Genomic DNA, 57671 nt, shown 5'->3' with positions numbered 1-57671 from the left:
GAAACAACTACGGCCTTATTATGAAGATCTTGTGGCCAAATACCTGCCATCGACCATAAAATTTTAGGAGCAGTCCCACCCGAAACTTTATCCATTCCTTATTTTATTTAAAAATGAGAAGATCAGCTATGTGGTTACACATAGTTCAATGAACCTGCACGCGAATTATTGATCAACTTTATAAACACAACCTCCAGGTAGTTGTGTTTTTTTGGAACTATACACTTAAGTGTATTGAATACATTTATTTGACCAGAAAATCAGAAGGAAGAATTAACACTTTAACCTAAAACGTTTGTTATGCTATTGCTTCGTCGGTCGCTCCCAAAAGGTGCGGGTATCCGCTTATTGCTGCTGCTTTGCTTAACGCCGCTCTACATGCTGGCGCAATCCCAGGAAATTACCGGAACAGTAAAAGATTCTACAGGCCGCCCTATGGCAGGGGTGTCGGTCGCAGTAAAAGGAAAGAATATCGTTACAGTTACCAGGTCGAATGGACAATTCAATATCCCTGCGCAAACAGGCGAAACACTGGTGTTCAGTGGCGTTTCACTGGAGAACCAGGAGGTACTGGTTGGAAGTAGTACAGCGCTTGATATAACCATGCGCACATCGGCGCTGCTGATGGGCGATGTAGTGGTGGTTGGTTATGGTAAAAGCTCCCGCAAGAACCTCACAAGCGCCATTACCACTGTTAAGCCCGAAGACCTGAACAGGGGCGCCATCAGCGATGTGGGCCAGTTGTTGCAGGGTAAGGTACCGGGTTTAAATATTTCAGCCAGTGGCGACCCCAACAGACCGGCTGCTGTGATCCTGCGCGGTGCTTCCACATTGAACAGTTCTCAATCGCCATTTTATGTAATTGATAATATTCCGGGCGCCGACATTTCAGCGGTTGCTCCTGATGATATCGTTTCTATAGATGTATTGAAAGATGCGGCTGCTACAGCCATCTATGGTAACCGGGCTGCCAACGGGGTCATCATGGTTACTACCAAACGCGGCAGAAAAGGCCCGGGCCAGGTTACCTATAGCGGTTATGTTGGGTTGGAAAAGGTGTCGAACACGCTTGATGTAATGGATGCAGGTCAGCTACGCGCTTTCCTTGAGAAGAATGGTGCTTCTTTTTCACCGAACGACGATAAAGGCGCCAATACCGACTGGCAGAAAGAAGTGCAAAGAGACAATGCGTTTTCCCACAACCACAATCTTTCTTTCAGCGGTGGTGGCGACCACGGTACATACAGCGCCAGTTTGAACTATTTTAAAAAGGAAGGTATTCTAAAGGGCAGTGACCTCACGCGTATTATTGCCCGGTTGGCCCTGGAACATTCTGTGCTGAATGACAAAGTGAAGTTCTCGCTGAATGTCGCCAATTCAAACAGCAACGCCAATGCTACTCCACAACAGAACGTAGTATTGCTGCAGGCGCTGCGGTACCTGCCGGTTTCTCCTGTATACAATGAAGATGGAACGCATTTTGAGAACCTGACAGGAACCAACTATTTTAATCCGGTTGCACTTATCGATCATGCAAAGGATAACACCAAATACAATACCCTGATCGGTAGTTTTAACACCCACGTAAAACTGCCCTTCGGTTTAACCTATGACCTGAACCTGTCGTACCAGAACAACAGTTCCCTGCATGGTGAATATTATGACAGTTATTACGGTCGCAATTATAACACAGCCACTTTTTATAATAATCCAGATCCGCCATTGGTGCATACTATCCAGAATTTTGGTACCAACGGCGCGGCCTTGCGGAATACCTATCAAAGTAATAATAAGATCCTGGAAACATTCATTACCTGGAACAGAAAGATCAATGATCATTCTATCAATGCCGTGTTAGGGTATAGCTGGCAGGAGAACGTGGTGAACGATGGCTTCCAGGCAACAAGCACCAACTTCCCCGTTGATAATATCAGTTACCAGAACCTGGCGCTCAGCAACCCGTACGCGGTTACATCTTACCGGGTGAATTTTGGCGATCCGAATGCTTACTACAAAACACGCCTCATCTCTGATTTTGCACGATTGAACTATAGTTTCCGCGACCGGTACCTGTTACAGGCTTCTGTAAGAAGAGATGGTGGCTCGGTTTTCGGCGCCAACGAACAATGGGGTTACTTCCCGGCTGTAGGGGTAGCCTGGCGCCTGGGCGAGGAAGAGTTTATGAAAAATCAGAACGTCTTCACCGACCTTAAACTAAGAGCCAGCTATGGCGAAACCGGTAACGCCACGGGGTTCAGCGCCTACACCGCTCAATCTATTTCCGGTTCATTGGGCACCTATTATTACAATGGTGCACAGGTTGGCTCGTATGGTCCTACGCAGGCGGAAAATCCGAATTTGCAATGGGAAAAAACAAAGACTTCGAATATCGGTCTTGATTTCACCGCCCTGAACGGTAAGTTAAGCGGTACCATTGAAGTATATGATAAAAAGACAACCGGTATGATCTACTCGTATGACGTAGACCCCATTCTGGTGCCCGTAGGTTTTATCGTTGCCAATGGCGGCAGCATGAGCAACAAGGGAATTGAATTAAGCCTGTCTGCAACGCCGGTACGAAGCAGTGCCTTCACCTGGACCACCAGCGTGAACCTGGCTCATAACAGGAACGAGATCACAAGCTTAACCAACCCGCTGTTTCCCGGTGGCGACTCTATCCGCTATACGCAACCTGATGGCGGCGGTCAAACGGGAAGCACGCTGCAGATCAGAAAGTCAGGCCGGCCGTTAGGTCAATTCTTTACACTTGATTATGCAGGCCAGAACGCTGCCGGCGTAACGCAATTCAACAGCGCCACAAAAGGGCTTACTATTTCACCCGCCATTGGAGCCGATTATGTATATGCCGGCAGTCCACAACCGAAATTATTGATGGGCTGGACCAACACCCTTAAATACGGGGATTTTGATCTCAATATTTTCTTTCGCGGTGTGTTCGGTAACAAGATCTTCAATGCTACCCGTGCCGACCTGTTCAGGCCAGCGGATGCACAACGCACCAACATCCTGGTAGATGCGCAGAATGAATTGCCTGCTGATGTCAACGTCTATAAGTATTCTACCCGCTTTATTGAAAGCGGAAGTTATATCCGGCTTGACAATGCAACGCTTGGCTATAATTTAAAGAAACTGGGCAATGGTATACAGCGTCTCAGGATCTACGCTTCTGTTAACAACGCGTTCGTTATTACAAAATATACAGGTATCGATCCCGAGATCAACCAGGGCGGTATGGCGCCCGGTATTGATGCCAATAATTTCTATCCCAAGACCCGTACTATTCTGTTTGGGGTGAATGTGTCATTATAATTTTAACGAACAAACTACAAATATGAAAAAGTTACTTAACAATATAAGTTTTTACGGGGCGCTTGTTGTAAGCATGACTGCCTGCCATAAGATAGATGTGCCCGTTACTACCCAATTGACACCTGAAGTTTTTCCGCAGAATTCAACCCAGTTCATCCAGGCTGCCGGTCCGGCATATATGGCGCTGCGCGGAAACTATTCACTGGATTATCACTTTATGCAGTCCTTAAGCACCGATGAAGCGATATTGCCGGCTCGCGGCGGTAACTGGTATGATAACAGGAACTATATCGACCTGCATTTTCATACCTGGACCAAAGACCATGGCAATAGCAACGGTACCTGGAGCTGGTTATCGCGAACAGTGGGGGCAACCAACCAGGCGCTTTCGGTGCTCGATAAAGCCATGCCTGTAGGAACAGAAAAAGATCAGGCACTGGCAGAACTGAAAATGGTGCGCGCCATTACCTATTTTATGTTTATGGATCTGTATGGTAATGTGCCCATTGCTACCACCTTTGGCGAGTTTGAAGCCAAAGAAAAAAGCCCGCGGGAAGAAGTATTTAAATTTATTGAAGATGAGGTTAAAGCTTCCCTGCCTTATTTAAGCAATGTGGTAGGACAGGCAACCTATGGCCGGGCGAACAAATACACTGCCTTCGCGTTGCTGGCGAAAATGTACCTGAATGCAGCTTATTATACCGGTACACAGCGGTATAATGACTGTGTCGCCTATTGCGATAGTGTGATCAGTTCAGGAAAATATTCACTGGAGCCAATGGCTACTTATTTGCAAATGTTCTATCCCAATAACGGACCTTCCACCAAGGAGTTTATTTTCGCCATTCCTTACGATCCGGCAGCAGGCGCAGCTTTGTTCACGAACGGATATATGTACCATGCCCGTTATGATGTGCCGCGTTCTCAGACAAAGAAATTCAATCTGCCTTTTACGCCCAGTTCGGCCAGAAGCACGCTGCCTGAATTCTATGCAAACTTCAATGACCCGAATGACGTGCGCAACAAACAATGGCTCACCGGGCTACAGTATATGAATGACGGCGTAACCCCTGTTACGGTTACTACAACCAAAAAAGGTTACGATCAGTTCTATACCGGATCGGATGGATCAGCACCGTTTACTTACCAGGTTGAATTGACCCCTGACATTGTTCTCCGTCAAAGTGTGCCCCTGGTTGATTTGGGCAACGATGAAATAGCCTGGAACATGGGGTACAGAAATATCAAATTCTATCCCGATGCCACTTCAACCAACAGGAACCAGAACAATGATGTGCCGATGTTCCGGTATTCAGATATCATTCTGATGAAGGCCGAAGCGATCCTGCGTGGCGCAAATGCTACCCTGTCGCACACGCCGTTGTCGCTGGTTAATATGTTACGCAGTAATCGTACAACGTCGCCTGCGTTGAGCACTGTTGACCTGGAATTTGTTTATGCAGAAAGGTGCCGGGAGTTTGCCTGGGAAAGCTGGCATCGGAACGATATGATCCGTTATGGAAAATACGAAGGTAAATGGGGCTTTAAAACGAATAACGAAGAATACCGTCGCATTTTTCCGATACCTACTACTGCATTGATGTTAAACCCTAAGTTGACACCCAATCCCGGATATTAACAACCTTTTTTTCATAATCATGTAGCAGTAAATACTGACCTCCGGGCTTTCCAGCCTGGAGTTTTTCTTTGTTACCGAATAACTGTGAACTTTGAACCATGAACTTCAAACTAACAATACTTCTCATAACCTGTTTACCGGTAAGTTTACATAGCCAGGATTTATTACAATACGTACAACCATTATCAGGCACCGCCCCCTCAACAACGGCCGCCGCCCAAAAACACAGTGAGGCTGGTTCCGAAAAAAATGCCAATACCATTCCGGCCGTCGGGCTGCCTTTCGGGATGACGCAATGGACGCCGCAGACAAGAACAGGCGAAACCAAATGTGTTCCGCCCTATTTTTATAAAGACAGTTTGATCAGCGGTTTCCGTGGTACCCACTGGATCAGCGGTTCCTGTATGCAGGATTATGGCAGTATGACCATCATGCCGGTGACCGGCTCCTTACGGATCTCCGATTATGCAACGCCGTTTTTCCATGCCAGTGAGACAAGCACCCCGGCTTATTATAAAGTGGAATTGCCCGCTTATCATTGCACCACAGAAATAACGGCTACGGCCCGGTGTGGCATGATGCAGTTCACCCTGGAACAGGACGATAGTTTGTTCCTGCTGATAATGCCCAACAGCGACAGAAAGCAAGGACAGGTATTTATCGATTCAGTAACAGGGGAGGTGTGGGGGTTCAACCCGGTGCATCGCATTTACCAGGGCTGGGGTAAAAGCGCCGGTTTCAGTGGTTATTTTCATATTCAGTTTGAAAAATTGCTGGTACGGGGCGGTACCTTCAGCGATATAGCACTCACTACAGCAAGCAATCGCCAGCAGGGTGTATTTGCCGGTTTCCGGCTAAAAAAAGGTGAAAAGCTGCGCGTTCGCATAGGCACTTCTTTCAGCAGTGCAACGGAAGCAAAGAAAAACCTGCACGCTGAGATCGCCACCTGGGATTTTGCTTCAGTGCAGGCGGCAGCCAAACAAACCTGGCAGCAGGCCCTTGCACAAATACAGGTGCACGGAAACCGGGAGAAAGACAAACGGATCTTCTATACCGCCATGTACCATGCCTTGCAGCATCCGCGGTTGTACAGCGATGTCAGCGGCATCTATCCACCCTTCGCCGGAGGGCTTATATCGCCGTCTGCGGAGAATCTCACCTCATCACCTAGCCGCCGCACAACTCGCGGTCAGGGGCCGCAGGTTAATAAATTAATTACGGGGCAGTACTATGATGATTTTTCCATGTGGGATATTTACCGCGCCCAATTGCCTTTATTACAAATCTTGCAGCCGGCACGCGTTAGCGACTTTGTGTCTTCCATGATCCTGAAAGGACAAACAGGTGGGTGGTTACCGATCTTCCCCTGCTGGAACAGTTACACCGCCGCCATGATCGGCGATCATGTAACTGCTTTTATTGCTTCCTGTTATACAAAAGGGATAAGGAATTATGACGTGGAAGCCGTTTATAAGCTGATGCGGCAAAATGCTTTTGATATACCGAACGAGGAAGACTATGTGAACGGTAAAGGGCGGCGGGCCCTGAGCTCGTATTTGCAATACGGTTATATTCCCATGGAAGACAGTGTGCCGGATGCATTTCATAAAAAAGAACAGGTAAGCCGCACCCTGGAATATGCTTACGATGATTATGCCCTGGCGATGGTGGCAAAAGGATTGAATAGAACAGCCGATTATAAAGAACTGGTTAAACGCGCCTGTAACTATAGAAATGTGTTTGATACCGCCGTGCGGCTGGTGCGGGGCAAATACAGCGATGGCCGCTGGTACGAACCATTTGAGGCCGACAAACGCGAACCGTACATTACCGAAGGTACACCCCGGCAATACACCTTCTATGTACCGCACGATGTGTTTGGTCTTGCGCGGTTGATGGGCGGAACAAAAGCCCTGGAAAATTCACTGGACACCCTGTTTGCTAAAAACGAATACTGGCATGGCAACGAGCCGGGCCACCAGATCCCGTTCCTGTACAGCTACACCGCATCCCCCTGGAAAACGCAGCAGGTGGTGCGGCATATCCTGGAAGAAGAATACAGCGATGGCCCAGGCGGGCTCAGCGGCAATGACGATGCCGGACAAATGAGCGCCTGGTATGTGTTTGCAGCTATCGGCTTGTATCCGGTTGACCCGGTTTCGGGTGAGCATCTCCTTTGTTCGCCCATCTTCGATAAAGTGATCCTGCAATTGCCTGGCAATAAAAAACTGCAGATCATTTGCCACAAGCAATCTGCCGGTGATAAGTATATTAAACAGGTAAGGTTGAACGGACAATTATATCAAAAGAACTTTATCACCTATGCCGGTCTCATGAAGGGCGGGGTGCTGGATCTTTACCTGCAACAACAGCCATCTGCCTGGGGAGCGGAGGAAAAAGCCAGGCCAAAGCCAATGACGGATCTTAAAAGTCTCACTGATAAATAAAACATAACCATGATGCTAAAAAAACTGCTTTTTATAAATATACTATTATGTTTAACCTGCTCGGTGGAGGCACAACGTGTTTTCAATGTAATGACCTATGGCGCTAAAGGTGATGGAAAAACGAATGATGCGCCGGCCATTCAAAGGGCCATCGATGCCTGTTCGAAAACAGGCGGTGGCCGGGTGCTGCTACCGGGCGCACATGTTTTTATGGCGGGTCCGTTCAACTTGAGATCGAACATCGATCTCCATTTAGAAGCAGGCGCCAAGCTGCTGGCCAATCCCAATGAAAAAGTGTACACGAAAAGCGCTTTTCGCGAGAATCCCGGCGAAGGCACGATCTGGATCGGCGGCGAAAATATTCAGAACGTCATGATCAGCGGACTGGGCGAGATCGATGGCAATGGCATTTCGTTTATGGGTAAGGAACTGGACGATTCCTATGAACTAAAACCATTCAATGTGCTCGATCCGCGTCCGCATGTGCTCACGATCGTGGGCGGTACAAACATTCGTATTAAAGACGTTCGCATCGGGAATTCCGCTTACTGGACCATTCACCTTGCCGGTTGTAATGATGTGGTCATTTCAGGCATCACTTTATTGAATTCGCTGAAAGTGCGCAACAGCGACGGCATCGATCTTGATCACAGCAAAAATGTACGCATCAGCGATTGTTATATCGAGAGTGGGGATGATTGCATTTGTTTAAAGAACCGGCGTGAATATGAGGAGTTCGGCCGCTGCGAGAATGTCACCGTGACCAACTGCACTATGACCTCGCGAAGCTGTGCTATTAAGATCGGGTCTGAAAACATGGATACCATCCGGCAGGTGGTTTTCAACAATTGTATCATCAGGAATAGTAACCGCGGTGTGGGCATACAAAACCGCGACGAAGGCGTGGTGCATGATGTGATCTTTTCGAACATGATCATCGAAAGCCATTTATTTTCCGACGTGTGGTGGGGAAAGGCAGAGCCCATTTATGTAACCGCCTATCGCCGGGCAAAGATCGATCACAAAGATGCCAACTGGCGTTTTCCCAAAGGCGCTACAGAAGGGCGGGTAGGCATGGTGTACAATATTTCGTTCACTAATATCAAATGTATTAGTGAGAACGGCATTTATGTAAGCGGTGAATCGCCCGATAAAATTGCCAATATTTATTTCGATGAAGTAGATGTGCAGCTGAATAAGACCACGGCGATCGCCGGCGGCGTGTACGACCGCCGTCCAGCCGATGTGGAAGGATTTGTAAAGGGCCGTACTTCTGGGTTCTATTTTGACCAGGCGCAGAATATCCGGCTGCGGAACTGTTCGGTGAAATGGGGCAAGAACCGGCCTGAATATTTTGCCCATGCGGCCGAAGCCCACGGCGTGGATAGTTTTTCAGTGTACAACCTGCAGGGAATGGCTGCGTTTCCTGACAAATTGGTTCCTGTAAAGGCGCAATAATCGTTGCCGGTTACCAGGCGCCAGTTACCGGGTTGCTGTATAAGTCATTATTAATAGAGGGATTTTTGAGTGTAGCGTGCGCAGCGCCGTCTACCTTTGGCGGTTTAAGTGTTTGTATGAAGCTTTTAATTGCAAATTTTGGATGTGAGCCCTGGCAGCCGGTGACTGGTAACCGGCGACTTAGCTTTGCTATCTTTTACCTATCAACTTGTTAACATTTCAACTTTTCAACCTCGGTATGGCTTAAATTCCTGTCTTTCTCCCTATTTTCGCTGCGATCAATTCGCAATTTCAACACATCAACACTATTCTATGCGATCCTTTTTATGCCTGTGTCTGCTGGCCCTGCATGTAGGCGCTATGGCCCAGGATGAATCCCTGCCCGATCTTCGCAACAAAAGAGAAAGCTTTACAAAATATCCCAAAGGCGAGATCCGGGACGACCTGGCCACTTTTACCATTGGCGGCATCGATGAGCGTATTGGAAAAAAACCGCTCGAAAGAATACCGGCAACAGATTTCAACATGCGGTCAATAACCTTTGAGGGTAATAATTTGAAAGTGGTGATCACCAGCGCACCCTTCGACGCTTCGAAACACAAGCTGGCTTACTACGGAGAAAAGAAATACGTGGTTAAGATAGATGGTAAGCCTTATTATGGCGATTATGGCACCATTCCTTCAACAGCAATTGCTTCGGTTATCGTTATAGTTAATAACAAAGATACCGTGGCCATTCCGCCAACAGCCTATGCCGATCTGTACCATCCTGATTTCACTTATTCAGATGGTGGAACGATCAAAACGCATAATGCGGTGTATCAGTCTGCCGACAAACGGAGATTATACATCTACATGGTGAACAGCGAAGCCATTGGTAAATATGAAGTGACCTGGATCCTGCAGGATAATAAATATGTAGGACGTGTTATTGATTCAGGTATCATGAGATAATGTAGTTCTTTCAATACCGGTATACGAATGTAAGTTGGTGGCTATGCAAGGCAGCGGCTGTTGAGGTTTTTTAATAGGTATAAACAACACATTCTCAGCCTTAAAAAATATTTTTCAGCCGCAAACAATTTGCAAAGCACGAACACCGTTAGTATATCGGTTTTTCATAGGATATTGGATTTTTAACAGGCCTGGATTTCTATCCGGGCCTTTATTATTTTCAAACCGGCGGTCATTCTAAAAATGTAGAATTTTAGCAACAATACGATCCCCTGGTATGTAAATCTTGCAATTGCCGGCCGGAAAATACAACTGCCACTGGTAGCATGGTTTTTTCAATAGCAAAGCAAGTATGAATTGGATTGATATATTGCTGTTGATCATCGTTGCCTACGGCATTTGGGATGGTTGGCAAAAAGGATTTATCCTGGAGTTACTTTATCTGCTGGGGCTGATTATCAGCATCGCCGCTACTTTTTTATTATATCCATATCCTACAATGTTTATCAACAAATACTTTCCTTCCCTCGGCTCCTGGGCATTGCCCCTTGCATTTATAGCTACCTATGTTGTGGTTCGGGTGTTAATAAATTTACTGACGAATAAAACATTACATACAATACCGGTTGAAGCACATGGCCGGTGGGATAATAAATTCCTGGGCATTTTACCTGGCGCCTTAAATGGCATTGCACATGCGGTGATCGTGGCTGCCCTGGTGCTGGCTCTGCCTATCAGTAATAAGATCACTGATAAAACACGCGAAAGCCGCTTTGTGGTAATGCTGTCGGTCCCGGCTGAATGGATAGAAACGAAATTATCGCTGGTATTTACTGAAGTAGAAAGAACGATGAACCGGTTGACGGTAAAACCGGGTTCAGATGAAACCGTCATTCTGCCTTTCACCGTAATTGCTCCGCCGCCCAGAGGCGATCTGGAAACACTGATGTTAAGCTGGGTAAATGGCGAGCGGATAAAAAGGGGACTGAATATCCTCAAAGCCGATCCCGAATTAACGGCAGTTGCGCGCAAACATTCGGTAGATATGTTCCAGCGCGGCTATTTTTCACATGTTGCCCCTGATGGCAAAGGGCCTTTCGACCGCATGCGCAATGATGGTGTACGATTTACAAATGCAGGAGAAAATATTGCCCTGGCGCCAACACTCGATATTGCACACAGTGGATTAATGCATTCTCCGGGGCACCGCGCCAATATCCTTCGGCCCGAGTTCGGCCGCCTGGGTATCGGCATTGTAGATGGTGGCAAATATGGGTTAATGATCTCACAGGAATTCAGGAATTAACTGATCAAATTGGCTATCGCCCGCCGGTCAGCCGGTCAGTGGGTGCAAGTACCATTCGCAGGCACCACCTTTTAAACTGTTTGGAGGTTGCCAATTGGTTCTGCTTTGCAAATAGCTTTTTGCCTATTGTCAATTGCCAATTGGTTTTACCTTTGTCTTTTGTCTATTGTCTCTTGTCTATTGCCCATTGGTTTTAGCGTCTTCCAAACAACTTACTGATAATCCAGAATATTACCGCTATAACGATCACCACCATTATTATTCCCCACCACATACCCGCTTTAAAGATGGTTTCAATGGCGCCGCAACTACCATAAAACACGGTCATCAGCAACAAAACAAATCCATAATACTTTTTCATATCACCTGTTTAACAGTATTCTTTAAAAGGAAATGCCAGCTGTAATATGCTGATTGTCATTTATTTGATAGGCGTTTTATGTAGAGTTATTTACCCGAATACACCAAGGCTGAACGTTTAAGACTGGATCCATGTATTTGCCTTGGGTCTCGCATTCGGCATGCTGCGTTTGGCCAGTGCCACTACCTTCCGACTTCAGATTTCCGACTTCCGACTTCGGATTTCCGACTTCAGACTTCCGACTTCTGTCTTACATTTGCGCATGCAAAAACCGGTTTTAGTAATTAAGCTTGGCACTGCGGTCATCACCAATGATGAAGGAGTAATTAGTCATACCATTATAAAAAAAGTGGCGGCTGGGATTGCCGCTTTATTCGAGACCCACCGGGTGGTACTGGTCTCAAGCGGAGCAGTGGGCAGCGGAAAGGTATATATTAAGAATTATAAAGGCAGCATTACCGAACGTAAAGCAGCTGCAGCAGTGGGTAACCCGCTGTTGATCCAGTTATACCAGAAGCATTTCTCCAAATACGACATTCCCGTGGCCCAGGCGCTGTGCGAACGGCACCATTTCAGCAACCGGTTTCAATTTGTTCAGTTAAAAGAAACATTTGAAGCATTCTGGCAGAACGGCATTTTGCCGATTGTGAACGAAAATGACCTGGTGAGCAATGTGGAGCTGAAATTTTCCGACAACGATGAGCTCGCTACCCTCATTGCAGTAGGGTTCGATGCAGAAACACTCATTATCTGTACTTCTGTGGGCGGATTTATGGATGACGCCGGAAACATAATGCCTCGCGTTGAAAAGATCGACAGCAAGGTGATGGGTTATGTACAGACCGGCAAGAGCAGTCTCGGTTTGGGCGGCATGACCTCCAAACTCACATTCACCCGCCTGGCTACATCGCTTGGTATTAAGGTGATCATTTGTGGTCTGAACAGAAAAGAACCATTTGCAGAAGCCCTGACCAACAGGAATGGAACTACCTTTGAACCCCAGCCTTCGAATTTGAAAGCCCGCCAGAAATGGCTGGCGAGCGGTAGCATTACCCTGGGTACGCTTGCGGTTGACAAAGGTGCAGCCAAAGCATTGCTGCAACGCCGCAGTTTATTGACGGTAGGCGTAACCCATGTGCAGGGAAAATTTGCAGCAGGGGAAGTAGTACAAATAAAAGACGAAGATGAAAACATCCTGGGCGTTGCCAAAGTTAAGCTCGATGCAAATGCTATCCGCGATGGCATTTCCAAGCGCAATGTACTGGCAGCGCATGCTGATGATATTGTAATTTTTTAAAAAAGGCCTGATGAGCACCATACAACCATTGATAGTTAAGACCTGGAAAGCCGCTGTTAACCTGCGGCAGGCGACCGATAAACAACTGAAAGCAGTATTATTACAACTGGCCGATGAGCTGGAGAAGAATGCCAACGTTATTATAAAAGCCAATCAGCTCGATGTGGAAAAGCAGGACCCGGCCAATCCGAAAGTTGACCGTTTATTACTGAACAAACAACGCATCGCTGGTATTGCCAACGCTATCAGGAAGATCAGCAAATTGCCTAACCCTTCCGGCAAAACGCTCGAAAAACGCCGCCTTCACAATGGCTTGTTGCTGCAGAAAGTGACTGTGCCGCTGGGCGTGGTAGGCGCTATTTATGAATCGAGACCGAACGTAACTTTTGATATTGCCGCCCTTTGTTTGCGCAGCCAGAATGGCTGTGTGCTCAAAGGCAGCAGCGAAGCCGACAATACGAACCAGGCCGCCATCAGGCTGATCAAAAAAGTGTTGAAGGCAAATGACATTGACCCCGACTGTGTAACGCTGTTACCAGCAGACCGCGAGACTGTGCAGGAACTGTTTACAGCCACGAAATATGTAGATGTGCTGATCCCCCGCGGCTCCGATTCGCTGATACAATTTGTTAGAAAGAACAGCCTGGTACCGGTAATAGAGACCGGGGCAGGTGTTTGCCATGTGTATGTAGAAAAAGAAGCCGCCATCAAAAAAGCGGTGAATATCGTAGTGAATGCGAAGGTTTCCCGTCCGTCGGTGTGCAATTCGGTAGATACGGTATTGGTAGATGAACAGGTTGCGCCCGTGTTCCTGAAACAATTGCAACCGTTGTTCAATGAGCACCAGGTAGAAGTATTTGCCGACGCCAAAGCGTATAAATTATTGAAGGGATACCCGCATTTACAAAAAGCCACACCTGAAGATTTTGACCGGGAATTTCTCAGTTTGAAATGCGCCATTAAAGTGGTAAAGAATATCGATGAAGCCCTGGACCACATCCGGGAGCATTCTACCAAACATTCCGAAGCCATCGTGTCGAACAATAAAAAGCATTGCGCACGCTTTTTACAGGAAGTGGATGCAGCTGCTGTGTACACCAATGCTTCCACCCGTTTTACCGATGGGGAAGAAATGGGGCTGGGCGCCGAGATCGGCATTTCTACCCAGAAATTACATGCCCGTGGCCCGTTTGCGCTGGAAAAACTGGTCACTGAAAAGTGGTTGTTACAAGGTAACGGCCAGATCAGATAGTTCACAGTTCAAAGTTCACAGTTCAAAGTTCACAGTTCAAAGTTTAAAGTTTAAAGTTCAAAGGTTACGGTTCACAGTTCGCAGATATTAAGTTATTTAGTTAAAGGAACTTATGAACTAAATAACTTAATAACCTGATTTAACCAGGATAACGCGTATATTGTCATACAAACAATTATACATTTTGATTGCGATTGCTGCTTATGATGTTTAAACGGAAACTGATACTAACGATTGCCTGCCTGGTGTATATCCTGTGTGTGGTTGCACAACCGTTGCAATATCCGTTTTCACACCTCGATGTTTCCAACGGTTTGTCGCATAACCAGATAACATCCATAATAAAAGACGCAAAAGGTTTTATGTGGTTTGGCACCGCTTCGGGCCTGAACCGCTATGATGGCTATACCTTTAAAGTTTTCCGCCATAAAGAAAATGACTCCACTTCAATCAATGATGACCTCATTGTAAAGATCCAGGAAGGACCGCACAATAAACTCTGGATCGATACCCGTAATGCGCAATGCGTTTTTGATCCCGTTTCAGAAAAAAACATAGGTAGTGCAGCAGCTTATTGCCGGCAACTGTCAATACCGGCTGCAGTTGTTACCGATATTGTAAAAGATAAACAGGGATGTTACTGGTTTGCGCAGAACGGGCAGGGCATAACCCGCTATAACTCTGCGGCGCATACGGTAAAGCGCTTCCAACGGCAACCGGTTACATCAACCACGCCCGATGTGGCCGATATGGTGGCCGATAATACCGGAACGATATGGGTCATTTATAGTGACGGTTTGCTGGAAGGTTATAATACCGCTACCGAAAAAATGATCTTTCGCAAAGCGGATATTTTCAAAGAAAAAGCGCCGATGCAATACCGGGTGTTTGCCGATGCCGGCAATGACCTGTGGATCTATACCCATGGATTGCCGCAGGGCGCCTGGTGTTATACTACCAGCACCAACAAGCTGGTGCATTATCACCGCGATGCAGGATCAACGCGGCTGAACAACAACCTGGTAACCGGTATTCAGCAGGATAATAACGGCACCATCTGGATCATCACCGATCATGGGGGCGTGAACCTGTTGAACAAACAAACGGGCGCCACCTCGTACCTGGAAAATAAACCGGAGGATCTCAAGAGCATCAGCCAGAACAGCATTAATGCCATTTACCGAGATAATACCGGCATTATCTGGTTAGGCACCTATAAAAAAGGCATTAACTATTACCACGAGAACATCATCAAATTTCCCGTATACCGGCATTTGCTAACTGATGCACGCAGTTTGCCATTCGATGATGTAAACCGGTTTGTAGAAGATGATAAAGGCAATCTATGGATCGGCACCAATGGGGGCGGACTGATCTACTATGATCGAAGCAATGGTAATTACCGCATTTTCAAACACGATCCCAACAACGCCAACAGCATCAGCAACGATGTAATTGTTAGTTTGTGTATCGATCATAATAAGAAACTCTGGATCGGCTCTTTCTATGGGGGACTCGATTGCTACGACGGTAAGCAGTTCATTCATTACAAACACGATCCCAATGACGCCACCAGTATCTCAGATAACAGCATCTGGGAGATCTATGAAGATGCCCAACAGCAACTTTGGGTAGGCACGCTCAGTGGTGGATTGAACCGTTTTCTGCCCGGCATAAACGGCTTCCGGTTCTACCGTAAAGCACCGGGTTCTGTAAACTCCAATTACATTGCGGCGCTGGCTGAAGACCTGGATGGAAATCTTTGGATCGGTACCGAATCAGGGATTAATGTATTGAATAAAGCCACCGGCAAATTCACTTATTACGAACACGATGCAAAGAACCCGAATAGCCTCGGTAATAATAGTGTAACCGCATTATTAAAGGACAGCCAGGGAAATATGTGGGTGGCTACCCGGGGTGGCCTGAATGTATTTGACAAAGCCACGAATACTTTCCGGCATTTTACTGAGGCAGATGGCCTTGCGGAGAATAATATTCTTACCTTGCTTGAGGATAACGCACATACGTTGTGGTTAGGAACGACCAATGGCATTTCAAGAGCCTGGGTGCAGAAAAATGCGAATGACGCTTTGCACATCCAGTTCAGGAATTACGATGAACGGGACGGTTTGCAGGGCCGGGAATTCAATGAGAATGCAGCCCTGAAAACAAAACGCGGCGAATTGATCTTTGGTGGCGCCAATGGATTCAATATCATCAGTCCGGAAACCATCGCCCATAATGCCGTGGTGCCGGAAGTGGTGCTCACCGGTCTGCGGGTATTCGATAAAAGTCCGCAACCCGGCGAAGTGATCAATAATCGCGTGCTGTTACAAACGGCTATTTCGGAAGTAAAGGAAATAACGCTGAAATATCATGAGAATATTTTCTCCCTGGAGTTTGCAGCGCTGAATTATTCCAACCCCGAAAAAAATCGATACGCCTATAAGCTCGAAGGATTCAATAAGGACTGGCTAACCGCCGATGCCACCCATCGTACCGTCACCTATACCAACCTCGACCCCGGCACATATATTTTCCGCGTAAAAGCCAGTAATGGCGATGGCGTATGGAATGAACAGGGAACGGCACTGGCCATAACCATATTACCACCGTTCTGGAAGACCATTCCGGCTTTTATCATTTATGCCTTGCTGATAGCTGCTATTTTATTTGCCGCCCGCCGGCTCACGATTCAACGGGCGCATATGCGTTTTCAACTGGCGCAGCAGAAAAAAGAAGCAGAGCGTATTCATGAACTGGACCTGATGAAGTTGAAATTCTTCACCAACGTCAGCCACGAGTTCAGAACGCCCTTGTCGTTGATTTTGGCGCCAGTGGAAAAAATGCTGAAACAAGATCATGAAACCGAACAGAAGAAGCAGTATCAGTTGATCTATCGCAACGCGCGCCGCCTGCTGGCCCTGGTGAACCAGCTGCTCGATTTCAGGAAACTGGAAATGCAGGAACTGCGGTTGTATCCGTCCGTAGGCGATATTGTGTCATTTGTGAAAGAGATCTCGCTGTCATTCACCGATATGGCCAGTGCCAGGCACATTCATTTTAGTTTTTCAACAGATCTCGATGGGCTGCAGATCTCCTTTGACCCTGATAAGGTAGAGCGCATCTTGTTCAACCTCCTGTCCAATGCTTTCAAGTTTACGCCTGAGTTTGGCACCATCCAGGTAATGGTAGGTATGCAGCACGACAAAAACGACGAGCCGCAACCAGGGTATGTTTCTATTAAGGTGAAGGACAGTGGCATTGGTATTCCTTTTGAAGACCAGGAAAAAATATTCGAACGTTTCTTTCAGCATGATGTACCAGGCAGCATTTTGAACCAGGGCAGTGGTATCGGGCTCGCCATTTCAAAAGAATTTGTGCGCCTGCACCAGGGAACCATTGCCGTGGAAAGCGAACCGGGTAAGGGAACCTGCTTTACTGTATTGCTGCCGGTACAGGTTCCGGCAACGGAAGCGGTGACAGATCACAGGAAAGAACTGCTTGCCACAGCAACAGCTGAGGAACCGGTTGATGTGCCCGGCAGATCATCGCGCAGGAAACCGGTTGTGCTTATTGTGGATGACAATGAAGACATCCGCTTTTATCTTAAAGACAATTTGCGCCGGAGTTATACGGTCATTGAAGCGGTGAATGGAGCAGAGGGATGGGAGAAAACCAAAAAGCACCAGCCCGACCTTGTGGTGAGCGACGTCATGATGCCGGTAATGGATGGTTTGGAGTTATGCCGAACTATTAAACACGATAAGCAAACGTCTCATATCGCGGTTATCTTATTGACAGCGCGTTCGGCTGCTGAACCGAAGCTGGAAGCATTTCAGGCGGGCGCTAATGATTATGTGACCAAGCCCTTCAGTTATGAAATGTTGCAGTCGCGCATCCGGAATCTGTTGGCCCAGCAGGAAGCAATGCGCAAACTGTTCCAGAAACAGGTGGAGGTAAATCCTTCCGAAATAAGTATTACTTCAGTGGATGAACAGTTGATTCGCCAGTCGATCGAGACGGTGGAAAACAATATTTCCAACCCCGAGTTTTCGGTGGAAGACCTGAGCCGGGCCCTGCACATGAGCCGCGTAGCCCTGTATAAAAAATTACTTGCCCTTACTGGAAAGTCGCCCCTTGATTTCATTAAGACCATCCGGTTGAAACGGGCGGCGCAGCTGCTGGAAAAAAGCCAGTTATCCATTGCTGAAATAGCCTATGAAGTGGGCTTTAACAATCCCAAATATTTTGCCCGCACCTTTAAAAAAGAGTTCGGCCTGTTGCCGTCTGAGTATGCGCAGAAGGCCCACACGCCTGGCCCGTTAAAAGGGCAGTTAGAATAACAGAAGCGGTGGCTTAAGAAATTAATAGTTGAGCAGTCGAGCGTCTCCCGCTTGAGCGCTGCCAATGGTCTTGTATTCCATCATCCCCCTTTGAGGCCCTGGGGGGTATTATCCCCCTTTAAGGGACCAGGGGGTTAATGCTTATGTTTTTTCTTTTGCTGACCCGGTGCATAGGCTTTGGCGGATTTGTCGCCATTTACCTTTTTGGCCTGTCCGGGTGGCAGCCTGTGAGTAGAGTGGCGGGTGTTGGGGTAATAGACCTTTGTCGGTGTTTTAACGGTCGCTCTTTTACTTCTACAACTGCTGCTGGCAACGAGTACTGCCAAAACAAGTACAAAAACTTTATATGTCATTTTATAGGGTATTGAAGGGTAAAGTTAAGTATACGCGAAAATAATAATAAAACAATTTTTTAATACCTGCAAGCCGCGCACGGTGCACTGCCTCCTGCGCACAACCCATTGCCCTTCCAATGTTATTGATTAGGGAAGCGAGGGACCAGGCAAAACCTTGTTTGTTTGGAGAAATTACTTGTGACTATCAGTTGTTTATAACATTTTACACCCTATTCTGAAACATTTGGACCCCTTGTTTCAACGAGTATCATTATAGTTTTACAGCATTCAATGAAAGTGTGAATTGCTTAATATGAAACTACGACTGCTGCTGTTTAGCCTTCTGCATTTTTCTTTCTTTAATGTCTTATTGGCAGAACCTCCTGCGTATATAACTACGCCCGATGGCGTCCTGATTTTTACGGATTCCCTGGTTACCGGCAGGTCTGGCGCCGTTAAACTGGAGGTTGTCGCCGATAATATTATCAGGGTGATTGCTGCTCCGGGAAAAGATATCCTGCCCTTCGAAAGTCTGATCACCGTTTATCAGAAAAGAAAGGGTCTTACCTGGAATGTAATTCCTTCCAAAGAATCGCTCACATTAAAAACCAAAAGCCTTACTGCTATTGTCGACCTGAAAACCGGCACCGTTTCTTTTCAGGATGCCAAAGGCAAAAAGATCTTGAGTGAGGCCAGGCCGGCTGGAAGAAGTTTCCTGCCCACCGTTTTTGAAGGCAAGCCGTACTACAATGTTTCGCAAACATTTCAAACGGCGGCCGACGATGCATGGTACGGGTTAGGCCAGCACCAGGATGGTATATATAATTATAGAGGCCAACAGGTTAATTTTTTCCAAAACAACACGGAAGTTGCCATTCCTTTTTTGATCTCCAGTAAAAATTATGGCATCCTTTGGGATAACTATTCATTGACGACAGCAGGGGATACAAGGCCACTGCATTCACTGGCTGCTTTTCAGCTTTTTTCAAAAAAAGGAGAACCAGGCTGGCTAACGGCCCGGTATGCGAATGACAAGCGCAAACCGCAGGAAATAATTACCGAAAGGGCTGAATCAGGTATAAATATGGAGTTCCTCGGTGATTCAAAGATCCAGCTTCCGGCAGCATTCACGCCGGCAACAGGTATGGTTACCTGGGAAGGCAGCCTGGCCAGTGAATTGTCAGGATTACACCAAATCCGGTTTACCTTTGGCGGCTCCCTCAAGGTATGGCTCGATGGAAAGCTCGTGCTGGATCGATGGCGTAAAGCATGGAATCCTGCACCGGCCTTGTTGCCGGTGAACATGAAAAGCAATGCCCGCATACCCGTGCGCATTGAATGGATTCCTGAAGGCGCAGAATCATACCTGTCGTTAAAATGGCAGGAACCACTTTCAGCAGCTCAGTTGAATTCTTTTGCTTTCCGTTCTGAAGCAGGTAAGCAAATTGATTATTATTTCATCTACGGCAATAATATGGATGCTGTGATCGCCGGCTATAGAATGCTGACCGGTAAGGCGCCGATTGTTCCGCAATGGGCCCTGGGTTTCTGGCAGAGCCGGGAGCGATACAAAACGCAGCAGGAAATATTGACCACCGTTGATGAATTCAGGAAACGAAGAATCCCTATCGATAATATTGTGCTCGACTGGAGCTATTGGCGGGAAGCCGAATGGGGAAGCCAGGATTTTGACGAAACACGGTTTCCGTCGCCTGACAGTATGATCGATATGCTGCATAAAAAATACAATACACGGATCATGATTTCCGTGTGGCCGAAATTTTATGAGGGTATTTCTACCTACGAGCAGTTTGACAAAAATGGCTGGTTGTATAAAAGAAATATTGCCGACCGGCAAAGAGACTGGATCGGCAAAGGGTATGTTTCAACATTTTATGACGCGTTCAATGAACATGCAAGAAAAGGTTTCTGGAATTTGATCAACAAAAAGATCTATAGCAAGGGAGTGGATGCGTGGTGGATGGATGCCAGCGAACCGGATATTCTTTCCAATGTTGACCCTGAAAAAAGAAAATTGCAAATGACGCCAACTGCATTGGGAACTGCAGCGGCCTACCTGAATGCCTATCCATTGTTAAATGCAAAAGGGATTTACGAAGGACAGCGTTCAACCGATCCCAACAAGCGCGTATTCCTTTTGACCCGTTCAGGCTTTGCCGGGTCACAACGCTATGCAGCCGCAATATGGAGTGGTGATATTGGCGCCACCTGGCATGATATGAAAGTGCAAATAGCTGCCGGCGTCAATTTTTCCATGTCAGGGCTTCCTTACTGGACAATGGACATTGGAGGTTTTGTGGTGCCGGAAAAATTTGAAAAGCCAAATGCGGAAACCCTGGAAGAGTGGCGGGAATTGATGACACGATGGTCGCAATTTGGCGCTTTTGTGCCTTTGTTTCGTTCGCATGGACAATTCCCTTACCGGGAAGTATTTAACACGGCTCCCGAAGATCACCCGGCATACAAAAGTTTTCTTTATTACGATAAACTCCGTTACCGGTTACTTCCTTATATCTATTCCCTCGCTGGGGCCGCCTACCACGATGACTATACGATCATGCGGGGTCTGGTAATGGATTTTGCAGCAGATACAGCCGTATTAAACATCGGCGATCAATACATGTTCGGTTCCTCTTTGCTGGTAAATCCTGTGTATGAATACCGGCAAACAAAACGCAGCCTGTATTTGCCAACATGTTCAGGGTGGTATGATCTCTATTCTGGAAAATGGTATGCAGGCGGGCAAAGGATCACTGTAGAAGCGCCTTATGAACGTATGCCTGTATTTGTAAAAGCAGGTGCTATCATTCCTTTCGGGCCTGAACTGCAATATACCACAGAAAAGCCGGCCGGTACAATTACCCTGAACGTTTATGCGGGCGCAGATGCTTCCTTCGATCTGTATGAAGATGAGGGCGCCAATTACAATTATGAGAAAGGTGCATTCAGCATCATTCCAATAAAATATAATGAAACGTCAAAAACCATTACAATAGGCGACCGTAAAGGATCATTCGATGGAATGCTGCCAAAAAGAACGTTCCGTATCAACATGATCACGCCCGGTAGATCAATGCCTTTGGATCTCGATGCAGCGCCTGGTAAGGAGGTGTTGTATGAAGGAAAGAAACTGAACATTAAACTGTAGATAAGTTAAATATTTATATATGAAATCAACCAAAACGATTTGCCTGCGGTTATGGCTGCTATGGGGAATATTGTCTGCATTCCTTATAAGCAGCGATACGTTTGCACAAACTGGTACCGTTAGCGGTACGGTTATTGATCAACGTACATCCGATCCCGTTGCGGGAGCAACCATCACGGTAAAGAACACCAGTCGCACGGCCGTAGCTGACGCTGCGGGAAAGTTTACGATAGACGCATCGGCCGGAGAAGTGCTCGTGATCACTTCTATTGGATTTATTACACAGGAAACTAAAGTTGGCGCCGGTGAAATGAGGATTTTGTTACAGGAAGCCGACAATCAACTGGAAAATGTAATCGTGATCGGTTACGGAACGCAAAAGAAGAAACTGGTTACCGGCGCCAATGTGCAGGTGAAAGGCGCCGACATTCAAAAGCAAAGTACTACCAATGCATTGCAGGCTTTACAGGGGCAGGCGCCGGGCGTGCAGATCACCTCTTATTCCGGACAGCCTGGCTCAGGTTTGAACGTTATCATTCGTGGTAAGGGAACTGTTGGAAACTTCGGTCCTTTGTATGTCGTTGATGGCGTTCAAACTGGTGATATCGCTTACCTCAATCCTGCCGACATTGAATCCATCGATGTGCTGAAAGATGCAGCTTCAGCTGCTATTTATGGTTCACAGGCTGCCAATGGCGTTGTGCTCATTACTACAAGAAGCGGGCGCAACAATCAAAAAGCACAGATCACACTCGATGGCTTTTACGGCTGGCAAACGGTTGCGCGTAAAGCTCAGCTGTTGAATGCAAAAGAGTATGCGATCATCATGAACGAAGCTGCCATCAATTCTGGTAAATCACCTCATTTCCCGAATGACGTTATTAATAATTTGCCGGTAAATACCAACTGGATGGATCAAATGTTTGAAAGTAATGTGCCAACGCAAAACTATGTGTTGGGGGTGCAGGGCGGTGGCGCCGGATCTGTTTATTCATCATCGCTGGGATACACGGGCCAGGGCGGTGTTGTTGGCGGCCCGGGTATTTCTCATTTCGAACGCTATACTTTCAGAGCAAACTCCGAACACAATTTATACCAGAATGTCGTCAAACTGGGGCAGCATCTTACGTTCAACTATCAGAACAGACGGGGAATTTCTGTAGACGGCCTGTATAATAACACCCTGCGCGCTGCATTCACTACAAGCCCTTTCCTGCCCATGTATGATTCAACCGGTAACTATTTCAGCAGTGATAAAACCGGTTGGTATCCCGGAAGACCTGGCGAGGCCTGGAACAATACCGAATCGAATCCTTATGCGGTTATGGATTATACCACCCGCAACCGGAACAGCAGCCAGGGACTGATCGGCGATATCTACCTGCAGGTTGAACCCATTAAAGGATTGAAATTCCGCACAAGCCTGGGTTTGAATTACTTTTCAAGTCAAAGCCATGGCTATACGCCGGTGTACCGGTTGTCTATTTATGCGTTTAATGATACCGCCAGGGTTACGCAGGCTATGGCTAACGGACGCACACTTCAGTGGGACAATATGCTAAGCTATGATTTTAAGGTGGCCAATGATCACCAGTTCAGCGTAATGGCCGGGAGCTCATCATTGAAATTTAAAATGACCGATATAAATGGATATAATTGGGATCTTCGTGTGCCCGATATCAACTATGCTTATTTGTCTGTTGCGCAAAATGTGAGCAGGGGGTTGCCCTATATGGGCATTGAGGGCGGGCCCACAGAAAACGCGCTGCTCTCTTACTTCGGAAGACTGCAATACAACTTCAGGGAGAAATATTTATTGAATCTTACGTTCAGGGCCGATGGATCGTCGAAATTTGCCCCCAATAAACGCTGGGGCTATTTCCCTTCCGTGTCTGCAGGCTGGGTTGCTTCGTCTGAAGAATTTATGCGGAACATTGAATGGTTGGATTACTTCAAGCTGCGCGGAAGCTGGGGGCGGGTAGGTAATCAAAATGTAGCGGCTTATCAATTTTTGTCGCCCATCGGTTTCAGCGATGCCGGCTATATCTTCGGGCCTGGAGAGGGCAGTTCTACACAAGGTGCTTATCCTTTCCGTTTGGGCAACCCTGATGTAAAATGGGAAACCTCCGAACAAACCAACGTTGGTTTTGACGCTACCGTGATGAAAAAGTTGAACGTTTCATTTGATTATTATATCAAGAATACAAAAGACTGGTTGATCGCCATACCCATGCTGGCAACATCAGGGGTCGATTCCATGTTGATCAATGGCGGTGATGTAAGAAATACCGGTATTGAACTGGCGCTTAATTATCGCAATAGCATTGGCAGGGGCTTCAATTATTCAATTGGTGTAAACGGCGCCTGGAATAAGAACAGGGTCGGCCGCATTCCCACGTTTGATCAAACCTTACACGGAAATGAGCGGGTCTTATACGACAATGCGCTGGAGTTTTACCGGGCCTCCAATGGGAACCCGGTCGGATATTTCTGGGGTTTGAAAACCGATGGACTTTTCCAGACAGAAGCAGATGTGAATGGATATGTAAGCAAAACAGGGAATAGGATCCAGCCGGATGCGCAACCGGGTGATGTTCGTTTTGTAGATGTGAATGACGACGGCGTTATTAATGCCAATGATAAAACAAAGATCGGCGATCCTAACCCCGATTTCACCTTTGGCTTTAATGTAGCGTTGGATTATAAAGGATTCGATTTCCTGGTACAGGCTTCCGGCGTGGCAGGCAATCAAATTGTGCAGTCATGGCGGAACCAGTCGGCTTCAAAGGGAAATTATTCCGCTGAAATACTGGAACGTTGGACGGGCCCGGGTTCTTCCAATAGAATACCGAGGGTAACGGAAGACAACCGCAACTGGACGCAGTTTTCCGACCTGTACATTCACGATGGAAGTTTCCTTCGCATCAGCACCATTACACTTGGGTACGATCTCTCCACGCTGCTAAAAAAGAATTATCTGAGTAAAGTACGGCTCTATGCTTCTGTATTGAATGCTTTCACATTTACCAAATACAACGGCATGGACCCTGAAGTGGGTTATAACGAGAGCTTTTCATCAGGCGTTGACCTGGGCTATTACCCCAGGCCAAGGACGGTAATGGTAGGTGCGAACATTCGCTTCTAATGAAACCTGAACGCTCAGGCTTATAGAAAAAACAAAAAAGATCAAGATGAAAAAATCAATTATATATATATCGGTCATTGGGCTGTTGTCGATGGCGTGTAAAAAAAATTTTCTCGATACCCAGGATGTTACAACGGGTACAGACCAGAACTTCTACAAAACACCATCCGATGCCTGGAAAGCATTGGTGGGCGTATATGATGGATTGCAACGGGTGTGGGCCAACGGTATTGCATTGCCGGTAGCGGCAGAAATAATGTCTGACAATGCATTTGGAGGCACCGGTAATTCAGATGGATTGGGATATCAAATGATGGACGAGTTTGACAAACTCCGTTCGCCGTCCGATCAAACTTTATTCGGCAGCACCTGGAGCGATTATTACAAGGCTGTTTACCGGGCCAACATGCTGCTGTCGCGCATTGATCAGATCAACTGGAACGGAAGCGACAGTTTGCGTAATATATATGAAGCTGAAACAAGGTTTATAAGAGCTTACTGCTATTTTGATATGGCCAGGTTATGGGGCAATATTCCGCTGCTCACAATGCCTACTTCTGAGAATCTGCCACAAGCCAGTGCCGACAGCGTTTATAAACTGATTGCCGATGACCTGAAATTTGCGGCAGCCAATCTTCCGGCAATAAGTTATGGCAGTCAGTCACAGCAGACCCGCGGACGCGTGACCAAATGGGCGGCTGAATCATTGATCGGCCGGGTGTTCCTTTATTATACAGGTTATTACAACAAAACAGACCTGGCAGGTGCCGTATCAAAACCGCAGGCACTTGCTTATCTGGAAGATGTGATCACCAACGGCGGCTTTGGCCTGGTTGAGAAATTTGCGAATTTATGGCCAGCTGCATCTGTTAACAATTACGTAGGGGAGGATAATAAAGAGACCGTTTTCGCTATCAAGTATACCACTACCAGCAATTATGATGGCAATGCAGATGGCAATCACTGGTTGGTGATGTATGGCATTCGTGGGAAGAACTTCGCTCCATATGGAATGGGTTGGGGCGGTGCAACCGTAAATCCAAAGCTTTGGCAGGCTTACGATGTAAATGATACCCGCAGAAATGCTTCCATAATTTCAGTTGCTGAAGAGTTCCTCGATCCGAATAAAAATGACCAACGTGAATACACAGGGTATTATCAAAAGAAATATGTTCCCATGTCTTCCGGTGATTCGAGCCTTGCCCAAAAAATGGGCGGATTGAATTTTATGATCGGTCAGTACCAGGACTATGTATCTATCCGCTATGCGGATGTGTTGTTAATGGCTGCGGAACTGGGATCTGCCAATGCCCAAAAATATTTCGATGATGTGCGCAAAAGAGCCTGGGGGGCCAACTTCATCCAAACGCCGGTAAGCCACGCCGCTATTATGAATGAGAGAAGGCTCGAGTTTGCGGGTGAAGGCCATCGTTATTATGATTTGCTGCGCCAGGGCGTGAACACTGCTGCTTCAACTATTGCAGAATCGTTGACCGTTCAGAATGGTGGCACAAATGTCACAAAGACCATTCAGGCGTCGAAGATCACAGAGACCCGGGGCCTGGTGCAAATACCTTATACACAGATCACTTTATCGAATAATGTGCTCAAGCAAAATGCAGGCTGGTAAACATTAACACATTAAAAGTATACTAATGAAACGCTATAATAAAACTGCGCTGTTTGTCCTGGTGGCGATATTTACTGTACTTTCCTGCAAAAAGAAAGACTACAGTTTATCAGGCACGCCCGACAAATCAACAATCAACATGGAGGTAAAGCAGGACCTAACCGTTGATGACGGCGGGAATACGGTTTACCTGATCAATCACTCAGATAAAGTGGAACCTTATTGGGACTATGCAACAGGCTCATCAACCCGCCGTATAGATACCGTACGCTATGCGTTCAAAGGTGATTATGTGATCAAACGCACTGCAGTTACCAGTGGCGGCCTGGTGGAGTTGGATCCCGTCACCATTCATGTAACGAAAGATAACCTGAACTATGTAAGCGATCCGTTGTGGATATTGCTTACCGGTGGTCCGGGAAATGAAAAAACATGGCTGCTGGACGCCAATAAAAACGGAGATCAGAAATTCTTTACCAGTCCCGCCTATTTTGCCGGTCAGAACAATGTGGCAAGCACGAAAGCGCCCGATGGACAAAGTATTATCTGGCCGCAGTGTTCAGATGTTTCTGATCCACTATGCTGGAAATATGAGCCCAATTACCTGAACGATACCTGGGTGGCAGAGAAAATAGATTACGGCTTCATGACTTTCAGCCTTAAAGGCGGCCCTTATCTGAATACTGATCATAAAGGAGTTGCAGGTGTAAATACCGAATCAGGCACCTACTATTTTGATATAAACACATTGACCATCACTACCAGTAACGCTACTGTCCTTGGCGTAGCGTTTACCCCGGCCGACGCTGCCAATTTGCTTAGTGTGAAAGTGCTTACTCTAACAGAGAACACCATGCAGCTGGCGGTAAAGCATAAAACAAAACCGGAGTACCAGGTGCTTAACTATATCTCAAAACAATACAGTGATAACTGGGTTCCACCCCCGCCGGCGGTAAAAAAACCGGACGATGGATTCAATCCCGTTTTTGCTCCCGGTGAATTAAGGAATATACTTACCGGCGGGGCTGGTGCCCCTGGCCGCTTCTGGGTAATTGACGCAAATGGAAATCCGATTGACTGGGTGGCAAAAGGCAATGGCTGGACGGTCAACAAGAACTCAACATACGATTGGGGTTGGAATGAAACCTGGGATGCAGCGGTGAAAGATGCATGGATCCGTTTTGATAATAGCGGCGGTTACACCCGCTTTCAGAATGGAACAATGAGCACCGGCACCTTCACGATCGATGAAACAAGGAATGAGATCAAACTGGTGGGTAACGTACTGTTGCAGAATCCGGGTCACGGGTTGAGTCCTGCAGCAACTACGATCAAAGTAGTGAAAGGATGGCCGTCCGATTACAGGACAAAAGGCATCTGGCTGGGCACCAGCTATGATGCCGCTAAAGACGAATGGTTTGCTTTTCATTATATAACTCCATAATACCATTCCCGGCAACCGGAAACAGGAAACCGGCATGAACCTTAACTTTGAACCTTTGTGAACTATAAACTTTGAACTGTAAACTATAAACTGGTAACTCTTTCCTTTCCAGGCTGCCCGCAGGTCCCGGGCAGCCTGGTTTTTTCGTTTTTCCCCCAAAATATCCCGCTAACTGCCCCGCCTCCCCCGATGCCTGCGTTAGTCCTTGCTCAGCAGGCAGTTATCCCATGAAACACAGGCCCTGCCTGTAATAAATTGTTAAAAGAACAGTTGTTAGTTTTATGTTTGAACATAATTAAATAAAGGATGTTGCGTTTAACAATGGTATAGGTTAAACCAGGGCCGATGTGTAGGTCTGAGTACAGTAAGATCCCGGTAGCTAAAGTATTATTCTTATCTATACGTACTTAATAAGTAGTAATAAGCGTTATATATATTACGCATTGAATAATATGGGATATGTGTATAAGCGCTCAATGCTGCCGTGGCTTCAGGATCGTGCTTTTCAACTAATTTTCAGCATTACATTAATCAATAACTAAGATGGCATATACCCCGTCTTCACCCCGTTATGACTCCATGACGTACAACCGTTGCGGCAACAGTGGTTTATTGTTGCCTGCTTTGTCCCTGGGGTTATGGCATAATTTCGGCGGCGTAGACGATTTCAAGAATGCACGCCGGATCGTCCGGCATGCATTTGACAAAGGCATCACCCATTTCGACCTGGCGAACAATTACGGGCCACCGCCCGGTTCGGCAGAAGAGAATTTCGGGGCCATGTTGAAGAAGGATTTCAGCGGTAACCTGCGCGATGAGCTGATCATTTCATCCAAGGCAGGTTATCTGATGTGGGAAGGCCCATACGGTAATTGGGGCTCGAGGAAATACCTGATGGCAAGCCTCGACCAAAGTTTAAAACGGATGCGGTTAAATTATGTCGACATCTTTTATTCGCACCGGCCCGATCCTGAAACGCCCCTGGAAGAAACCATGATGGCCCTGCATGATATCGTGAAAAGTGGAAAGGCATTGTATGTAGGCATTTCGAATTATAAAGCACCCGAAGCAAAAAGAGCGCTGGAAATATTAAAACAGGCAGGCACCCCATGCCTCATACATCAACCGAAGTATTCGATGTTTGAAAGGTGGGTGGAAGACGGATTGTTGGACGTGCTGGAACAATATGGCGTAGGGTGTATTCCTTTCTCGCCATTGGCGCAGGGATTGTTGACCGACAGATACCTGAAAGGTATACCGGCCGATTCAAGAGCGTCAAAAGCGCATGGATTTTTGAAGTCGGAAGAAATTACACCTGAGAAGCTGGAGAAAATAACAAAGCTCCATGCAATAGCCAAACGGCGTAACCAGTCACTGGCGCAAATGGCGCTCAGCTGGCTGCTGAAAGACAAACGCATAACAACAGTGCTGATAGGCGTAAGCTCAACAGAACAGTTGGATAATAACCTGGCCTGTCTTGGTAACAGGCAGTTCTCACATGAAGAGCTGAATGAAATTGAATTGATATTGAAGCAATAATATAAAGTTGTTTCTAAAAATAGAAAGCAAGAACGGCAGGCAAAATATAAGAAGCATCGAAAGGATTTAAAACGCTTAGACAAAACAAAATTTAGTATTATATTGCACCGGTCGTAGAAACTACCTATAGATGTTTCCTGTAATGCATGTGTGCGTTGCGGTAATTGAATAAGGAAAAGTACCATTTCTGTTCAATAAAAACTGTTTCGCTAAACATGCTACAACTATAGGATAAAGTATAACCCCGCCAACAAAAACCGCAGAGAAGAGTAACCGCTGAGGTATTCTTACTGCTGGCGAGTTATATATCTGGTCAGTAGTTTTTATACGGTTATGTCTGATATCTTATTTAGTAGCTACTTATCCATACACCTGAAATGAAAAAGACTATCCTGCATTTGTTGATCATGCATGGGATTTTAACCCAGGCGCTTGCACAGGGAACCGCAACCCACCCGAGTTTAGGGACAGCTGAAGACCATTCCGCATTGAGAGGTCTTTATGGTTCCAACGATCGTGCCAATAACAATATTAGAGCCAAGCTGCCGCTGCCTGCCTTACTGGGACAACAGGGACTTGCCAATAATAATTTTTATAGCACAGCAGCCCACAACAGGGTCTTCGATTCTTATATAGAGAGGGTAACTATCGATGCCAAAGCATCCGGCGACTTTACGATGCAGGTATTCAGCAGTGGTATTCAACCCGGTCAAACCATCGAGTTCCAGGTGTTGGATCCCAACGGTAAACCCCTGGGCGAACCTTCAACGGTGAATGCTGCTGAAAAAGCGGATATCAAAAAGCAGTTTTCCATGATCAGAACATGGAACCCCGAGAACCCGCACCTGTACCAGATCGTATTGACATTAAAAGACGCATCCAAACAAGTATTATACACGTTTACCAAAAAATTCGGTTTCCGTACGGTAGAGTCAAAGCCTGATGGTATTTACGTTAACGGCGTGAAAGTGATCTTCAAAGGTATCAATCGCCGCAGCGCTGAACTGGGTAATGCAAGAACATCTGAAGAAGCTTACCTGTCAGACATCAATACCATGAAGGACCTGAACATGAACGCCGTTCGGTTATCATATTATCCCGTTGACCCGCACTTCTTCGACCTGTGCGATTCCATCGGTTTATTTGTGATCAGCGAGCTTACTGGTCCTGATCCAAAGAAAATGATCAAAGATGTTGTGTTCAGCGGTTTGAACCATCCTTCTGTAGTATGCTGGTCAACCGGTCCCGAACATGCCAGCAATAAAGAGCTGGATAAGGAATTTGACCTGTACGATGTACAGAACCGGTATGTAATTCATCCCGTAGCCAAAGAAGGTAAAAAGAATTCAGATTTCAATTCGGTAGCCAACTCTATTATTTATGGCACAGAAGCCTTTACACCTGTAGAAATTGGGAATGGTATCTATAACGGCGGTCGTGCAGCTGGGTTAGATGAGTTCTGGACAGAGATGAGCAAATCATCTAAATTCTCCGGTACCTTCCTTGCTTCTTACCGTGATGAGAATGGGATTGAATCCGCCAGCGGCTATGATATCAAATCAAAAGAAAAATGGGCCAGCTATTATGCCATCAAAGAGATCTGGGCGCCACTGTCTTTTGATATCAGCAACCTGACCTCTTCGTTCAATGGCGTGATTAATGTGGAGAACAAGTTCCTGTATACCAACCTTACCAGGTTAAAATTCAACTGGAAACTGGTGCTGTTCCCCAAGGCCACGCAGAAGACGCTGGAGCCATTGGTGGTTGAAGAAGGAAAAGTAGAATCACCTTATACCGGCCCTGGCGAGAAAGGTCAGTTGAAGTTTAACTTCACCCAGCCCTGGATCCATTGCAGCGCCCTCGTATTAAGTGTATTGGATAACAAGGATAAGGAAGTATATACCTGGACCTTCCCCATCATGAAGCCGGAAGATGTGGTTAAGACCAGTCCTGAAGTAGCTTCTATCTCTACTATCATGCGTACGGAAGATCCTGAGCACCTGTCGCTGGTATGCGATGGTATCAACTATATCTTCGATAAAAAGAATGGTAACCTTACAAAAGTATATGTAGGTAAACGTGACCTTCCTTTCAATGGTCCGTTCCTGGCAGGCGTTTCTGGTTATACTTTGGCCGATTTTAAACACCTGGTAAAAGACAACACGCATACCGTTGATGTTACTTATAAAGGAGAGAATACCTTGAATGTTAAATGGACATTCCACACCGGCGACCTGCCCCGGATGGATTATTCATACTCCATGAAATCGCCTGGCGAATACGTTGGCATCACTTTTAAATATCCCGAAGAAAAGATCGTTGGTATGAAGTGGTTTGGCCGTGGCCCCTTCCAGGTTTGGAAGAACCGCCTGAAAGGACAACAGCTAGGCGTATGGGAAAAATCGAACCGCGGCGGTAATAATGCCGAGTTCAAAGGATGGCACGCTGATGTTTACTGGGTTCAGTTCCAGACAAACATGGGTAACTTCACTTTCTATACCGATCAGCCAAACATGTTCCTGCAAATGTTCAGTCCGTTGAAACAGGGCGGCGCCCTGCTGAATGAGTTCAGCACCGCACCCTTCCCTGATAACGGGAACATTGGCTTCATGCACCACATCAGCGGTTTGGGCACCAAGCCGGCTGACAATGTAGCTACCAAAAGCCTGAAAAGCGCCAATGAGCAACTGAGCGGCAGTATCTATTTCGATTTCAGATGGTAATTTAGCACTATAATATTTCCTTATAACTAAGGTGTGCCACACTTTCAAAGTGTGGCACACCTTTTTTGCTTTTAGTTTATATTTATGCCATTATGGAATATGTACAATTAGGTAAGTCAGACCTGCATATCAGCCGCATTGGCTTTGGTTGTATGTCATTGGGCGACGATGATGCTGCTAATGAGAAGATCCTGCACCGGGCATTTGACCTCGGCATTAACTTTTTTGATACCGCCGACCTGTATGCAAAGGGCATGAATGAAGTATCTGTTGGCAAAGCGCTTAAACCGCATCGCCAGAACCTGTATATAGCCACCAAGGTGGGCAATCAATGGCGCGAAGATGGCAGCGGGTGGGACTGGAATCCGCGCAAGGAATATATTCTGAACCAGGTGGAAAAGAGCCTGCAACGGCTGCAAACCGATTATATCGATCTGTACCAGTTGCATGGCGGCACCATCGATGATCCCATAGGCGAGACCATTGAAGCCTTTGAGTTGTTAAAGCAGCAGGGAAAGATCAGGTATTATGGCATTTCATCTATTCGCCCCAATGTGATCAGGGAATATATCAAACGGTCGAACATTGTGAGCGTGATGATGCAGTATAGTTTGTTAGACCGACGGCCCGAAGAAACATGTTTGTCACTTTTACAGGAAAATAACATCGGCGTGCTGGCAAGAGGTGCGGTAGCACAGGGCTTACTGGTGAATAAACCATCGAAGACTTACCTGAATTATTCGCCGCAGGAAGTGGAGCAGGCCGCTGCTGCCATCGATGCCGTCTCGAACAGGCAGCGCAATGCAGCGCAAACAGCCATTCGCTTTGTATTACAGCATCCGGCTCTTACAGCAGCCGTGGCCGGTATCAGGACAATGCAGCAGTTGGAAGAAGCCGTTGCCGTGCTGCAGACGCCCGCACTTACCGTTGAGGAAATGGCGATCTTGCAAAATGCAGTAGTGGCTAATAAGTATGAACAGCACCGGTAAGGTAATTAGCTAATTACCTAATTAGCTAATGAAATACAGTTTCAGCTCCATCTCTGGACCTTCGGCCACAAAAGGCTGAAGGCTAAAGGCCAAAGGCTGAAAGCTGAAGGCTAAAGGCTGAAGGCATAAAGCTAAAGGCAAAGCCAGCGTTTAAATGAAAGGATGCCGGCCTGCAGGCGGCAGTTTCAAAATTCCGGAACAAGCGTTAGGCCTTAAGCGTTAAGCATTCGGCGTTAAGCGTTTAGCGTATTAATGTAATATCTCCCGTCTTCCGCAGCTTCTGCCCGTCGAAGAACTCTACGTCTAACGTGTAGGCATACACATCCATTGGTTGCAGCTGGCCTTTATGGGTGCCATCCCAGCCGATGCGGCGATCCTGCGTTTCAAATACCAGCTTTCCCCAGCGATTATAAATGCGCCAGTTCATTTTGGCAATACCAAAACCGGTTACCATTACAATGCCGTTGCGGCCAAAGCGGCCGGGTGTAAAGGCATTGGGCACATCAAGCAACGGATTGATCAATGCCTGTACCGGTTTACATATCGTATCGGTGCAATAATTCTCAGACACAGCCACCAGGCAAACATCAAATGTGCCGGTAGCATTGAACTGATGCATGACAGTATCAGCCGTTCTTTTAGTAACCTGTTCCCCATCGCCAAAATGCCATTGGTACTCTACGGCAGGGCCCGACAAATTCGTAAAGATGGTAGGTTTATTCACCTCAGGCGTTACGGGCGAGAAGGCGAAATCGGCTACAGGTTTTGGATACACGTTAATCTCTCGTATGGTGGTATCCGTTTTATTACAGGTGTTGGTGTCGATCACGATCAGGGAGACCCGGTAAGTGCCCACATTCGGATAGGTATACACAGGGTTCACTTCCGATGAACCGGTGCCATCACCAAAATCCCAGGAGAATTGCTGCCCCGCCAGCGACGTGTTGTTAAAGATGGCTGTATAGGGCGCGCATCCTGAGGGTGGCGTTTCGAAACGGGCATCTACCAGCGGCGATACCCGCAACTCGTGCAATGCAGTATCAGGCGAGTTACAGTAAGCCGTATCGTTTAAGATTAACCTGGTTAAATAGGTGCCCGAAGAGCCATAGGAATGCTGTATGGTTTGCGCGCCCGGTGTAATGCGGGTACCATCCCCAAATTCCCACGTAAAGCTATTGGCATTAAAAGGTTTGCCGGGCGGGAAGGTGGAAGTATTGACAAACTCATAGTTCAGCGATTCGCAGGGGTCTAATTTTTTGACTGTATAACTAATGTGCGCTTCATCATCACGTACATAAATATTTAAATAAGCGGTGTCGCGGATATTACAGGAACTGGAGTCTATTGCGATCAGCCGCACCCGGTAGGTACCCACTGAAGTAAATGTATGCGTCACGTTGTATCCGGTGGTCTTTACATCGGGCGTTCCATCACCGAAATTCCATTCATAACTTTTGGCATCGAGTACGGTATCGGCGAAATTCAATGTGAAGGGCACACAGCCAACCGTATCGAAATTACCGTTGAAATATGCTTTAGGACCAGAGCCAACACCGGAAAAATTGAACAGGATCTTTACAGCGCCGAGGTTACAACCAACATTGCCCGTTCCGTTCCTGGCCGCCCATACGCCTGGTGTTGTGGGGTAGGGCTGGGTAATGGGGGAGGAACTGGTCGTGTTGCCAAAACAGTTAGCGCAAATGGCCTGGTAAATGGCGCCCTGTTTATCGAAGCGGCTGGTGCCTCCATCCACGTGTTCGCCAAAACCGCCGTTCTGTCCGAAGTAAGTGCCATATAACAGGGAGGCTGCGTTCCTTTCCAACACGATGAAATAAAAGTCACGGTCATCAGTCACCGATTTCAGGGCATCCCGCGTTATCGGCATATTGGCTACGCCGCCCAGGTCGTAAGGGTCTCTGGAATTTGAATGCCAGCCGCCCCAGCCGGATACATACACATTTTCGCAACGGTCAACCATGAACGCTACAGGGGATATATTGGGTCTGCCGCCGCTGCCAAAAGTGGTGGAATATTCAATGCCCGTTAGGTCAGGTTTCAGTTTGCTGACAAATTGTTTCGTACCCGGATTGCTGTAGACGGCATTGATAACCGGCCAGTCGCCCCGGCTGGTACCCATTACATACGGGTAGTTAAACTGGTCGAACTGGATGCCGTACACCAGGTCGATCTGTTTAGTGCCCAAATACGTGGTGCGTTTTATAATTGTGCCGTCATTGGAGAAAATAGTAACGTAGCCATCAATATTACCAACAAGGGTATCGCTGATAAACCTGTTCTGGAAACCAGGTACGGTACCCGGCAGGTTAGCGCTCGATGTGCCGCCGGCTACATAAATATCGTTGGTGTTTGGTTGTAAGGCCAGTACAAAGGCTGCATCATCGGCCGACCCGCCGAGAAAGGAGCTCCAGAGGATCGAATTGCAATTGGGATTTATTTTGAGCACTACACCATCCTGTGCGCCGGCTCTCTTATTTTGAAAACCACCGCCCCGCATCGGAAAATCGTCTGACTGCGATTGTCCGGCCACGTAAATAAAGCCGGCATCATCCAGGATCACTTCACTGTGCGAGTGATCGCCATAGTTCCTGAGCAGGGAAACACTGCGGAATGGATTGGTTGTGCTGCGGGTGACGAGCTGATCTTCAATATTCAAACCATCGTTTTGTGTACCGCCTATGCGCATGGAGCCAATAATGGCAGTGCCGGTGGCGTTCAGCTTGGTGACGATCATATCACAGGCGCCACCAGGACCGTGAAGCGTACCCGGATAATCGGAGGAATAGCTTCTGCCCAATACCACCAGGTTACCCTGGTTATCGCAATACAAACTGTGGGGAACATCATCTTCGGTACCGCCCAGGTAAGTGGCATACACGCGGTTGGCGCCGTTGGGACTGAACTTGAAAATGCCTATGTCGATGCCCCTGACGCTACCGCCCGAGTGCGTGGTCTTATAAGCCCCGGGTGAAACCGGAAAACCGCCCGGACTGAACACGATACTGCCTGAGAACAGCGACCCATCGGGGCCGGGCGTGGCGGTGAACCCATATTCATCGGTGGTAGAGCCGGTAAACGTAGAGAAGATGATTGCCGGATCGATCACCAGCGTACTGGTCTTCGCATAATCGGCGGTTTTATACCGAACGATATTTTTACCCTCCAGTTTATAAGCACAGGATGTTTCCTGTTTACCATGTATTTTATCGAATATATAAGAGTAGGGGTAAAGCTCTCTCACTTCACCTACACTTGTTTTTATGACCAGCTCACTGTTCTTTACCGACAGCTTATCGGCCCCATCGTATTTCATGACGATATTGCCGGGGTCCCCGCCGGGATTCACGATGATATCGTATTTCAACCGGCCGCTCTCTGAATAATACCGCACATCGATGTTCGGATAAATATTTTTATAGATCACCGCCTGGCAGCTTTTTATATTGGTTCGCCATTTGGAAGGATCATTGCCGATAAGATAATTGCTGTAACCAGGTAATACTTTGTCGGGAATAATTTCAGGGTTTTCGGCGGCGCCTATGAACTGCACTTTGTAGGCATGCGATCGAATGGTGAAGCTGTTACCGGCAATCCGGGCAGGTAACGAAGGGCTGTTCTTTGTTTTTGGTCTGTTGGTACCGCTGCGACCGGTTAGGCTGGCCTCGTGACCATCATGCAGCTGCTGAAGGTCTTCTGTATTATGTTGTACAACGGTAAAGCCGTTCTTCTGAAGAAAGAAATTGCCGGTGGGCAGATCGCTTTTGAAAGTAACCTGTTTGTCCCACTGTCCTTTATTTTCGGTAAACTCAAAAGTGGATGGACCTTGCGCTACTGATCGAACAGCGCTGCTGATAAGCGCTATTGCCACCAGGATATGTTTAACCAAGATTTGCGTTTTCAAAGTGTAATTATAGGAAGGTTGCAATAATATAAATTACTGCGAAGCCGTATTCTAATATTTAAATGATGGACACATCGATTGTCTTCTGTCCCCGTTGTATTCATTATAGAACCCGTGCCGCAGCAGGGCAAATTCAAAAGCGCCGCGGGAATGGTTATATTGTTTCAGCGATGAGGTGGTAGCATCATAAGTGAACATGAGCTTAATGGTCTTCCACTCAAAGCCTATCATGGGGATCACTGCATCGCCCGGGCGATAATATAAACCGCCGAGCAATTGGGTTTCGCCATCGCCTGAGAGATTGTACTGCACATTACCACCGGCTACCAGCTCACTGGCTTTCGCCGTGCTGCTGAAATAAGCCATGGGATTCACGATCACCTGGTCGTTCAGTTTTATGCTGGCATTGGCAAAAGCGTTGTACCGGCGGGGAATGCGGGAGTCGAAGTCGGCCGCATCATTGTAAAAGAACGATTCACGTGGCTGGTTAATATGCCATACAGAGATACCTCCGTTAATATACAGCCTGTCGGTAGGGAAGTAGGCATAGTTTACGCCCACCTGCATATCGAAATAATTTACATTAGGCTGATCGAGCACAACACTGGTAGGCAGGTTGCTGTCGAAGAACTTGCCATCGAACTGGTCGGGAAATTTAAGATCGGTGGTATTGATGCGTTTGTTGGCCCAGCCTACATTGAAGCCGGCCGATAACAAATGCGCTACCCCCAGCATCTGGTGATAGGCTGCCGAAGCGTATATTTTCGTTGACGTGAGGCTGCCTGAACCGGCTACATCGCGAAGAATAACGCCGCCCAAACCCAGCCAGCCGCTTTCGATACGATCTCTGAATACCTGCGCATCGCCCCAGATGCTCATTGTTTTGTAGGGAACGCTCATGATCGTTGACCACTGATTGCGGTAATTGATACCCACCCGGTAGTCGGCATCGGGAATAAATCCGGTATTGGCCGGATTGGTAGTGAGCGGGGAGTTAAACCATTGCGAAAAATGCAGATCCTGCGCTGTTGCTGGGAACCAAAAGCACACGATACATAAAAATGGCAGCATCGCCGTTTGTAGAAATCGGTTTAAAATGTCCCGGGTCACAGGAGGCCGCACTGTTTTAGTTTCTGTAAATGTCTTCATAACCACCTGTTCTAAAATTACAATTTGTTGTACCACCGTCAAGCTTTCAGGGAGCTTTAACGTATTATTATCAAAACGCATAACGCTCAGGGCTTAACGCTTACGCCAAAAGCTTAAGGCGCAAGGCCTAACGCCAAAAGCCTAAGGCGCAAGACCTAACGCTTAAGGCCTATTCCTGCATTTTCAGACTGCCGCCTGTAGGCGGGCATCCCGATTTCAAACGCTGGCGTTGCCTTTGGCCTTCAGCCTTTAGCGTTCGGCGTTTGGCGTTTCGCGTTCCGCGTTTAGCGTATTAACGTAATATCACCTGTCTTTCTTAGTTTTCTTCCGTCGGAAAATTCCACGTCGAGCGTGTAGGCATATACATCCATGGGTTGCGGCTGGCCTTTGTAGGTGCCATCCCAGCCCACTTTCCGGTTATTCGTTTCAAATACCAGTTGTCCCCAACGGTTATAGATCTTCCAGCTCATTTTGGCAATGCCAAAGCCCGCAACAGAAATATAGCTGTTCCTGCCAAAGCGGCCCGGTGTAAATGCGTTGGGTACATCCAATAACGGATCTATCAGCGCTTCCACAGGTTTACAGATCGTATCACTGCAATTGAACTCATTGAAGGTAATGAGGCAGGCATTGAACGTACCGGTTGAATTGTACTGATGGCCAACTGTATCCATCGTGGTTTTGATGGTAGAATCGCCATCGCCAAACAGCCATACATATCGAGTGCCCCCGGTCGATAAATTAGTGAATACCGTAGGCCGGTTGGTCACCGGCGGAACGGGCGCTACCGAGAAATCGGCGGTAGGCAGCGGATGCACGCCAATGTCCATATAGGTAGCGTCCTCTTTGTTACAGGTGCTGGTATCAACAACCCGCAGTGTTACCCGGTAAGTTCCAATATTGTTATATACGTGAACCGGGTTCACTTCGTTGGAAGTGGTGCCATCGCCAAAATCCCAATAGAACTCCTGGCCGGCCAGTGATGTGTTATTGAAAACAGCCGTATACGGTGCGCAACCAGACGGCGGTGTTTCGAACCGGGCGTCTACCAGCGGCGACACGCGCAATTCTTTCTCAATGGAATCCGGCGAGTTACAATAGGCTGTATCGTGTAATATCAATCTCGTTTTATAGGTGCCGGCCGATGCATAGGAATGCTCAACTACGCGGTCGCCGGGTGTTACGCGGGTACCATCCCCAAAATCCCAGGTAAAGCTGCTGGCCTGGAAGGGTTTTGTGGGTGGGAAGCCGGTGGTATTTTCAAACCGGTAATTCAGCGATTCGCAAGGCTGTAATTTGTTGGTAAGAAAAGCCAGGTCGGCCTTGTCGGCACGTACATGTATGTTCACATAGGCAGTGTCGCGGATGTTACAGGTGGTAGAGTCAATGGCGATCAACCGTACCCGGTAATCGCCCACGGCGCCAAAGGTATGCGTTACCTCAACATCGGTCGTGCTAACATCAGGTGTGCCATCGCCAAACGACCATACGTAACTTTTCGCATTGAGAACCGTATCCTTCAGGGTAACAGTGAAAGGCACACAACCAAGCGAGTCTACCGCGCCATTGAAATAAGGTTGCGGGCCCGATGCCACCCCGGCAAAGTTGAACGCGATCTTGGCCGCCGCCAGGTTACAGTTCGAAGTGCCGGTACCGTTCACGGGGCCCCATACGCCGGGTGTAATAGGGTAGGGCGCTGAAATATTGCCTACCGAGCTGCCGAAACAGTTGGCGCAGATGGCCTGGTATATTACGCCCTGGGCGTCATAGCGGCTGGTGCCGCCATCTACGTGTTCGCCTTCGCCGCCGCTTTGGCCAAAGAAGCTGCCATATAACAGGGAGGCTGCATCTTTCTTTATAACTATGAAATAAAAATCGTGATTGTCAGTGACGGTTTTCAACGCATCAGGGGTAATAGGCATGCCTGCTACGCCCGACATATTAAAGGGGTCGCGGCCATTGGCCGAGATCCAGCCGCCCCAGCCGGAAATATACACATTCTCACACCGGTCTACCAGGAAAGCCACCGGCGAAATGTTCGGGCGCGCGGCACCGTTACCGAATGTTGTTGAATAAACAAAGCCGGAAAGATCTGGCTGTAGTTTCGCAATGAATTGCCTGGAATTACCGCCATTATAGGCTGCATTTACGATGGGCCAGGTGCCTTCCGTAATACCCATAATGTAAGGGATATTCATTCTGTCGAACTTGATGCCGTATACGGCATCAAAAGCGCCCGTGCCCATATAGGTGCTGCGGATGATGGTAGAACCGTTATTGGCTATCTGGGCTACAAAACCATCGGTAGCGCCCTGGCTGCCGCCCTGGTATACGCCGCTTTTGTTACCGGGAAAATTGGTGCTGGTGGTGGCGCCGCCCACATAAATATCATTGTTGCCCGGGTTAACGGAAATGACAAAAGCGCCATCATCACCACTGCCGCCGAGGTAACTGCTCCAGATCACATTGTTACAGGTAGGGTCTATTTTCATTACCACACCATCCTGGCCGCCGCCTGAGGCGGTGCCGAATACAGAACCGATGATCCTGAAATTATCTGAACGCGTTTGTGCGGCCACGTAAATGTTTCCGCTATTATCCAAAGTCACTTCACTGCGCGAGTCATCGCCGTAGAAGCGTAGTGTTGATGTTAAATTGATGGAGCCGCCTTCCTGCATATCACTCACGTTCACACCATCGGCGCCCGCGCCGCCAATGCGCAGCGAACCGATGATCGCAGTACCGTTTGCATTTAATTTGGTGACGGCAATATCAGCGCCGCCGCCGGGACCCACCAGCGTACCGGGGTACCGGGACGAGTAGGTTCTTCCCATCACCACCAGGTTGCCCTGCGGATCACAGATAAGACTATGCGGGTAATCATTGCCTTCAGCGCCCAGGTAAGTGGCGTACATTCGCTGGGAGCCATCGGGACTGAATTTAAAGATGCCCATGTCTACACCACCATTGGTCGATCCGCCCTGGAAAGAAGATTGATAAGCACCGGGCGATACCGGGAAACCGTTCCCGAACACAATACCGCCCGAGTATAAAGAACCATCCGGGCCGGGCGTTGCCGTAAAACCATATTGGCCCGCTCTGCTGCCTGTGAATGAGGAAAAGATCAGCGAAGGGTCAATAATAAGTATGTTGTTGGGAGCGTAGTTGCCTACTTTGAACTGTACGGTATTTTTATCGGCCAGCACATAGGAACAGCTGGTTTCCTGCCTGCCTTTAACCGGATCGAATTGATAGGAATATGGATAAAGTTCCTTTACATCGCCCACCGATGTTCTTATGATCAGCTCTTTATTTTTAATGAGCAATTTATCGGCTCCTTCGTAGCGCATGCGGATGTTGTTCACGTTACCACCCGGATTCACGATGAGGTCGTATTTCAGGTGACCGTTATCGGAGTAATAGCGCACATCGATGTTGGGATAAATATTTTTATACAGCACCGCCTGGAAGGTCTTTACGTTACTTTGCCATTTGGAAGGATCATTACCGATAAAATAATTGCTGTAGGTAGGTAATGGTTTATCGGGCGTTATTACCGGATTTTCAGCAGCGCCTATGAAAGTAACCTGGTAAGCATGCGACCTGATCTTGTAGCCGGGCATGGTAGCGGTATCTTCGCCCGGTTGCTGCGGTTCAAATTTTTTGTCTTTAACCGTGCGGGCATTTTTTTTGTCAGCGGTATGTTGTTCACCGGCGCCGTGCTGCCGGTGAAAATAACGCTGCAGATCGCTGGTATTATGCTGCACTACGGTAAAGCCATTCGGATGCAGGTAAAAATCACCTGCAGGCAATTCACCTTTGAATTTAATTTTACTTTCCCATTGGCCTTTGTTCTCTGTAAATTCAAATGTTGATGGCCCGCCCTGAGCTTTTATTTCAAGGGCTGTGATGGTAAGAAGAAGTATGATCAAACTAATTCTGCCCAATGCCTGTCGGTTTTCGTTTATATAATTTGAAACAAATCTCAATCTATTCTTACCTGCCAGACAATATTAACGCAAGATCTTCTTGCAGCGTATAATAAATCGCAGGAGGTGAAACTAATTAAAAGTAACGTTACTCCCTGGTTAACGCCCCTTAATTAAGCAGTTCATCGTTTACAATTTACGGGTAAGCGCTTAATTGCAAACAAAATCTATAAGCAGAAGTAGTTTATGGTGTTATAAGACCGCCAGTGTCACAATATACCTACGATATCTTGCTCCAGGCAGTTTTTCCCTGAAGCGACTGCAGGTAACTTTTAAGCTGCAAATTTGCTGCCGAGCTCAGGTCGGGATCGGTATCCAGCAATCGTTCAGCCATTTCCCGGGCGATCTCGAGCCATTGCTTATCCTGAACGATACTGGCCAGTTTAAAATTCAGGGCGCCGCTTTGACGCGTGCCTTCAATATCGCCGGGACCACGCAGTTCAAGATCTTTCTCTGCTATTTTGAAACCGTCGTTCGTGGCACACATGATCTTTAACCGTTCCCGGGCTTCATTGTTCAGTTTTGAGCCAGATAATAATATACAGAAGCTTTTTTCACTTCCGCGGCCAACGCGGCCCCGTAGCTGATGCAATTGGGAAAGGCCAAATTTTTCGGCGCTTTCAATGACCATAACACTGGCGTTCGGAACGTCGACCCCTACCTCAATAACTGTGGTACCAACCATGATCTGAGTGTCGCCGGTCTTAAATCGTTGCATATTGGTATCACGCACTTCGTTTGTTTGGCGGCCGTGCACCATGCTGATCCAGTATTTTGGTTCGGGGAAATACGCCTGCACGTTTTCGTAGCCCTTCATCAGGTTTTCGTAGTCCAGCTTTTCTGATTCTTCAATGAGCGGAAAAACTATATATGCCTGTCGTCCTTTCGTAATTTCTGCCTTGATAAAATCCATCACCTGGCTGCGAACCGTCTCATAACGATGTACGGTTAAAATAGGTTTGCGGTTGGGTGGCAGCTCGTCTATTATGCTGGTGTCCAAATCACCATAGGCCGTCATGGCCAGGGTACGCGGAATGGGCGTGGCCGTCATCACCAGTACATGTGGTGGAATGGCCGCTTTGTTCCATAACCGGGCCCGTTGTGCTACCCCGAACCGGTGCTGTTCATCTACGATGGCCAGCCCCAGGTTTTTGAATTTTACAGAATCTTCCAGCAGGGCATGGGTGCCTACTACAAAATGTATAATCCCTTCTTCCAGTTGCTGTAAGATCTCTTTTCGCTCCCGCGTTTTGGTTGAACCGGTGAGCAGCCGCACGTTTACCGGCAAATCTTTCAACAAGCGGGCGATGTTACTATAGTGCTGCTGGGTGAGGATCTCGGTGGGCGCCATCAGGCAACCCTGGTAGCCGTTATCAATGGCCAGCAGTAATATCAACAGGGCCACAATCGTTTTACCACTGCCCACATCGCCCTGCAGCAGCCGGTTCATCTGTTTGCCGCTGCCGGTATCGCGTCTTATTTCTTTAATAACTCTTTTCTGTGCGTTGGTTAACTCAAACGGCAGGTGGTGCTCATAAAAGCGGTTGAAGATCTCGCCCACCTGGCTGAACACAACCCCTCTTGAATAGCGGTGCCGTTGCTGCCGCAACAGGCCCATCCGGATCTGTGCAATGAAAAACTCTTCAAATTTCAACCGGTCCAGCGCCTGCTGCCACGTTTCAAAGTCGGGCGGAAAGTGAATGTTCACAAAAGCTTTGAAGCGGGGCATCAGTTTAAGGGATGTGAGCACTGATTCCGGTAATATTTCAGGAATATTGGTTTCCTGTAACAATTTAATCAAAGTTTCTGTAAAATGCCCCAGCTGCCGGCCTCCCATACCCCGGGATTTTAATTTTTCGGTGCTGGGGTAAACAGGCTCAAGCGTGCTTTTGCCTTCTTTCTTTTCCCGGCTAAAGATCTCCATTTCAGGGTGAGTGATCTGGGGCTGGCCCTGAAAAAAGCTCACCTTGCCATATACCAGGTACACCTGGCCGATGCTTAAGTTTTTTTGTATATAGTTAATGCCCTGGAACCAAACGAGTTCAAGCGAGCCTGTGGCATCTTTTATTTCGGCCACCAGGCGTTTTGCTCTTTTTTCTCCTATGATGCCGAAGCTTTTCAGCACACCGGCAATTTGAATGAAATCGGTTTGCGGTGTGATCTCGCGCACCAGGTTCACTTTGGTTTTATCTATGTGGCGGTAGGGAACAAGTTCGAGCAAGTCTTTAAAGGTGTAAATGTTCAGCTCTTTTTTGAGCAGGTCGGCCCGTTGCGGCCCTACACCCTTCAGGTATTCAATGGGATTGGCTAATATGTCTACAGTTCTGTTTATGCAGCAAAAATACAGGTTTCAGGTTACAGGATATATGGTTACCGGTTTCCGGTTACCAGTTACCGGGTATCAGGATTAAAGTTTCAGGTTTCAGGTAACAGGGTTTCCGGCTGCCGATTGCCAGTTTGCTGTTGCAGTAACGGATGTTGCAGGTTAAATATGCCAGGTTGAATGAGTTTGTATTTTGTATTTCCCTGAAACTTGCAACCTGTAACCTGTAACGGTTACATGATCTTTTCCATATTCACCGCCTTGAGCTTTAGCCTTGAGCGTTGAGCCTTAAGCTTTGAGCCTTCAGCCTTTAGCCTTGAGCCTTGAGCCTTGAGCCTTCAGCTTTCCGCCTTTTCACATTTCTTTAGGCAACCACCATTAAACGGTAGACCATCTCTCATGTCGATAACACGCATGTAATCAATTGTCGTATTCGATATTTTCAACACATGTTAGTGTGCTGTTAAGGAATAGAAATTGCAAACATTAAGGCATTGGCTTTGTTTGAAATTTCAATATCAACATGTAAAATCAGTAGTTATGAAGAATATAGTATATGTGCTATTGGCAGGAGGGTTGCTGGCATTTACCAGTTGCAGAAAAGACCCCGTTAAGAATCTCGAAGGTGATGAAGGGCAGATCTATATCACCAAACATTCCGACTCTGTTGACTTTGGCTCCTTTCGAACGTTCAGTATTGCCGATTCGGTAGCCATTATCAGTAACAACAAGCTTGAGGGTAAAACGCGCACCGACGTGGCTGTCGCGTACATCAATGCCGTGAGGGATCAGTTGGTGCAACGTGGTTATACGCAGGTGGCTAAAGACCAGGATCCTGACCTTGGTATCAATATCAGTGCAGTATATAATACGTCAACCGGTGTGTTTGATTACGGCGCCTACTGGGATCCTTTTTACGGTTCTTACTGGGATCCCTATTACTGGGGCTATGGTGGATATGGGTACTATTTCCCATCGTATTATTATGGCACCTACTCTATTACGGAGGGGGCTATGTCGATCGACATCTTTAACTTAAGAGATGCCAAACAGACCAACACCATCAGGAACATCTGGAACGGCCTGATCAGGGGTTCGGGCGTTTTTGGCGTTTCGGCCGCCAATAATGGCGTGAAGGCGCTTTTTGACCAGAGTGCATATTTCAGGGCATCTTAAGGCAATTCTCTTTACGAACACAAAAAATCACAGATATGAAAATGCAGTTCAGGACGGCTATGCTATTTGTAAGCAGTCTGTTGTTTTTGGTAGTTATTCCATTCGCCGGGAAGGCGCAGGAAAGGGTATTACAACTCGATATAAATTACAGCATAGGTGTGCCGGGCAGTTCTTTTAAAACAGGGGCTGTTGAAAAGACCTCGACCCGTGGCTGGACAGCCAACCTCATGTACAATGTTACGAACAACGTATCGGTAGGGGTTGGCGTGGGATTCCAGGATTTTTATCAGAAGTATCCCCGTGCCGTATATAAATTAGAAGAAGGCGGAGAAGTATCGGCAGTAATGACGAATTCTATTCAAACCATACCATTGCTGGCACAGGTGCAATACCGCTTTTTACCGGGTAAGACCATTCAACCCTATGTTGGGTTAGGCCTGGGTGGTAATATGGTCGTATTTGACCAGTACCTCGGTGAGTTTGAAAATTCGAAATCAGATTTCAAGTTTGCTGCCCGGCCCGAGGTTGGGTTATTTATACCGTTCAGGCCACAAGGCCCCGCAGGCATCCATCTTTTCGGCGCGTATAATTACATGCCTTACAAAGAAATGGGTGTTGACGACCTCAGTAACTGGGGTGCAGGTTTAGGGGTGAAGTTTCCGTTGCGGTAAATATTGGTTACCGGCTACCGGATACCCGTTACCAGGAAACGGTTTCAGCGCTTGATCCGGGTTCCATGTTCCAAGTTCCAGGTACTTTGCTTACAGCTTTACCTGCAGCTTGGAACTCTTAATTTACCGGATGCATGTAACAGATTAACAGAAACGGATTTTCTTTTGTGTTGCGGCGGTTGATCTCTTCGATCGCAAGCTATAAAAGTTACAGTGACTTAGAATAAAAGGCCCGGAAACCGGCGACTGGTAACCGGGAACCTGACTTAGTTAAGTTGGGGATCAACCGGGAAATTGGCCATCATTTCATAATCGCCGCCGAGGTGTTTCAGCGATTCTTTCCAGATCTCGTCGGCTTTGCGGTGAAAGACCAGCTTGCGGGTAGCATGGGCAGTAAGCCAGGACTTTTCTTTTAACTCATCATTCAGCTGGCCGCTGCCCCAGCCTGAGTAACCTATAAAAAACCTTATCTTGGTAGTATCAATAGAACCCGCCTTGATGAGCGTAATGGCCGTTTCAAAATCGCCGCCCCAGTAAATGCCATCCAGCACTTCATAGCTGCCGGGGATCAGATCGGGATATTGATGCAGGAAATGAATGGTATCCATTTGCACGGGGCCGCCATAAAAAACGGGGAGTTTTAATTCATCCAGGTCGTTCATCAGCTCGTTGAGGGTGTGGCCGAAAACCCTGTTTATTACAAAGCCAAAGCTGCCTTCCTCCTGGTGATCACATAAGAAAACCACCGTTCTGCTGAAATTCGGGTCCTTTAAAAAAGGTTCGGCGATGAGTAATATTCCTGGTCCTGGATTTACCATATTCTAATATAGCACTTAAAACGACTAACCAAAATGATTGTTCAAAAAAATTAGCGATTCAATAAAACTTTTCTAAGTTAGCAGTGCGCTAACTTGGTAAAACTAAGTTAAACCATAGGCTACTAATTTCGTGCCCTGGTTAACACTAAAATCGTTTATTAAATTTGCCGGTTAAAATTATCTGCTATGGGAGTGGCAATTTCCCATAAACTGGAAGGAGAAAGTTGAAAAGGATAACCGGTAGATAATGACAACTTCGGCGATATTAAAACCATATAATTTGCAGTTAAGGAAGATTTTTCCTGTAATTATCGTGCTCATCAGCTTATCGCTGATAGGCACCATTTACGTTCAGTACAGCTGGTTGCGTACTATGCTGGTTGACAAACACGAAGAGTTTAAGTACAAACTGATCCGGGGTATTAATGATGTGGGAATGGTGCTGATGGAACAGAAGGGTTCCCTGCCTTCCCTTAAAAATTACCGTACCCGGCCTGATTTCAGCTGGCCTTCAGAGCAATTTAAAATGGAATTGATGAAGCCGCCAACGATTGCCCAGAAATTTACTGAGCAGGAAGTTGCTGAAAAGTTACACAAAGCCTTTGCTGCGCAAGGGTTAAAAGATATAAAGTTCGAGTTTGCCATTACCTCGAATGTTAACCTGCTTTCTTACGAGATAAAATCGCGGGCCTTTTTGAACCAGGTAGAAGATACCGCCAGCGACCGCAACCTGGTGTTGTATTATCTGTTTCAACCGCCGAGTGGCAGTGACCTCGAGAACCTGGTGCCCGAAGAAACGATGACAGTGGTAGTGCCCAATGTGAAAAAGATCGTATTGAGTGAAATGCGCTGGATGATCGTTGGCGCTATATTCTTCACCCTTATGATCATTACCGCTTTTTACATTACCGTAAATGCCTTGCTGCGCCAGAAAAAACTGAGTGAAATAAAGAATGACTTCATTAATAATATGACGCATGAGTTCAAAACACCGCTGGCCACCATATCACTGGCGGTCGATGCCCTGCGCAATGAAAAAGTTGCCCAGGACCGGGAGAAAATGAACTACTTCAGCAGTATTATTAAGGAAGAGAACAAGCGCATGAACAAACATGTGGAGACCATTTTGCAGGCAGCGGTTATGGACCGCCAGGAAATAACGCTGAACAGGGTGCCGTTGCATGTGCATTCGCTTATTCATGAGATCATGGATAACTACAAACTTCAACTGGAAGAAAAGGGCGCCCGGGCCGAATTAAGCCTGGATGCACGATTCGATTATATTGAAGCCGATGCGGTGCATTTCCGTAACCTGATCTCGAACCTCGTTGATAATGCGGTGAAATATTCCAAAGAGAACCTGTTGATTAAAATCGCCACCTATAATACCAACAAGTTTATAGGCATACGGATAGAGGATAATGGTATTGGGATGAGCAAGGAAACCGTAAGGCGCATCTTCGAAAAATTCTATCGCGCCCATACGGGTAATATCCATAATGTAAAAGGTTTCGGACTGGGATTAAGCTATGTTAAGACCGTGGTTGATGCCCATGATGGCAAGATCAAGGTAGATAGCGTGTTGGGCAAAGGATCGGCCTTTACCATCGAGATCCCTTTATCGAGAGAAAAAACTAGCGCCGAAACAGTAAACAACCATCACCATAACTAAGAAAACGGAAATTATTTTCCAGCGCATACGTATATATTTTGCGCCAGTCGCTCCCAATAAAAGCCGCTACCAGTAGCAGCAGCGTTGATTGCGGCTGGTGGAAATTCGTTACCAGCGCCTGGGGAATTTGAAAAGAATATCCCGGAGCGATGAGTAAGGATGTTTTGGTAATGAGTCGTTCCAACTTTCTCGATTGCATGTATTGCAACAGGCTTTCCAGCGCCGTTTTCGCCGGAACCGGCGTTCCATTCAAATCATAAGGGTCCCATTGATGAACGACCAGTTCATCCACAGCCAGGTTCGGCTGATGGGTTGCTTTTACCCCCAGCCAATAGAGGCTTTCCACTGTGCGCAAAGAGGTGGTTCCCACCACGGTGATCTGTTTGTCGAGGTAGTGCAGGATGCGTTCAATGGTGTTGATAGAAACGTCAATGAACTCGGCATGCATGGGATGCCCACTCATGGTGTCGCTTTTCACCGGTTTAAAAGTGCCGGCGCCAACGTGCAGGGTAACATATTCGCGGTGGATCTGTTTACTGTTCAACTCCTTAAAAACGGCATCAGTAAAATGCAAACCGGCCGTGGGGGCCGCTACAGACCCTTCGGTATTGGCATAAATGGTTTGATACCGGTCATTATCGGCTTGTTCAACAGTGCGTTTAATGTAGGGGGGCAGCGGAATGTTGCCTGCAACCTGCAAAACCTCAGCAAAGGTGAGCGATGCAGGTGTCCACGACAGTTCAATTGCAAAGCTGTCATTTTCCTTTCCGATATAACGGGCCTGCAGTAACAGTTCCTGTCCGTTCAAAAGCATTTTTTTCTCCAGGATCTGACCCGGTTTCCATTTGCTGGCACCGCCGATAAGGCAGATCCACGTAACATGGCCGGTTTGGGTCATGGCGGTGGTCATGTCGGGGTATTGGGGCGGCGGTTCCAGGCAAAAGATCTCTACGACTGCGCCGGTTGGTTTTTGGAAGAGCAGGCGGGCGGCCACCACTTTGGTATTATTGAAAATGAGTAAAGAACCTGGGGACAGCTGTTTACCAATATCGCGGTAAACAGATTCTGACAGGGCTCCATTGTTATAAACAAGCAGTCGGGAGCTGTCTCTTTCGGGGAGCGGATACCGGGCAATTTTTTCTTCCGGCAGCTCATAGGTAAAGTCGTGAACTGATAAGTCTTTTGGATGCATCGGGTAGGCGGCTAACTGCCGCTGTTTTGATGAGTAGCAAAGATAATCAATTGACAATTGGCAATAGGCATATCGCAAGTACCCTGGTATTATACCTAACTATTACTTTCAAACCCTGCGTTTATCAGTTGGCAGTTTGCACTTGGCAAGTATCCTGGTATTTTGCCTGACCATTACTTTCAAGCCTCGGTTTAATGAACAGTCAATTGCTTATTGTCAATTGCCTTTTGTCTATTACCTGGGATGGCCGGTAAGCGGCATGTATGAACAGCCGGTAATGAAACAGCAATGGCAGCTACGTTTTTTGCTTTAATCTAGTGTGTTAGAATGACTAAAAAATCTGAAAAAAAGTAGAAACAATTAGCAAAAAGTTGATATCGATTTAGATTTTAATTTATTCAAATAAAATATTGACGCGTATTTAATTATTTCGTAACTTGGTGGCATAGGATAAGGTTTAATGGTTAATGGTATTTGATTAGTGCAGCCTCCCCTCCGGGAGGCTTTTTTATTTTGTTCCATAGAGGAACTGCCTGACCGGTTAAAGTGCGTGTCCAATCAGTGTTTTATTATGATGAATGGTTAGGGTGCTGGCTATAAATAACAAACGGCAACGTCAGCAAGGCGTTGCCGAATTTTTTTATCTATTCCAACCGGGTTGAAATTATCCGCGACCTACGGGCAACCAGGAACCGGTACCTAAAACTTAGCACTTAAAACTTAGAACTTAAAACTTCCCTTTTTTCCCACCATCGACGTTTTACCGAATAGGTTTTGACATTTTTTACCACCGCTGAATACGCCTCATTTTCCCCTCATTCACCTCAAAATTCGGGCTTACCAGGAGATTTTTTGCCGTTTTCTGTCAATGGTCGCCGTCTTTCGAAGAAGAGAAATGACAGCAAGTAGCTTAAATCGCCTTAATTCACAGCTTATACACGGTTATGCACATTTATCCACATGCTTATGCACATGAAAATGCCCTTTTAAAGTCACTAGAATGATGGAATTAATTGTTGATCACCATTATACAAATAAAATTCCTTGTGGAAAAAATAATTTTTCACAATTCGGGTAAGAAAGTGGGAAAAAGTGTTATTTTGTGTAAGTATTAGATAGGCAGCTGCAACTCATTGTAAATGATACAATTTCTCGGAGAATACGAAGTTACCCTTGACGCAAAAGGGCGTTTTCTCCTACCGGCGGGCATTAAAAAGCAGCTACCGGAGGATGCAGGTGACCAATTTGTCATAGCTCGTGGTTTTGAAAAATGTTTGACGTTATATCCTAAAAAAAACTGGGATCCCATTTTAGCTGATCTGAGTAAAGTTAGCGAATACAAAGCCGAAAATAGGGAGTTCCTGAGATATTTCACAATGGGTGCTACGCTGAGTGAGTTGGATTCTGCCGGCCGAATGCTGATACCACCTAATTTGAAAGCCCACGCCGGGCTCGAAAAAGATATAGTACTGGTTTCTGTTATCAATAAAATTGAGATCTGGGATAAAGTTAAGTACCAACAGTTCTTTGAGTCTTTTACACCGGAAAAGTACAGCGATCTGGCAGAGCGGGTAATGGGTGGTCAAAATACTACACAGTTGTAATATTGTAAAAGTTATGAGTGAGCCTGTTTACCATGTGCCGGTTTTATTGCAGGAGGTGATCGACGGATTGAACATTCGCCCCGATGGGGTATATGTTGATTGTACCTTTGGTGGTGGCGGACATTCCCTGGAAATACTCAAACACCTAAACACCGAAGGGCGGATGGTTGTTTTTGACCAGGATGCAGATGCCCGGAAGAATGTGCCCGATGATGATCGTATCATTTTTGTTCCGCACAACTTCAGGCACCTGCAGCGGTTTTGCCGGTTGCATAAAATTACCCAGGTAGATGGCATTCTCGCCGATCTGGGCGTAAGCAGCCACCAGTTTGATACCGCCGACCGCGGATTCAGCACCCGTTTCGAAGGTGACCTGGATATGCGAATGGACCAGCGGCAGCAACTGACCGCTTTTGAAGTGGTGAACTCTTACACTGAACAGCAATTGCACAAATTGTTTGAACAGTATGGTGAAGTAACCAATTCGAAAACACTGGCCAGGACCATAGTTCAACTGCGGAAAAATGTATCGCTAAAAACCATCTCCAACTTTAAACAGGCGCTTCACTCCGTGGTGAAAGGAAACCCTCACAAGTACTTTGCCCAGGTATTTCAGGCTTTGCGTATTGAGGTGAATGATGAATTAGGCGCTTTGAAAGAAATGCTTCAGCAGGTTCCCCCCCTGTTAAAACCCGCCGGCCGTGTAGCCATTATTACTTTTCATTCTCTGGAAGACCGGATCGTAAAGAATTTCTTTCGCAAAGGAAATTTTGAAGAAGAAGCAGTAGATGTTGACCCGTTCGGGTTGCAAACCAGCCAGCCTCCACTCAAAGCTGTAACCAAAAAACCGATCGTACCTACTGAAGCAGAAATGAAGCGGAATTCCCGCGCTCGCAGTGCCAGGTTAAGAGTCGCTGAGAAAGTGGAGACGAGTGGATAGGTTGACCGGTTAACAATGTTTATAAGTACCATAAGTTATTCAGTTATTGAGTTTTTTAGTTATTGAGTTTGATGTAAGCAGTAACGAACGAAAGAAGAAGCCTGGAGAACTTGATGAAAATGTAGGATGAAATAAGGAGATGTATCTCATTATCAAATTATCGAATTATCACATTATCACATTAACAGAGTTCTTATTCTCAATATAAAGGGTATTAAAAATTGCAATGTTCTATTGAATTACGCCTCGTGAATTAAGCTTACGTAGCGGTTAGACGGATAACACCTGTCTGACCGCTATTCGATTAAAAATGAGTGAAGAAAAAGAAATAGCACGCAGGAGAAGACAACGCAAAACGTTGTTCGGGTACAGGTGGATCGTGAAGAACATTCCATTCTTTCTGTTCCTGTCGGCCCTGGCAGTTGTATACATCTACAATGGTCACTTTGCCGATAACACCGTGCGCAACATCAACAAACTGAACCGTGAGCTGAAAGAACTTCAATACGAATACAAAACACTGAAAAGTGAAGTGATGTTCCGCAGCAAACAAAGTGAGATGGCCAAAGCAGTACAGCCGCTAGGCCTGAAAGAACTGACCGTTCCCCCGGCCGTGCTGGTTGATACGGTTAAGTTGACGAAGTGATAAAGTTGACAAAGTGATAAAGTTGACAAAAATGAGAAGAAAGGGCAAGTAGCAAGTAGTAAATGGCGAGTAGGGAAAGTCTGAAAAAAAAGGCAGTTGCGAATTTAGGCTTACCAGCCACTAGCTACTAACCACTAGCTGATTCACATGGAAGTAAAAAAGGACATATTATGGCGGGTGTACCTGTGCTTTCTGGGCATAGTGGTTTTCAGTATCGTAATACTGGGCCGGGCAGTGTACATTCAGCAGGTACAGGGGGCATTCTGGCGTGAACAGGCAAAAGAGCAACAGCAGAAATTCGTGGAGATCGATGCGCAACGCGGCACCATCTATAGTGAAGATGGCCGCATGCTCAGCACCTCTACACCGTATTTCGACATATACATTGATTTTGCCGCAGACGGATTAAGACAAAAGAACGGACAACGGTTCGAGAATAACCTTGATTCACTGTCGCTTGGACTGGCGATGTTATTTCCGGAGAAAAGCAAAGCGTCCTGGCGCCGTGAATTAAAGAATGGTTATCAAAAAAAGAACCGCTACTATTTGTTGAAAAAGAACCTGACATTTCAGCAATACAAACAGTTGCGCAGTTTGCCATTGGTGCGCGAGGGAAAAAACAAAAGCGGTTTCATTGCTGAAGTAAAAGATAAACGATTGAACCCTTTTGGCTTGCTGGCGAACAGAACCATCGGGTTATCACGCGAATACATCGACAGCGGCGGCATCATGCGTAATATGAATGTGGGCCTGGAGAAAACCTATGACGAACATTTGCGCGGTGAAAGCGGTAAACGCCTGATGCGAAAGATTGCAGCCGGCGTGTTTGTTCCGGTAGATGGTTCAGAAATAGAACCGCAGAACGGAAAAGACATCATCACCACCCTCGATGTGAACATCCAGGACATTGCAGAAAATGCATTGCTCAATGTGTTAACTGCCAATGAATGTGAATATGGCACTTGTATTGTTATGGAAGTGGCGACCGGAAAAATAAAAGCCATTGCCAACCTGAGCCGCAGAGAAGATGGCAGCTATTGGGAAAATTATAATTATGCTGTGCAGGCATCTGAACCCGGTTCTACTTTTAAACTGGTTACCATGTTATCGCTGCTCGAGGATCAATTAATAACTTTGCAGCAGCACATTAACCTCGAAGGTGGAAGCTGGAATGTGAATGGCAGAACCGTATATGATACAGAAGATCATGGAACAGATGCAACTATAAAAGAAGCTTTTGAACACAGTTCGAATGTTGGCATGGCCAAGTTAACAATGACCTACTATGCCAAAAATCCGAACCGGTTCATTGATCACATTAAGAAACTGCGATTAGATCAACCAACAGGCATCGATCTGTTAGGGGAAGGAAAGCCGGTCATAAAAACACCCAAATCGAGATCATGGAGTGCGACTTCATTACCATGGATGAGTTTTGGGTACGAATTAATGGTAAGTCCTTTGCAAACATTAATGTTGTATAATGCGATTGCCAACGATGGTAAGATGATGAAACCTTACCTGGTTAATTCGGTGCAGGAAAATGGCGTAAAGATCCAGGAAAATCAACCGCAGATAGTGGAAGAAGCAGTGTGCAGTCCAAAAACATTAAAGCTCTTACGTCAATGTCTGGAAGGTGTTTGCGAACAGGGAACTGCCGCCGAGTTGTTCAGCGGCGCACCTTACAGGGCAGCCGGTAAAACCGGAACGGCGCTGATGGCAAACGGCAGCAGGGGATATCGTGATCATATTTACCAGTCATCCTTTGCCGGTTATTTTCCTGCCGAGCATCCGCAATACAGCTGTATTGTAGTGATCCGCAATAAGCCCTTCGCTCCGGTTTATTATGGCGCCAAAATAGCAGGTCCGGTGTTCAAGGAGATAGCCGATAAATTATATGCGCTGAACGCAGATCAAAGCCGGGGTTTGAAGCACATGGCCCTGAAAAAAGACAGCAGCCATTATTTATATGCCGGTTCAACAGAAGATATAAAAGAGGTGCTGGAAAAACTGAAAATAAAGTACCGCGACTCAGCAAAAGCGGATGAATGGGGGCATATGTATGCGGTAAATTATCAGCCGGTAGTGAGCCACAGGAAAATAGCTAATAATATTATGCCCGATATCAGGGGCATGGGTATAAAAGATGCATTGTTCCTGTTGGAGAATAGAAAAATGAAAGTAGTGTTCCGTGGCCGGGGAAAAGTGGTGAGTCAGAGCATAGAGCCCGGAACCTACGTAAGCAATCATCAAACGGTGACTTTAGAACTGAATTAAATTTAAATATTGTGACGCTGCAGGACATATTATACAAAGTAAGCATTCGCTCGGTACATGGCAATACCAGTATACCGGTGCGTGACCTGCAGCTCGATTCACGTAAGGTAAGTGCAGGGTCGCTATTCATTGCGGTGAAAGGCAGTGCTGTTGATGGCCACCGTTTTATTGACCAGGTGTTGGAACAGGGCGCTGTGGCTGTCGTGTGCGAAACAATGCCGGCATCGTTTAAAGATGGAGTGACTTATGTGCAGGTAGAGAACAGTGCAGCGGCAGCCGGTTATATGGCGCATAACTTTTACGGTCAGCCATCAGAAAAAGTGCAGCTGATCGGTGTAACAGGCACCAACGGTAAAACAACCATCGCTACCTTATTATTCAAGCTCTTTACATCATTGGGTTATAAATGCGGGTTACTGAGCACTGTGCAGAACCATATTGGAAATGAAATAGTGCCGGCCACGCATACCACTCCTGATGCCATCAGCCTGAACGCCCTGCTGCAACAGATGGTAAACAGCGGCTGTACCCATGTATTCATGGAAACCAGCTCGCATGCCATCCACCAGCATCGCATAACCGGGTTGAAGTATGCAGGCGGACTGTTCAGCAATATCACCCACGATCACCTGGATTATCACAAAACATTTGATGAATACATCCGGGTAAAGAAATCGTTCTTCGACACGCTGCCGCATGATGCATTTGCCATTTCGAATGCAGATGACAAACGCGGTCAGGTGATGCTGCAAAACACCCAGGCGCGCAAATACCTCTACAGTTTGCGTACCATGGCCGAGTTCAAAGGAAAGATCCTGGAGAACAGGCTCACCGGACTGGTAATGACCATCAACGACCAGGAAGTGCATTTCCGCCTTATTGGCGAATTCAATGCGTATAACCTGCTGGCTGTTTATGGCGCTGCGGTTTGTTTGGGTGAAGATAAACAGGAAGTGTTGCGGTGTTTGAGCGAGATCACCGGTGCAGAAGGCCGCTTCGATTATATGATCTCACAGAAGCAGCAGATCATCGGTATTGTTGATTATGCCCATACGCCCGATGCATTGCTGAACGTGCTGGCCACGATCAAAAAATTGCGCGAAGGCCATGAGCAGATCATTACCGTGGTAGGTTGTGGCGGCGACCGCGATAAAGCCAAACGCCCCGTGATGGGCGAAGTGGCCTGTGAGCACAGCGACAAAGTGGTTTTCACTTCCGATAATCCACGCAGCGAAGATCCATTGCAGATCCTCGCAGAAATGGAAACCGGACTCAATACAGCGGCGAAAAGAAAATATGTATCCGTGCCCGATCGAAAAGAGGCCATCAAGCTGGCGATAAGCATGGCTAAGCCAGGTGATATTGTTTTGATAGCAGGAAAGGGACATGAAAAATACCAGGAGATAAAAGGAGTTAAACATCCTTTTGACGATAAGCAGGTGATGCGTGAAATGTTTGAGCTGTATGAAAAATGAGGCAAGAGCTCGTACACCTAAAATAAACCAACATGTTGTACCATTTAATTGATTGGTTAAAAGATTTGGGGGTTAAGTTTCCGGGAAATGCACTGTTTCAGTTCATTACATCCCGGGTATTGCTGGCAGTGATCCTGTCGCTGGTAATATCTGCAGTGTTTGGAAAAAAGTTTATCAATTACCTGCGTAAAAAACAGGTAGGTGAAACAGTGCGTGACCTGGGCCTGGCCGGTGAGCAGCAGAAGAAAGGAACACCAACCATGGGTGGATTCATCATCATCCTCGCCATTCTGGTGCCAACCCTCTTACTCGCTGATCTGAGTAAAGCTTATATCCGGCTCATGCTGTTTGCTACCGTATGGCTGGGACTGATAGGGTTCATCGATGATTACCTGAAACTGCGCGCCAAAAAACTGGCGCAGCAACAAGGCATCGCTTATAAAAAAGGCGACA

At 46.8% G+C, this 57671-nt stretch carries 34 protein-coding genes (2 of these 34 cut by a window edge); 26 read left to right on the top strand and 8 right to left on the bottom strand.

All coding sequences use genetic code 11. The features are described 5' to 3' along the window. The 7 genes from JUB15_RS20335 to JUB15_RS20305 all read left to right on the top strand — a co-directional run. Positions 1-67, top strand: partial view of an inositol oxygenase family protein gene (locus JUB15_RS20335; RefSeq protein ID WP_207514486.1) — the end only. It extends 821 nt beyond the left edge of the window; only the last 67 of its 888 coding nucleotides appear in the window; the start codon falls outside the window, past its left edge; its stop codon occupies positions 65-67. Between the two features lie 233 nt (positions 68-300). Beyond that, the gene (locus JUB15_RS20330; protein ID WP_207514485.1) at positions 301-3330 is read left to right on the top strand and encodes a SusC/RagA family TonB-linked outer membrane protein; all 3030 of its coding nucleotides are present in this window, start codon (positions 301-303) and stop codon (positions 3328-3330) included. A 22-nt stretch (positions 3331-3352) separates the two neighbouring features. Continuing rightward, positions 3353-4969: a RagB/SusD family nutrient uptake outer membrane protein gene (locus JUB15_RS20325; protein ID WP_207514484.1), complete on the top strand. Its 1617-nt coding sequence runs from the start codon at positions 3353-3355 to the stop codon at positions 4967-4969. A gap of 98 nt (positions 4970-5067) precedes the next feature. Next, on the top strand, positions 5068-7416 hold the full coding sequence (locus JUB15_RS20320) for a GH92 family glycosyl hydrolase (RefSeq protein WP_207514483.1): 2349 nt from the start codon (positions 5068-5070) through the stop codon (positions 7414-7416). A gap of 9 nt (positions 7417-7425) precedes the next feature. Then, positions 7426-8874, top strand: coding sequence for a glycoside hydrolase family 28 protein (locus JUB15_RS20315; protein ID WP_207514482.1), 1449 nt, complete (start codon positions 7426-7428; stop codon positions 8872-8874). Positions 8875-9186: 312 nt separating this feature from the next. Then, positions 9187-9828: a hypothetical protein gene (locus tag JUB15_RS20310; protein WP_207514481.1), complete on the top strand. Its 642-nt coding sequence runs from the start codon at positions 9187-9189 to the stop codon at positions 9826-9828. A gap of 352 nt (positions 9829-10180) precedes the next feature. Further along, positions 10181-11134, top strand: a complete 954-nt coding sequence (locus JUB15_RS20305; protein WP_207514480.1) for a CvpA family protein — start codon at positions 10181-10183, stop codon at positions 11132-11134. 193 nt (positions 11135-11327) lie between these two features. On the opposite strand, the gene JUB15_RS20300 is transcribed toward JUB15_RS20305, so the two are convergent. Beyond that, entirely contained in the window at positions 11328-11495 is a 168-nt protein-coding gene (locus tag JUB15_RS20300; RefSeq protein ID WP_207514479.1) for a hypothetical protein, read from the bottom strand. A gap of 262 nt (positions 11496-11757) precedes the next feature. Here JUB15_RS20300 and proB point away from each other — a divergent pair, with 262 nt between their 5' ends. The 3 genes from proB to JUB15_RS20285 all read left to right on the top strand — a co-directional run bounded on the left by proB (position 11758) and on the right by JUB15_RS20285 (position 18393). Beyond that, positions 11758-12792: a glutamate 5-kinase gene (proB, locus tag JUB15_RS20295; RefSeq protein ID WP_207514478.1), complete on the top strand. Its 1035-nt coding sequence runs from the start codon at positions 11758-11760 to the stop codon at positions 12790-12792. A gap of 10 nt (positions 12793-12802) precedes the next feature. Then, positions 12803-14044: a glutamate-5-semialdehyde dehydrogenase gene (locus tag JUB15_RS20290; RefSeq protein ID WP_207514477.1), complete on the top strand. Its 1242-nt coding sequence runs from the start codon at positions 12803-12805 to the stop codon at positions 14042-14044. Between the two features lie 203 nt (positions 14045-14247). Beyond that, the gene (locus JUB15_RS20285; protein ID WP_207514476.1) at positions 14248-18393 is read left to right on the top strand and encodes a hybrid sensor histidine kinase/response regulator transcription factor; all 4146 of its coding nucleotides are present in this window, start codon (positions 14248-14250) and stop codon (positions 18391-18393) included. 134 nt (positions 18394-18527) lie between these two features. Here the strand turns inward: JUB15_RS20285 and JUB15_RS20280 are convergent, their stop codons facing one another. Then, positions 18528-18746 (bottom strand): hypothetical protein, encoded by a 219-nt coding sequence (locus JUB15_RS20280; RefSeq protein WP_207514475.1) that lies wholly within the window; start codon positions 18744-18746, stop codon positions 18528-18530. Positions 18747-19041: 295 nt separating this feature from the next. Between JUB15_RS20280 and JUB15_RS20275 the strand changes: the two genes are divergently transcribed. From JUB15_RS20275 to JUB15_RS20245, 7 genes are all read left to right on the top strand, one after another. Beyond that, complete coding sequence (locus JUB15_RS20275) at positions 19042-21897, top strand: TIM-barrel domain-containing protein (RefSeq protein ID WP_207514474.1); 2856 nt, start codon at positions 19042-19044, stop codon at positions 21895-21897. A gap of 19 nt (positions 21898-21916) precedes the next feature. Beyond that, positions 21917-25042 carry a SusC/RagA family TonB-linked outer membrane protein gene (locus JUB15_RS20270; protein WP_207514473.1) on the top strand — a complete coding sequence of 1042 codons (3126 nt, stop codon included), beginning with the start codon at positions 21917-21919 and terminating at the stop codon, positions 25040-25042. Between the two features lie 46 nt (positions 25043-25088). Next, entirely contained in the window at positions 25089-26672 is a 1584-nt protein-coding gene (locus tag JUB15_RS20265) for a RagB/SusD family nutrient uptake outer membrane protein (protein WP_207514472.1), read from the top strand. A 25-nt stretch (positions 26673-26697) separates the two neighbouring features. Continuing rightward, positions 26698-28116: a hypothetical protein gene (locus JUB15_RS20260; protein ID WP_207514471.1), complete on the top strand. Its 1419-nt coding sequence runs from the start codon at positions 26698-26700 to the stop codon at positions 28114-28116. A 543-nt stretch (positions 28117-28659) separates the two neighbouring features. Beyond that, on the top strand, positions 28660-29655 hold the full coding sequence (gene mgrA / locus JUB15_RS20255; RefSeq protein WP_207514470.1) for an L-glyceraldehyde 3-phosphate reductase: 996 nt from the start codon (positions 28660-28662) through the stop codon (positions 29653-29655). Between the two features lie 377 nt (positions 29656-30032). Then, positions 30033-32378, top strand: a complete 2346-nt coding sequence (locus tag JUB15_RS20250; protein ID WP_207514469.1) for a glycoside hydrolase family 2 TIM barrel-domain containing protein — start codon at positions 30033-30035, stop codon at positions 32376-32378. Positions 32379-32470: 92 nt separating this feature from the next. Further along, complete coding sequence (locus tag JUB15_RS20245) at positions 32471-33367, top strand: aldo/keto reductase (protein ID WP_207514468.1); 897 nt, start codon at positions 32471-32473, stop codon at positions 33365-33367. 241 nt (positions 33368-33608) lie between these two features. Here JUB15_RS20245 and JUB15_RS20240 read toward each other — a convergent pair whose 3' ends face one another. The 4 genes from JUB15_RS20240 to recG form a co-directional block, all read right to left on the bottom strand. Next, a complete protein-coding gene (locus tag JUB15_RS20240; protein ID WP_242696442.1) occupies positions 33609-37271 on the bottom strand; it encodes a DUF7948 domain-containing protein in 3663 nt (1220 codons plus the stop codon). 66 nt (positions 37272-37337) lie between these two features. Further along, positions 37338-38435: a PorP/SprF family type IX secretion system membrane protein gene (locus tag JUB15_RS20235; RefSeq protein WP_207514467.1), complete on the bottom strand. Its 1098-nt coding sequence runs from the start codon at positions 38433-38435 to the stop codon at positions 37338-37340. Between the two features lie 284 nt (positions 38436-38719). Beyond that, positions 38720-42382: a DUF7948 domain-containing protein gene (locus JUB15_RS20230; RefSeq protein WP_207514466.1), complete on the bottom strand. Its 3663-nt coding sequence runs from the start codon at positions 42380-42382 to the stop codon at positions 38720-38722. Between the two features lie 262 nt (positions 42383-42644). Next, entirely contained in the window at positions 42645-44738 is a 2094-nt protein-coding gene (gene recG, locus JUB15_RS20225; RefSeq protein WP_369411572.1) for an ATP-dependent DNA helicase RecG, read from the bottom strand. A gap of 549 nt (positions 44739-45287) precedes the next feature. Here recG and JUB15_RS20220 point away from each other — a divergent pair. Both JUB15_RS20220 and JUB15_RS20215 read left to right on the top strand, forming a co-directional pair. After that, positions 45288-45923, top strand: a complete 636-nt coding sequence (locus JUB15_RS20220; RefSeq protein ID WP_207514465.1) for a DUF4136 domain-containing protein — start codon at positions 45288-45290, stop codon at positions 45921-45923. A gap of 35 nt (positions 45924-45958) precedes the next feature. Further along, complete coding sequence (locus JUB15_RS20215) at positions 45959-46594, top strand: outer membrane beta-barrel protein (protein ID WP_207514464.1); 636 nt, start codon at positions 45959-45961, stop codon at positions 46592-46594. Between the two features lie 266 nt (positions 46595-46860). Here the strand turns inward: JUB15_RS20215 and JUB15_RS20210 are convergent, their stop codons facing one another. Further along, entirely contained in the window at positions 46861-47412 is a 552-nt protein-coding gene (locus JUB15_RS20210; RefSeq protein WP_207514463.1) for a YqgE/AlgH family protein, read from the bottom strand. Positions 47413-47692: 280 nt separating this feature from the next. Here JUB15_RS20210 and JUB15_RS20205 point away from each other — a divergent pair, with 280 nt between their 5' ends. Then, positions 47693-49084: a sensor histidine kinase gene (locus tag JUB15_RS20205; RefSeq protein WP_242696441.1), complete on the top strand. Its 1392-nt coding sequence runs from the start codon at positions 47693-47695 to the stop codon at positions 49082-49084. Here JUB15_RS20205 and JUB15_RS20200 read toward each other — a convergent pair. After that, entirely contained in the window at positions 49047-50276 is a 1230-nt protein-coding gene (locus JUB15_RS20200; RefSeq protein WP_207514461.1) for an S-adenosylmethionine:tRNA ribosyltransferase-isomerase, read from the bottom strand. The genes JUB15_RS20205 and JUB15_RS20200 overlap by 38 nt on opposite strands. A gap of 1139 nt (positions 50277-51415) precedes the next feature. Between JUB15_RS20200 and mraZ the strand changes: the two genes are divergently transcribed. The 6 genes from mraZ to mraY all read left to right on the top strand — a co-directional run. Next, a complete protein-coding gene (mraZ, locus tag JUB15_RS20195; protein ID WP_207514460.1) occupies positions 51416-51880 on the top strand; it encodes a division/cell wall cluster transcriptional repressor MraZ in 465 nt (154 codons plus the stop codon). Positions 51881-51893: 13 nt separating this feature from the next. Continuing rightward, a complete protein-coding gene (gene rsmH / locus JUB15_RS20190) occupies positions 51894-52820 on the top strand; it encodes a 16S rRNA (cytosine(1402)-N(4))-methyltransferase RsmH (RefSeq protein ID WP_207514459.1) in 927 nt (308 codons plus the stop codon). Positions 52821-53130: 310 nt separating this feature from the next. Beyond that, positions 53131-53466 carry an FtsL-like putative cell division protein gene (locus JUB15_RS20185; protein WP_207514458.1) on the top strand — a complete coding sequence of 112 codons (336 nt, stop codon included), beginning with the start codon at positions 53131-53133 and terminating at the stop codon, positions 53464-53466. A 147-nt stretch (positions 53467-53613) separates the two neighbouring features. Next, entirely contained in the window at positions 53614-55743 is a 2130-nt protein-coding gene (locus JUB15_RS20180) for a PASTA domain-containing penicillin-binding protein (RefSeq protein ID WP_207514457.1), read from the top strand. 11 nt (positions 55744-55754) lie between these two features. Further along, positions 55755-57218: a UDP-N-acetylmuramoyl-L-alanyl-D-glutamate--2,6-diaminopimelate ligase gene (locus JUB15_RS20175; protein ID WP_207514456.1), complete on the top strand. Its 1464-nt coding sequence runs from the start codon at positions 55755-55757 to the stop codon at positions 57216-57218. A 32-nt stretch (positions 57219-57250) separates the two neighbouring features. Further along, positions 57251-57671, top strand: the 5' end (the start) of a protein-coding gene (mraY, locus tag JUB15_RS20170; protein ID WP_207514455.1) for a phospho-N-acetylmuramoyl-pentapeptide-transferase. The gene runs 860 nt beyond the window's last position; only the first 421 of its 1281 coding nucleotides appear in the window; the start codon lies at positions 57251-57253; its stop codon lies off the right edge, out of view.

The sequence above is a fragment of the Longitalea luteola genome, assembly GCF_017356035.1.
Taxonomy (GTDB): domain Bacteria; phylum Bacteroidota; class Bacteroidia; order Chitinophagales; family Chitinophagaceae; genus Niastella; species Niastella luteola.
The sequence above is the reverse complement of the archived record's forward strand: the minus strand, read 5'-3'. Positions and strand labels throughout refer to the sequence as shown.

Excerpts from the sequence above, each read along its gene's own strand:
- JUB15_RS20330 (WP_207514485.1), top strand. The coding sequence starts at position 301 with ATGCTATTGCTTCGTCGGTCGCTCCCAAAAGGTGCGGGTATCCGCTTA.
- JUB15_RS20325 (WP_207514484.1), top strand. The coding sequence starts at position 3,353 with ATGAAAAAGTTACTTAACAATATAAGTTTTTACGGGGCGCTTGTTGTA.
- JUB15_RS20320 (WP_207514483.1), top strand. The coding sequence starts at position 5,068 with ATGAACTTCAAACTAACAATACTTCTCATAACCTGTTTACCGGTAAGT.
- JUB15_RS20315 (WP_207514482.1), top strand. The coding sequence starts at position 7,426 with ATGATGCTAAAAAAACTGCTTTTTATAAATATACTATTATGTTTAACC.
- JUB15_RS20310 (WP_207514481.1), top strand. The coding sequence starts at position 9,187 with ATGCGATCCTTTTTATGCCTGTGTCTGCTGGCCCTGCATGTAGGCGCT.
- JUB15_RS20305 (WP_207514480.1), top strand. The coding sequence starts at position 10,181 with ATGAATTGGATTGATATATTGCTGTTGATCATCGTTGCCTACGGCATT.
- JUB15_RS20300 (WP_207514479.1), bottom strand. The coding sequence starts at position 11,495 with ATGAAAAAGTATTATGGATTTGTTTTGTTGCTGATGACCGTGTTTTAT.
- proB (WP_207514478.1), top strand. The coding sequence starts at position 11,758 with ATGCAAAAACCGGTTTTAGTAATTAAGCTTGGCACTGCGGTCATCACC.
- JUB15_RS20290 (WP_207514477.1), top strand. The coding sequence starts at position 12,803 with ATGAGCACCATACAACCATTGATAGTTAAGACCTGGAAAGCCGCTGTT.
- JUB15_RS20285 (WP_207514476.1), top strand. The coding sequence starts at position 14,248 with ATGATGTTTAAACGGAAACTGATACTAACGATTGCCTGCCTGGTGTAT.
- JUB15_RS20280 (WP_207514475.1), bottom strand. The coding sequence starts at position 18,746 with ATGACATATAAAGTTTTTGTACTTGTTTTGGCAGTACTCGTTGCCAGC.
- JUB15_RS20275 (WP_207514474.1), top strand. The coding sequence starts at position 19,042 with ATGAAACTACGACTGCTGCTGTTTAGCCTTCTGCATTTTTCTTTCTTT.
- JUB15_RS20270 (WP_207514473.1), top strand. The coding sequence starts at position 21,917 with ATGAAATCAACCAAAACGATTTGCCTGCGGTTATGGCTGCTATGGGGA.
- JUB15_RS20265 (WP_207514472.1), top strand. The coding sequence starts at position 25,089 with ATGAAAAAATCAATTATATATATATCGGTCATTGGGCTGTTGTCGATG.
- JUB15_RS20260 (WP_207514471.1), top strand. The coding sequence starts at position 26,698 with ATGAAACGCTATAATAAAACTGCGCTGTTTGTCCTGGTGGCGATATTT.
- mgrA (WP_207514470.1), top strand. The coding sequence starts at position 28,660 with ATGGCATATACCCCGTCTTCACCCCGTTATGACTCCATGACGTACAAC.
- JUB15_RS20250 (WP_207514469.1), top strand. The coding sequence starts at position 30,033 with ATGAAAAAGACTATCCTGCATTTGTTGATCATGCATGGGATTTTAACC.
- JUB15_RS20245 (WP_207514468.1), top strand. The coding sequence starts at position 32,471 with ATGGAATATGTACAATTAGGTAAGTCAGACCTGCATATCAGCCGCATT.
- JUB15_RS20235 (WP_207514467.1), bottom strand. The coding sequence starts at position 38,435 with ATGAAGACATTTACAGAAACTAAAACAGTGCGGCCTCCTGTGACCCGG.
- JUB15_RS20220 (WP_207514465.1), top strand. The coding sequence starts at position 45,288 with ATGAAGAATATAGTATATGTGCTATTGGCAGGAGGGTTGCTGGCATTT.
- JUB15_RS20215 (WP_207514464.1), top strand. The coding sequence starts at position 45,959 with ATGAAAATGCAGTTCAGGACGGCTATGCTATTTGTAAGCAGTCTGTTG.
- JUB15_RS20210 (WP_207514463.1), bottom strand. The coding sequence starts at position 47,412 with ATGGTAAATCCAGGACCAGGAATATTACTCATCGCCGAACCTTTTTTA.
- JUB15_RS20200 (WP_207514461.1), bottom strand. The coding sequence starts at position 50,276 with ATGCATCCAAAAGACTTATCAGTTCACGACTTTACCTATGAGCTGCCG.
- mraZ (WP_207514460.1), top strand. The coding sequence starts at position 51,416 with ATGATACAATTTCTCGGAGAATACGAAGTTACCCTTGACGCAAAAGGG.
- rsmH (WP_207514459.1), top strand. The coding sequence starts at position 51,894 with ATGAGTGAGCCTGTTTACCATGTGCCGGTTTTATTGCAGGAGGTGATC.
- JUB15_RS20185 (WP_207514458.1), top strand. The coding sequence starts at position 53,131 with ATGAGTGAAGAAAAAGAAATAGCACGCAGGAGAAGACAACGCAAAACG.
- JUB15_RS20180 (WP_207514457.1), top strand. The coding sequence starts at position 53,614 with ATGGAAGTAAAAAAGGACATATTATGGCGGGTGTACCTGTGCTTTCTG.